Source organism: Timaviella obliquedivisa GSE-PSE-MK23-08B, from assembly GCA_019358855.1.
GTDB lineage: Bacteria > Cyanobacteriota > Cyanobacteriia > Elainellales > Elainellaceae > Timaviella > Timaviella obliquedivisa.
The window spans coordinates 57,672-114,404 of sequence record JAHHII010000011.1; the positions used below are offsets into that span (position 1 = coordinate 57,672).

A 56,733-nucleotide genomic window follows, 5' to 3' on the forward strand; every position below is an offset into this window, starting at 1 on the left:
AAATCTTCTGTCACTGCCGCATTCAACCGAGCCGGACGAAATTCTAGTCCTTCCTGCATCAAAATGGTCATGGCTTCCACACAAGATCTAACTGTTTTAACGCCATCAAACAGCGCTTCCTTATCTTCTTGTAAATCCTTGTTGTATGCCAGGGGCAATCCTTTCATCAGTACCAGCATTCCTTGTAAATGTCCGAACACCCGCCCAGTTTTGCCCCGAACCAATTCTGGAACATCTGGGTTTTTCTTTTGAGGCATAATGCTGGAACCCGTAGAGCAGCTATCCTTCAGCTTAATAAAGCTAAACTCCTCCGAAGCCCAAAGAATCACTTCTTCCGACAACCGAGAGAGATGCACCATGATGAGGCTGGCAGCACACAGAAATTCGATCGCAAAGTCTCGATCGCTGACTCCATCCAGGCTATTGGCGTACACTCGCTCAAACCCTAGCTTATCAGCACTGTAATGCCGATCGATCGGAAAAGTCGTTCCTGCCAATGCCCCACAGCCCAGCGGCGAAATATTTACCCTCTGATATACATCTCCCAATCGTTCCCAATCCCGTTGGGTCATTTCCACATATGCCAGCAGATGATGGGCAAGGCTCAGGGGTTGCGCTCGCTGTAAATGGGTGTAGCCTGGAATCAGGGTTTCCACGTGCTGTTCGGCAATGTTCAGCAGTGCAGTTTGAAAGCCCTGAAGCTGCTGGCGCAATTGAATGATTTGATCTCTTAAATAAAGGCGCGTGTCAGTGCCGACTTGATCATTGCGCGATCGGGCGGTGTGCAGCTTTTTACCCACGTCTCCCACTAGCTCTGTCAGCCGTCGCTCTACCGCAAAGTGAACATCCTCCGACTCTACGCCTGGGGTAAACTGCCCTTGCCGATACTCTTGGCGCACTGCCTCCAGCCCCTCTACCAACGCTGCGCCTTCTTCAGCAGGAATAATGCCCGTGTGCGCCAGCATTTGAGCATGGGCTTGGGAGCCTGTAATGTCGTATTCAATGAGTTCAATGTCAAAGCTAATGCTAGCGTTGAAACGCGCGATCGCTGGGTGCAACGCCGATTCAAAGCGCTGGCTCCAAGTTTCAGAAGAAGAGGGATTCATAGCGTTTAGGTTAGTCACTTTCTAAAGAAGAAAATCAATACAGGGTCAGCCGTGTATCATAGTTGAGAAAGTACCTAACACTAAGTTGATTTTGATACCAAATCAATTTACAAACGGGTCAATATCCTAGCCATAGCTGGTCATTCCTCGCAACATAAACCCCAGTACCAAGCCAATAATCAGCGCCCAAACTTGTCCCGTTTTCAAGAAGTTGTCGAACCAGCCACGAGTGGCAGCAAAAACATCAGTGTTAAATTGTGCTAAATGGTTCCAGTCCCAGTGCAGTTGCCAAAGCAGTCCTTGATGAAGGTCAGCCCAAGTATTTACCTCTGCCAATCCAGTCATTTGCTGCATCAAATCAATAGCAATCATGGCGTGCCCTCAAGAAGTCTCAGGATCTATGACAAGCACTAAGTTTGGCACAGGTTAGAAAATTTGGAGTGCCAGACAACAAATTGATATCTCGGCTAAAGATTTTCGGGGTTGACCTTCATGACGATTAGGGTCATATCATCTTCGTTGTGGCGATCGGCACCAATAAATTCTTGCACCTGGTCGAAGAGATAGTTCAGGATGATTTGAGGCGTATCGAAGCGACGGCAGGCGATTTGGAAATGGTGAGCAAGGCTTTCTTCATCAAAACGATCGCCATTTTGGTTAGAGGCATCGGTGAATCCGTCCGTGTAGTAGATCAACGTATCGCCCGGCTGTAAATGTACCTGCGCTTCACCGTAGCGACTGTCCATATCCAAGCCAATCAGCATTCCCAGCGTATCTAGCCGTTTGAGCGTGCCCGTCGCGGCTTGCCACAGAAGCGGCGGGTGATGTGCCGCATTACTATAGGAAAGCAGTCGTGATTTTGAGTCATATTCTGAGTAAAACAGCGTGGCGAATCGATTAGAATTTTCCAAATCAGCGTACATGACATGATTTAGGTGCTGCAAAATCCGTGAAGGACTATGAGCATTCAGCACCTCAGCCCGCAGCATTCCCCGCAGCATGGTCATAATTAACCCAGCGGGTACGCCTTTCCCCATCACATCGCCGATCGCCAAACTCCAGCGCCCCGATTCCACCACGCCTGCTTTCTTATTAATTTGGTCGTGGTTAGCCGGAATAAAATCGTAATAGTCGCCCCCCACTCGGTTTGCCGTTTTGCATCGGGCTGCCAACTCAACCCCGTCGATCTTGGGACAATTTCGAGGTAAAAGCTGCACCTGAATTTCTGCACCAATTTCCAACTCCCGATCCAAGCGCTCTTTCTTCCGCAGTTCCACCGTTAGCTCATCGTTTTCGATCGCCACAGCGGTTTGGTCTGCAACTAGCCGCACCAACTTCTGGCGAGTATCTGTCCAGGTATATTCCGGGTCGCGGCTAAAGACATAGAGCCGTCCTCGCTCCAAATTCTTTGTCAAAATAGGCGTGCCAAAAAGCTGTATTGAATGCCCCAAAGAACTAATCACCTGCTGATCTAACGCCGTTGTCGGGCTGGTAAAAGGCAACGACACCTTTTCGTAGGAAGACGCAGCGCTAGCAGTGAGTTGGCGAGTCGCTGCCTCCAGGGCAACTCGCACATCTTGGCATTGGTTATCTTGACAGTGCAGCCGTTCTAAGCGCATTTGTCCATTAGGTTTAAATAATACTAAAGCACCCCCATCTGCATCGGTAACTCGACTGGCAATCAGAGGAGTTAGTTCTAAAAATTGATTAAGGTTCTTAAAACTCCGGAGGGCAAAACCTAAAGAACTCAGCAAATCTTGGATTTTATTCTGCTCTCGACTCAGCCTAGAAACCAGTTCCTTCAACGCAAACACAGGAGTAACGTCTGGCGGCGCGTTGCCACCAGCATAGTCAGAAGGTTGGGAGGGCTGTCGAGGAGCAGGCACAGCAGTCATTGAGTAGAAGAATGATCGGACACAGGAAGAACAAACAATAGAAGCGATCGAGAGCCAGAGTTATAATGCGACTTTACAGAAATACTGTTTTCGACTAAATCTTACTCTTTTAGGTCATTACTTGAAGCCATTTGATATTAGTAACGCTAAATATCAGTTCTGCCAATGGGACGAGGGGTCAGGCTTTTATAAGATACCCATTAGACGCTCTCTCTCTACAGAGAAATTAAAGATAGCAAAGCCTCTTGAGTATTGCGTAACACTCTATATAAGTCATCAAGCGTAGCAAACAATGAGCTTAGAATTCGATTGCTTAGAATTCGATCGCCGCATGATTCTCCATTGCCTAGATTTGGCGCGTCGAGCCTTAGGGCAAACCGCACCTAACCCACTGGTAGGTTCTGTAATTGTTCAAGGCGAAGAAATTATTGGCGAGGGGTTTCATCCTAAAGCTGGAGAGCCTCATGCTGAGGTGTTTGCGCTACGGGCGGCTGGAGAACAAGCAAGAGGCGCGATCGCCTACGTTAACCTAGAGCCTTGCAGCCACTATGGGCGGACTCCTCCCTGTGCCAATGCCCTCATTGAAGCAGGCGTTGCCAAGGTGGTAATTGGCATGATTGATCCGAACCCTCAGGTTGCTGGAGCAGGCATTGCCAAACTACGCGATGCGGGCATTGAAGTTTTAGTAGGAATAGAAGAAGCTGCCTGCCAAGCGCTTAACGAAGCATTTGTCTACCGAATACGCCATCAGCAACCCCTGGGCATTTTAAAGTACGCCATGACTCTAGATGGTAAGATTGCCGCCACAACAGGGCATAGCGCTTGGATCACAGCACCACCTGCCCGTGCCCTTGTCCATCAGATCCGGAGGAGCTGCGATGCTGTCGTGATTGGCGGCAACACGGCACGGCGAGACAATCCTCACCTTACTAGTCACGGGCAAGGACACAATCCTTTGCGGGTGGTGATGAGCCGATCGCTGGCATTACCCAAAACCGCCAACCTTTGGCAGACAGACATTGCACCCACCGTTGTCTTTACTGAAGTAGGAGCAAACCCCAATTTTCAGAAATTTCTAGCTCAACAAGGAGTAGAAGTGGTGGAATTGTTGGCGCTTACGCCTGCTCAAGTTATGGCGAATCTGGGCGATCGCGGCTTTCTTTCGGTGTTGTGGGAGTGCGGCGGCAGGTTGGCGGCAGAGGCGATCGCCGATCAGGCTATCCAAAAGATTCTGGCTTTCATTGCGCCCAAAATTATTGGCGGGACACTGGCTCCTTCCCCCATTGGAGATCTAGGGCTGACCCGAATGACAGATGCATTGGAGCTAGAGCGGGTAACGTGGCGATCGGTGGGGGTTGATCTGTTAATGGAGGGTTATTTGGGCGATCACTAGGTTTTCTCGTCACGTTGCTCATTGGTCGCCTCCATCTAGCCAGATCTTGGTCTGACGATCGTTGAAGTTAACTTGATATCATCACTATTGGCAGAATTTTACGGAGAAGGCTAAATCTCACAAATATTGCACCTGCCCTATCATTTCATCAGGGGAAAGAACTTGATGCAGTAAAATCAGTTGCTCGACGATTTCACCCATTGAACGGGCATCTTTGCGGCAATAAGCAATTCCAGAATGATCGTTACGGGTACTGGCAATTTTCGGAAAGTCATCATCGTGGGTAACAATGACCCGCGCTTCACGTTGAATGTAGGCTAACTGTGTCAAATCGCTTTGTCCGATTAAGTTTGCTTCTGATATGGTTGACACCTCAATTTCAGATCGTCGTAAGGCGGCAGCAATCGCTGAACTAACATTTTCATCTAGATGGAAGCGAATTCGATCAGCCATGAAAATTCATCTATGCCAACTTCTTTTGAAGGGGAGACGGATGATTCTGGCGAAATTCTTCAGCAAAGGCTTCTGAGTCAGTAATGCTCTGAGCGATTTCGACTTGATGATCGTAGTAGTAAGCCATTGCCGTATGAACAGCAGCTAAGGATAATTCATATTCTTGGGCAACAGTTTCGAGAGGCTGTCCCATCCGAAGATAAAGGATTGCAATATCCGCTACTGTGATGCGACGACCTGCGATTCTAGGTTTTCCACCGCGCACACCGGGAGTTGTTTCAATGTGTTGATTGAGGGCACTGATCATGGCGATCGCATTGAGAAATGATGCTTCAAGTTTAGCGCTGAGGGGACAATGCCTATTTGGCTGAGAGAGATTTAACGTAGATGCGATCGCACCGATCGGTATCTATGCCAGTACTCGGCTCGTAACCATTGCGTTCGTAGAGTTGAACGGCTTCTTTCAAAACGCTGGCGGTTTGAATCCATATTTGGGTATAGCCCTGAAGGGCGATCGCCGCTTCCAAAGCCTGCAATAAATAGCGCCCCAGTCCTTGCCCTCGCACTTCTGGGCTTAAGTACATCTTGCGAATCTCTACAGCATTCTCGCCCCGCGCCACAGGATAATAACCTGCTGTGCCCACCAAACGCCCTTGGGTTTCAATTACCCAAAACTCTCCACCCTTTGTCCAGTAGGAATCTTCTACAGTTAAAACATCCTGGTCGGCACCAACAGGTTCGTTAGAAAGACCATACTCCACTAGGATAGATTGGATGTGTTTGGCAGCAGATTGGCGATCGCTGGGTTGCCAATCGCGGATAAGAAAGTCGCGGTAAATAGCCTGCATCACGTTTAGCTATGAATTCTGGGTTCTGGAAACAGGGTCGAAAGTAGCTCACTCTCCACGATCGCCAACTCTTCTAGCCGCTGATTAACAACTTCCCGATCATAGTAATAGGTTGCCAATGTCCAATAAACTCCGTAGTGTCGGGCTTCGGATGCCATCAAGCCTCGGTAAAACTTAGCCAGTTCGGGTTCGGGGCAATGGGTGCCTAACAAGCCTAATCGCTCGTGGCTGCGGGCTTCGATGAGGCTAGAAACCAAAAGGGAATCGAGCTTGCGGTGAGGCTCATTTTTACGCATTTCTGCCTTCAGTCCGGCAGCATAGGGCGGTGCGTTAAGGGGTGCTAAAGGAATGCCGCGCCGATCAAGCCATTGATTAACCTGCTCAAAATGCTCTAATTCTTCTTGGGCGATCGCCGTCAAAGCTCGTACCAGCTTATCACTAGACAGATAGCGAAACATCATGTTCACCGCCGTTCCTGCGGCTTTGCGTTCGCAGTGGGAATGATCCAGCAAAATAATATCGAGGTTGGCGATCGCTTGTTCAATCCAAGCCTCCGAGGTCGGCTGCTTGAGAAACTTAATGGTAGGAAGCGTTGGAGTCATCATGGGCTACACAGTCTAATCCAGTTCAAACAGTCTAATCCAGTTCAAACGGAGAGGCATAAGCATTTATGCCCCTTTATTGTAAAGGTAGGGATATCAAGGACGAACCGCTGCAATTAGAATTTAAGAAATTTCGGGAACTGCCATACCCCGCTGAACGGCTGGACGTTGGGCGACCGCCTCCACCCAGCGCTTTAGATTAGGATGATTCTCAAGGGTCAACTCTTGGAATTCATAGATCGCTACCCAGGGATAAATCGCCATATCAGCGATCGAATATTCTCCACAGATAAATTCATTTGTGGCAAGCTGCTGATCTAAAACGCTGTACAGCCTCAACGTCTCAGTTTCATAACGGTTGATTGCATAAGGAATGGATTCGGGCGCAAACTTACGAAAATGATTGAGTTGCCCAAACATCGGACCAATGCTACCCATTTGCAACATCAACCATTCCAGTACTTGAAACCGAGCCTTCGTCTCAGTTGGCAAAAATCTTTCAGTCTTCTCCGCCAAGTAAATTAAAATTGCCCCCGACTCAAAAATCGACAAACCGCTCTCTTGATCCACGATCGCCGGAATTTTGCTATTGGGATTAATTGCCACAAATTCTGGCGTAAACTGATCTCCTTTGCGAATATCAATCACGTGTGGAGTGTAAGACAACCCCACTTCTTCCAGCATGATAGAAACTTTGCGTCCGTTAGGAGTGGTAAACGTGTAGAAATCAATCATGGTTTGGATGAAAAACATCACTTACCACTATAAGACGCTACGGATTTCTGGGCTGATTCGCCTGAATTAGCCCAGAAGCACCCACCGTTTGAACGGTTAAGACCTGAGGTGGAGTCGCATCCGGCGGATAGATTAACTGCACATCAACCCGCCTTTGTCCACCTTTAGGTAACCTTAATCTTACTAATGGTTCCCCTTCCTGCCCCCGCTGCTGAACCACATGAACATAACGGCTTTGGGGAATGCCAAAGTCATTGGTATAGCTGAGGCGGATGGTGCCTCTAAAAGAGACTTGATCGATGGGCGGCAATCGAAACCGCAGTCCGTCTTCTAGCTGCTCATCCTGAAGTGGAGTTTGCAGCATAATATTAACGGTTTGCGTGGTGTCTGTATCGTTGTACAGCGGCAAAGAGATATTGTAAAGCACGCCATAGTTGCCGTTCGCCCGATAAGCCGTATCAGGGTAGCGCACTAACATGGGGGCGCTTTGGATCTGTTTAGTGCCGAATGTATTGTGCTCGACGGTGCTAATGACGTAGGAAAACTCTTGCCCCGGTTTAGGAATAGTTACATGATTAACAGTAGCGCTGTCGGTTGCCAGTGCCGTCCATTGCGAACCTTGAGACACTCCAGCCACTCGCCCGTAGAAAAACCGCAAATAGGCGCGAGCATCGGGTGCAGTAGGACGGCGATCGCGCGGACCCGACAAGCCACCAGACACCAGTAGATTGAGCCATTCTGCCAAGCTAGGAACCCGTTCAGTCCCACTTTCGTTTCGAGGCGCATACATACCGAGACTAGCCACATGAACCTTGCCACTGCTCGACAGCCGCATTAAAGCCGATCGCCCATTAATAGCGAGAGGGCGATTGTCAAAAGCAGGTTCAGCGGGCAAAGAAGGCTCATTTGTCCGACTTAATGGCATTGCAGAATTACTAGCCACACGAACCGGTCGAGGCGCAACAGCGGTAGTTGGTCGAGGAATTAAGTACCCTGGCGGCAACGTTCCGTCAGTCGGCACTGTCAGCTGCCGTAAAGGAATGGGTAAATTCATCAACAGCTTAGCCTGCTTAGGCGGAATAGTAATTTCTTCAGGCCATTGAGATTGACGTTGCTCCCGCAAAACCTCGGTCGTAATGCGACTACCGGGCCCTGCAAAAATTGCACCAGCCGGATTAGCTACATAGGCAGGTAAGTCAGTAAACGGCGCATCTTGGCTCAGGTAGCTTACCCCCTGCAAAATTTTAATGGTGACAGGCTCAGTTCCGGGGTTATAGACTACAACACCCATAAACAGTGTGCGCCTATCATCAGGGTTAATACCCCGCGCGATGTGATGGGCAAACAGGTCAAAGCGACCTTCAAAGGGAAAGTTTAAGTGCGCAGAGGAGTGACGCATCCCCTCAGGAGGAAACGTAGAGAGCAGAATACCTTCTGACTGAACCACTTCTGGACTATTGCTATTAAATACTGGAACGCTGTCAAGCTGTCCAGGCAAGGCTCTGACATCTTGAGGACGAATGACTTCTGCTTGACGTTGAGGAACAGCGACCCCTTGCGGGTATCTCGAAGAGGGCGCTGGCGGGGACAAAGCAGGTGCAACTAGGGGAGCAGCATTAGCTTGAACCGGAGCAACTATTTGGGCTAATGAGAGGAGAGACAGAACCGTTAACATGTGCAAAATTATCAGAAGCTATTGTCAATGGACTCGTAACCATTATCTAAACTAACTTTTCCCATTCGATGCATTTAATCATCAGGAAATCTCGCCAATGCCGCAAAATAGCTTGACATTAATGGGGAAGGTTAGCCTAATCAAGCAGAATGTACACCCAGAAGCCCTACTTCATTGACATCACCCCTAACCAGCACAATTCAATAGAGCCGCAGGTATTGACCTAAACTCTCTTGACAAAAAGATATCGCATCACAACATACCATCAACTCTTGCAAGCACCTTGTAAAAATATCAAAAAGATTGTGTGAAGAAACTGTAGAGATTCAAAACCGTACACAATCAACACAGTAAAACAACGCTTTTATCAAAGATTACAAGAGTTGCTTTATCGCACGTATTTATTTAGAACAGTTTTATCTAGAACAGTTTTATGGGTGCATGACGGATAAACTTTCAAAACTTTCGATAGAACCAAACTGTAAGCGCGTTACTTGTCGGTTTTTCGCCTTGAGCAAGGGTCAAATCTCAATTTGCTATGGAGTTTGCTACAAAGTATTGGGCTCACCTGTTCAGAATCTATACAAAACTCAGTTCAATAAGCAAACCAAATAATAAGAAATTCCGAAACTATGTTACGCTGAAGTGTGCTTAGGATTCTAGCGTCAAAGACTGCGGGTGTAGTTTAGTGGTAAAACCTTAGCCTTCCAAGCTAATGATAGGGTTTCGATTACCCTCACCCGCTTTAAAGTTGAGAGTTTTGAGGTCTGACGGTTTTATTTGCCTAGTTTGTTACAGACTAGGGGAACTTTTTGGGAAGCAATATAAAAAATATTTGGACGAGTTTATGGAGATTGCAGCAGGACTCGTGACGAAAATGAGTGTTGCTGAATTATGGCATGAGAATCTGGCTCCCCCTGCCCTCGCAAGGAAGAGTCCAGTAGTTAGGTTTACTCGGTAACGCTGCGCGATCGACCTCTCCCTCAGCCCTTCTTCTGAAAGAAAAGAGCGCTGGTAGATTCATCCTTTTATCCGGTAATGTCCAAAAAGGATTGCCAACGATAATGATTAATTTTTTCCTCCAGTAAACAAATGTTTATTTTTTGTAAAAACGAGGCATTTATCTCGACAAATCAGGACAATTGTACTAATCTAAATCAGGCTGAGCGCTGATGCATTTGTCCCTGATCTAAAGAGGAATTTGATCATGAGCACCGTAAAACCTATTCCAGATCACTACCCCACGGCAACGCCTTATTTAACGGTTAAGGATGCTGTCAAAGCGATCGAGTTTTATAAACAGGCATTTGGCGCAACAGAATCGATGCGGCTGGTAACTCCTTCGGGAACAATTGGACATGCTGAGATTATCATTGGGACATCTCCGATTATGCTTTCTGATGAGTTTCCAGAGATGGGAATGCACAGCCCACAAGCGTTAGGGAGTTCGCCCGTCAGTATTCATCTCTATGTTGAGGATGCTGATGCAACGTTCAATCAGGCGATCGCAGCAGGCGCAAAAGAAATGATGGCAATTGAAAATCAGTTCTATGGCGATCGCATGGGTACAATTATTGACCCTTTTGGACATACTTGGATGATTGCAACGCACCAAGAGGATGTGTTGCCAGAAGAATTACAACAGCGTTTTATCGCTCTGTATGGTGATGGCGGTTCTATTACATCGAGCCAGTAAGCCGAGCGAATAGAAACCTATTTTGACCTTCCTTTGAGTTAGCTTCAGGGAAGGTTGTCAGTTTTAAACTGGCAAGAATTCAGCCGGCTAGCGGCAAGTTCATCATCCAGTCAAAAATTTCTTAAGAACTGCGCTGTATAAATCCTGGAAGATCAACTTGAATGTGTTGAATCATTTTGATGAAATTGCTGATTTTAATAATTTGCTCACCAATGTTTTCATGCTCTCGCATAACTTCTTCAGGATTAAAAACGGTTTCTTCTAATTGAGAACGGTAGTTTTTGACTGCTGTTTGAATCTCGACCACACTATCGTTCAGTTTCAAAATTAACTGGCTGATAATTCTCACCCCTCTAGCATTTACGTCTTCTGACACAAGGCGCAATGCTTGGATTTTTTCTAAGTCTGTTTGCAATGCATCAATAGATTCCTTGAGTTGAGCCACTGTAGCTTTTAGATCTTGATAGCGCTGCTCAATAAGCGGTGGAAGCGGTAGGAGAACAGTTCGATCGCGACGGTTTGGCTTGTATTCCCAGGGTGGCGTGAAGCTGAGCATTTGAGTGGTCAGGCTTTCGTAGCTACGAGAAAGAGAAAGGCGATCGCCCTCTTTTTCTTTAAGTACTGCAATTTCTTCACCGTAGGAATATCGGGGGAAATGCTGAATCTGAACTTCGTCAAAATAATTGCTGAGGTTGCACTGGGGCAAGTTATAAATTCTTTGAAAAAGCTGTTCAAATCCAAGTTGATAGCCTAAAAAGCTGTCTTGCCGAGTGCCAAATCGCCAGTGCTGCCGCAAAGTTGTTTCAGAGGCTTCTACCCGTGAGGGCAAAGGAAAAATGGTTAGAGGACGTAGGTCATCGGATTGTTTGCGATAGGCAGCAGCGTTGCTTGCTAGGTCTAAAACGCCTTCTAGGCTTTGGCGATTAGGGGTAAAAACCGTGACCAGCTTTTCCGGCATGAGAGCCGTACAAATGCCGCTGGTATCGGTGGCACCTGTACGAGAGTCGATCAACACGTACTGGTAGTTTTGTTTAAGACGTTCAGAAAAGAAGCGAAAGAAGGAGGGCGATCGCTCGTAAAACTCAATCCAATTGAAGGAATTGATCCGTTGTGAGTACTGTTCATCAAACCGTCCTGCCTTAAGTAGATAAACGTAGGAAACAGGGGTTTTAAGAATGTAAGGCTGCAAACTCAATTTGCGAACCGCAGCTTCCACGGATGCCTCATCCTCAGAGTTAAATCGGGGTTGAGTCATTGCCTCAGAAATCGACAAAAATAAGTCAATTAATCCGGGTGCTTCCTTCAATCCTTGTTCGTACGCTCTAGCATCAACGGATTGCAGTTTTTCCCGGTCACGGAAATACCAGTGCAGCCCAGGCGCTTCGAGATCCCAATCGATCATGAGTACTTTTTTGCGCGATCGCTTTGCCAATAGGCACGCCACATTTGCCAGCGCCATCGATCGCCCCGTGCCGCCTTTATAGGAATAAAAAGTAATGATTTCTCCGGGCGGCTTTGTCAAATTTATAGCCATTTTGCACCGCTTCTACAATCTGGGGAAGGAACTACTGCGAACACCCGTCACCTCCCTAATCCAGTCTAGAACTTCTGATTCATCTGGGAGGTTAAAATTATCACAATCAAGATAAGGATCGGTGGAAAGTGCCTCTAATTCTCGGCATCGATCGTAAATGTAAGCCGCAATTTCTTGAATTTTGGAGTTGAAGTTAGAGTTGCGAGACATTTCTCTTCCGCCCAATTGAAAACTTTGAAAGTCGTAGTATGCCCGTCGGTTTTTAATCTCGCTCGGTAAAAACTTTAGTCCTCGAAAAACAATGGGAATGATTAAGCCGTGCTTTAACTGAGCCTCCGAATCGACTAAGGGCAAGCGCTTACTTTCAAGCTTTTCCATTGCCTTATACTCGCGGGCACAAAAGGTTTTGTGCTCGTCAAAATAGGTCGGCACATAAACCACAACCATACAGGCGCTTTCACAAAGGGCTTTCGCAAGCGCCTGGTTATAGAAGTCACCTCCTTTGAGCCGCTCCCAATCGACGTAAACTTCCTTCGTTGTCAACGCTTCAAGTTCATTTGAAAGAGCAGTCTTGAGTTGACGAATGATCGTCTCTAGAAGGTTCTTATCAGTCGGTAAAGAGCGATCGCCATGACGAAAACTGATAAAGCAAGAATATTTTAGGGGCATCGAATTTAACTTCCCCATACCCACTTACGGCTGATAAACCTTAGCTGGAACGCCTTGTTGTTGCAACTGTTGTGCCATTTGCTCGGCACTTGCAGAATCTCCAAAAGACCCCATCTGCACCTTTGCCCCATCGTCAAAGTTTCGCACATAAGCATCACTAATCGCTTGCCTGGCTTGAGAAAGGCTGGGGTCGCCTGTATATTCAGTGACCACGTAGTAGCGAGTAACTGGGGGAGGAGCCTGGGCGATCGGGGGGGCAGGGGCAGCAGGTGGCGCAGGTGCTGGTGCGGGTCGTCTAGCAGCAGGCTGAGGGGCAGGCGTAGCTATCTGTGGGGCAGGCGGCACATAGGCGGGTGCGGCTGCTTGGACAGGCGCTTGGGGTTCAGGAGGGAGTTCAGACTGACGAATCACAGGTCGAGAGGGAATAGTAACCGTTTGCAAGGGCTGCTGAGTGACCGCAGCAGAAAGCCTGGGTGCATTAGTTAGAGGGCTGGGTTCAGGGTCAGTTGAGCGAGGTGAATCGGTTGGCGAAAGCGTAGGTGCAGTAGTTTGTGGAACCGTGACTACTGTTGAGGGGCGATCGTTCTTGGGAAGCTGACTGAGTGTGTTGAGGTTAACATCCATAAACTCGTCAGAGGCTAAGTTAGGGGATAAAGATTGATTCTCGCTGGGTGGAGTTGTAATGACTGAGTTTTTCTCGTCCTGGCGACCTAAAGCCGCCAGGAAGCCAAGACTAGAAGGATACAGGAGGACGTATCCTAAGCTAATGCTAGAGAGAAGGAGCAGTAGCATCGAGCCAACCCCTAGAGGCGTTAGGAGCGTGTCTAAAAGGGTGGACTTGCGATCGATAGACTGGGCTGTGGGGTGGGAAAAACTTTTGAGCAGTTCTTCTGAAGAAGCAAAGTAATCATGAGTCAGTTCGGGCTGCTGAGGGGCGGGCTGTTGAGAGGCGATCGAAGCCGCAAGAGGCAACCCTGGGGATGTCTGCGGAGCAGCGCGCATTTCCCGCACTACTCGCCGGGCATCAAACTTAGAGAAATTAGACAGGGGAGAATGGGAAGAAGCTTCATCCCAAGCATCTAACTCCATGGGCTGGGGCGTGGCGTAATCTGGCGCATAATTTGGTAAGGGTGGCATGAGGGGAGCTTGACTTGCTTGCGGACTGTTGCGGAGAGCCGGAGCTAAGTTCTGCCCGCGCATCCTGCCCAATTGCCGATATCGTTGCTGACGGTAGCGAATTAGCTCATCTTCTAACTGCACGTCTAAATTGTCCAACGCCTTTTGCAGCATCAGATGTAAGGTGGAAGGCTCGGGGCTAAAAGGTTCAACAGAGGAAGGGCGCATTCTTTGATTTACTCCTGCCGGGTGGTCACTAGGTAAACATTTATAAATTAATGGAGGGCAGAGGGACATTTAGAGTGAAACGCACTTAAAAAAGAGGGAGCAAATCTGAGGTAAAAGTGCTAAACCTAGCGCCAGACAACTATCGAGATCAGTCAAGATCAGTTGAACACGCTATTGACAGAATTTAAAGTGATTCTGCGATCTCAATGGCTAATGATATCTAATTTTTAGAAAAATGCTTTCGAGACATAAGTAGTCTGCACCATGGTCGAACCAATTCAATCTCTTAGTCAAATTTTAGGGGGTCTAGAAAGTCAGGACAGTTGGAAAGGCAGACAGCAGCTTCAGCAAGTTTTGTCTCGGTGGTCAACTGTGGTAGGCGAGGCGGTGGCGGCACAAACTCGCCCGACTGGCATCCAACGACGGGTGCTGCTAGTTGCGGCTTCTAGCTCGGCTTGGGCGCAAAACTTGGGTTTTGAACGCATCCGAATTTTAGAGAAGCTCAATGCCTTGACGACTTTCAATCTGACCGATATTCGGTTTTCTACGGCGCAATGGCGATCGGAATACAGTTTGATTGCTGCAAATATTTCAGAATCCGCTATCCTTTGGCGAGACCATCCTAGTCGGTTGGCAGATCTCTCTTTGCTTCCAGCCAGTGCGACTCCAGTTGCTCCTGATTCTCAGTCTGCTTTTCGTAATTGGGCAAGAGTGATGCGATCGCGGGCGCAGCATCTGCCTTTGTGTCCGGCTTGCCAATGTCCGGCACCGCCAGGAGAATTGAGCCGATGGCAGGTTTGTTCGCTTTGTGCGGCTCAACGGTTTGGACGAGAATAATATACGGCGAGAGTAATGTGCAGCCACCCTTTTATCCCCTCTTGATCCATGACCTTTCTTTCCATCACCTATGCGATTTTTTTGCTCAGCACCCTAGGCATTTACTGGGCAGTTGAAGGGCGATCGCTCCGCCTTTTCGTTTTATTAATGGCAAGTCTGGTCTTTTACTGCTCTTTGCAAATTGAGTTTGTACTGTTGCTATTGGGCATCACGCTCATTACCTTTCTAATAGGCAAGGCGCTGGGGGCACCCTTAGACTGGCGAATTGGCAACAAAGAGTGGGAATTTGCCCAGCAGGATTGGAACCGTCGGCGCTTGAAATTGCTGTGGGTGGGGATTGGGCTAAACTTATTGCTGCTATTGGGGTTTAAGTACATCCCGTTTTTGCTAGAAAGCTTAGGCGCGATCGCCCCTAGCGCTGCTGCCAATACCGACTGGTTTCGGCAATATTTTTCGGTTTTAGGCATCAGCTTTTTTAGCTTTGAATGCATTGCTTATTTAGTAGACATTTATCGGGGCGCGATCGCCAGCCAAAGTTTTTTAGAATTTGCGGCTTACAAACTATTTTTCCCAAAGCTCATTTCAGGACCCATCACGCGCTTTCATCCCTTCATTGCCCAACTGCAAAATATTCACTTCCCAGTGCCCAGCCAAATATCAGAGGGGCTTTGGCTCATCGCCTGTGGAGCCATTAAAAAGCTGTTACTTGCTGATCATTTAGCAACCTTGGTAAACCTGACCTTTAATAACTTAGAACGAGCAGGCAGCGGTGATATTTGGTTAGGAACTTTTGCTTACGGGCTTCAGCTTTACCTAGACTTTAGTGGATATGTGGATGTAGCAAGGGGAACAGCGATTTTGCTGGGGTTTGAACTGCCCCCCAACTTCGACTTCCCGTACTTTTGCACCAGCATTGCCGATTTTTGGCGACGTTGGCACATGACGCTGGGCGACTGGCTACGCAACTATCTCTATTTTCCTCTAGGCGGTTCGCGTCAGGGTTTATTTCGTACTTGTCTAAACTTGCTAGTGGTCATGCTCCTGGCTGGCATTTGGCACGGCGATAATTGGGGCTTTATTGTGTGGGGCGGACTGCATGGCTTGGCGCTGATCATGCATCGCCTGACCGACTCCATTTCTAAGGATTTGCCTTGGCTCCAACGCTGGTGGCAAACTATTCCTGGAGCGATCGCGGGTTGGCTCATGACGCAAATTATGGTGTTCACGACTTGGCTGTTCTTCCGTTTGCCCAACCTGAAAGATTCGGGCTTGGCAGTCAGTCGCCTGTGGGGACATCCAGCCGATATTCAGTTTGCACCAAAGGTCTATGTTGAAACGTTACAAAGCGATCGCTTGCACATCACACTCATGCTTTTCCTGTTAGTTGCAGGCATGGGCATTGCCTACGCAGTCACCCGTAGCTTAAAACTTCAACTCAGTTGGGCAGCCAAACTTCTGTTGGTTCCCCTTTGCTTCTACCTGGCGTGGCTATTGGCACCCAACGAAAGCGCACCTTATATCTACTTTGACTTTTAATTGCGAGGAATGCGATCGGGAGTGCCCTTCAAAGGCGTTCCCAGGTTTTAGCCTGGGAACGAGGTGGACGAGGCTAGGCTTTTAGCCTTAGTTCGCCGCAGGTAATCCAGCAGGTGCCGTGGGAATTCCGGAGGAATGATGCTCCACGATCATCCATTTGCCATTGATTTTGCGATACACGAATGTGTAACGGGCAGGTACCTCTACAACAGCGCCGGGTTCAGATTTGAACATGAACGTGTAGTAGCCGCTGTTGATGGCAACATCGTCATAAACGCGAATAGTGGGAATGTAATCTTTGGCAGAGAGATTAGGCAATGCTGTAAAGAATTTAAAATAGTCGCGCAATTCGTCTTTTGTATCTCGAATTTGTTCAGACACCGTAGCAAGTAAGATGGCATCCTCGGCGTACAGTGCTAACACATCCTCAACAACGGTTGGATTCCCTGATGTGACTGTAGCAATCCACTCACGGGTGACAGCATCAATGGGGGCGGCTTCGTTGCTCAGGGCTGTTGTGGCGGGAGCACTAATGGGAAGCACTGGGGTATCCGCTTGTCCGGGTTGGGAAACGACCATGCTTGCTAGCAGTACCGTTAGGCAGAGAAAGTACGATCGCTGAACCGAAGCGCCTTTAAAAAGAGTCATTAGATATCTCCCATGAATTAAATACAGGTGCATGACCAGATTCGGCTCGCTAGGTGGTAAGCCATCTGGATACGGTGTGTTTATATCCACCGCTAATTTTTTATGATTAAACCACGTCTTATAGACTTTTGTCTATCGAAGACGAGTTCATCAAAGATAAATATTGATGTATGGATCTATAAGTGAATGTAAGCCTAGACGGCAGAATCTTAGAATTTCTGGCGATCTGCCCTCTAAGTATTCACTTCCTTTTGCAACCACTCATCAACTGGCTGACCATCCCGCCGCTTCAATTCCACCTCAATGACCATCACTGAAGCTGAGCCGGGAGGAGTCATGCGCTGATGAAACAAAATCTCGTAATCATTAGGGTCTTGCTGCTTTTCTTTAAGCCAGTCCTGCACCTTAGTTAATGCAAAAAAAGACTGCCCATCCTGAAACATTCGAGTCAGTTGAAGCTGGATGCTGTAAGGGTTGAAGCGAGCCATAGTTGTGTGAAGGTAAGTTTCACCTCTGATCTTATTCGTTGAGACTCTGAGTGAAAAAATATGTGACCCCTTTCAGTCCATAGTACAAGTGGCGTTGTTGAATGAAAGTATTGAAAATTCGGTTCCCCTGCCCTCGCGAGGAAGGGCTAGGGGGTAAGTTGCTGATGACGCAGCATGAGTGACCTCTCCCCAACCCCTTTTCTTGAGGAGAGGGGCTTTGAGCAGATTCATATTTCTATTCAGCAATATTGTATAAATAATAAAAATAGTGGAGGCTACCCACGTGATCTGGTTTCAACCACCCCAACTCCGAGTAGGTGAAGGCATTGAGGAAAGTTCTCGACGGGCAAATTGGCTAGAGCTTTTTTTTGATTTGGTCTTTGTGGTTGCTATTGCTCAACTTGCCAATAATCTGCACAAAGACACCACGATCGCTGGGTTCATGGGCTTTGTAATTTTATTTATTTCGGTGTGGTGGGCTTGGATTGGGGCAACGTTTTACGCTAAACCTGGTACGCTGTTGGTTTTGCGATCGCGGCTTCCTTTTGGTTTATTTCTGTTTTCATACCCTTGCCCTATCGGTTGTTTTTTTGGATGGCAAGCATTGTCATTGATTTTGTCACACCGATATCAGCGATCCATCTTCAAACCCAGCTTTTGCCAAACTTCGAGCATTTGCCTGAGCGTTTCGGTTTGTTTGTCATCATCGTATTGGGTGAAGCGATCGTTGCAGTTGTCAATGGCGTTGCCGAAACGCAGTGGCAGTTGATGTCAGTCACGTTCGCAGTCTTAGGTTTTTGTATTGCCTTTAGCCTCTGGTGGATTTACTTCGAGAATGTTGGAGGGACGGCATTACAGATGGCGGGGACAACCGGACAAGTTAAGGTCTTACAAATTTGGCTATATACGCATTTGCCTTTAGTTTTAGGCATTGCCGTTGCTGGGGTTAGGGTAAAACATTTAATTCTTAGCAATCCGATGACAGGCTTAGCAGATAGCGATCGCTGGCTGCTGTGCGGCTCTTTGGCGCTTTGTTTTACAGCGTTGGCAGTACTACATCGAACTGGAGTTATTTTTCGATGCACCGCACGGACGAATCACCGCACGGTGGCAGCGGTTGCTTTACTAATTTTGGCGATCGGAGGCAGTGGATTACCACCTTTGGCGATCGTTGGGCTGTCGGCAGGAATCTCTGTATTTCAAGTCGCCCAGGATCTATATCAGGGACATCCAAAAGAGTGGGATGCCACAAGTGGCATTTAGAAGACCGTTAAAACAGCCTGAAATGGTTGGAGTAGAATGCCCAAAATTTTGTCAACTTCATTGATAAAGTATTCAGTCGAGTCAATGTGAACTAAGCTGTCACTCAAGGTTAGAAAACGCCAGTTTGTACCGCTGGTAACTGCACCATAAATCACATCAAGCCCATTACCTGCGTTTTGGTTAAAAGTTTGAGCCGCCAGCATAAAAGCAATGCACTGTCCTAAGCCGCCTTTAAGACTTTCGTTTTTTGCCTCCACAATGGTTACCACTGGAGCCGTAATATCAAACTGTTCAGTCGATCGGCTTAAAATGTAATCGCAGAAACCTTGGAGTCCACGATCGGGATCAACATTAAACTCTGTGCCTGAAAAGAAGCTCATTTGACTTTTAAGCTGTCGGCGAATTTCTGTCAATACAGGTGTAATTAAAAGTTCAGAGCGCGCTTTCTTAGTATTGATGGCAGTCGCTAAGGGTAAATATTCTCTTAACGTTAGTGCCAAAAAATCAGAGGGCTGAACTGGGTCTACTTGAGCAAACAAACGTTGTGACTCGTTCAGGGTTAGCCCTAATTGCTTCACCTTAATTAACGTAAAGTCGCTGTAAGCCATCTAAGTTTCCTTAGGTTGAAAAATCTATTCTCTAATCTGTCCATTCTCTAATTCATTATCAACGCCTTCTTTCATCAATAAGCAGTGCGATACCATAAGAAGTAACTGAAACTCCATTCAAGCATAGCTAGGATTTCGTCATGGGACTTTTTGACCGTATTGGGCGCGTAGTTCGAGCCAACGTTAACAGTTTGATTAGCGGTGCTGAAGACCCAGAACGGATTCTGGAGCAAGCGGTTGTAGAGATGCAGCATGACTTAATTCAACTCCGGCAAGCTGTGGCACAGGCGATCGCCACTCAGAAACGCACCGAACGCCAAGCTGGACAATCTCAAGCAACTGCCGAAGAATGGTACCGACGGGCACAGCTTGCTTTACAAAAGGGAGAAGATACTTTAGCAAGAGAGGCTTTAACCCGACGCAAATCTTATCAAGATACTGCCTCGGCGCTAACCGAACAAATTCAACAGCAAAGCGGCATTGTGTCGCAGCTTAAGCAAAACTTGGCAAAGCTAGAAAGCAAGCTGTCGGATGCTAGAACCAAAAAAGATATGTATATCGCCCGTGCCCGTTCGGCAAAAGCTTCTGAAAAGCTGAACGAAATGATGGGACGAATTGGTACAGGCAGCGCTTTATCGGCGTTTGAAAAGATGGAAGAAAAGGTATTGCAGATGGAGGCCAGATCAGAAGCGATCGCCGAACTCAACAGCGGCGATGCGATCGAGCAGCAGTTTAAAGAATTAGAAAGTGGCGATCGCGGCATTGACAAAGAATTAGCCGCGATGAAAGCCCAGTTTGCGGCAGGCAGTTCTCCCAGCCTATCCAGCGCCGATCCTGAACTCGAACAACTCCGTGCCAAGTTAGAAGGACGATAAAACTTGCCTAAACTTAGTGGTTGTAGGGTTTGGTGGCTCTATCTACTAATTTTCAAGCAGGCGGATAAAATCAAACAAACGATGTGCCATTTCTAACTTGCCGCAAGGTGCAATCGACACTTGTTTGCCTTGACGATCTAAAAAAATTGCCTGATTGCGATCGCTGCCAAAACCACTGTTTGGTTGGTCAATAGGATTAGCCACGATCGCATCTAATCCTTTACGGTGAAGCTTGTCTAATGCAGGCGCTAAAATATCGCCCGTTTGCGCCGCAAAGCCAATTAGCCTCTGATGAGGCTGCTTTAAACTGCTCAGTTCTGCCACAATGTCTGGCACGGGGGCGAGGTCTAGCTGTGAGGGGAGCGATCGTTTCGCTAGCTTGATCGGGCTGTAGGTTGCCGGACGCACATCAGCCACCGCCGCTGCCATCACAATCCAATCGGCTTCTGAGAAATGAGCCATCATGGCTTTCTGCATTTCTGCCGCACCTTCCACTGGCACCCAGCGCACACCTTGGGGCAAATCTGCCATGGGCGCATGAACCAGCGTTACCTCTGCGCCACGATGCAATGCCGCCCGCGCCAAAGCAATTCCCATTTTGCCCGTTGAAGGATTACCGATAAATCGAACAGGATCAAGGTATTCACGAGTTCCCCCTGCACTGATTAACACGCGCTGACCTGTCAAATCTCGCTGGGGACTCTGTAACAAAGATTCCAGGTGCGCCAAAATTTCATGGGGCTCCGCCATTCGTCCTGTCCCCACGCGATCGCACGCCAACAGACCGCTACCCGGAGCCAGAGCATGATAGCGAAGATCTGCCTGCACCAACTGCCAGTTGCGCTGAACTGCCTGCTGTTCCCACATATCAGTATTCATTGCTGGAGCCAGCAAGATTGGGCAAACCGAAGCCAAAACCGTATTGGTTAATAAATTATCCGCCAATCCATATGCCAGTTTTCCCAACGTATTTGCTGTCAACGGCGCAATCAAAAAAACTTCTGCCCATTCTCCTAGCTCAATGTGTAAGGGACGAGGATGGGTGGGTTGCCAGAAGTTTTCGTCGGTGTAGGCTGGATGACGGCTCAGCGTCGCAAATGTTAGCGGCATGACAAACTGTTGGGCACTAGCGGTTAAAATAACGCGCACCTCTGCCCCCATTTTTGCCAGGGTAGAAACCACTTCACAAACTTTATAGGCAGCAATGCCGCCGCCAATTCCAATTAAAATGCGCTTGCCCTGAAGCATGATGACGCTTTACTTGCATCTAGGCTTCGTCATAGGCTTCCATATCTAACAAAAACAGATAAGGCTCGACCATTTCAGGGCGGCGAAAGGCGATCGCCCGCAGTAAGTGCCAATCCTCCAGCCCCTCAAACGCCGTTTTGTAATCGTCTTGCTCTAGTCGCTTTGCCAAATTAGCAACCTCAACATCCGTCATCCGATCAACATCTTGCTCTGTAAAATTTAAGGTTTTCATCTGTTCCCCCTTCATGACGACCCAAAAACACTGATTCAACCTCAGCTTCACCCATCCTACTGCTGTTTTCTCATTCAGCAGCCTATAACAGCGTTTCTGCGATAAAACTTTTCATCAACTTCAGCACAGAAAGTTGAATTTCGTGCCCCATATCCAGCACTTCGTATTTCACAGATACTCCCATTGTCTGCAATTGTTCTCGCGCTTGTACCGCCGCCGCCAACGGCACAACGGTATCCTGCCGACCATGCACCATTAAAACGGGCGGGGCAGTCAAAGGGCGAGGGGCGATCGGGGCATGGAGATAGCCACTGAGAACAATCAGGGCTTTTAGCGGCAGGTGCAAGCCTACGTCTAACGTCATTGCGCCCCCTTGGGAAAAGCCTGCCAAGACGGTTTGTTCCAGGGCAACGCCCGTGGTGGATTCGAGCGATCGCAGCCATTCCACCAACTGCCGCCGACTTTCCTTCAACTGGGGCTGATTTCCAAAATCAGTGCTGCTCTGAAAGCTGTAAGCTTCGGGAAAGTTGTACCACGCTCGCCCATCCTCGGAATAGGGATGGGGAAACGGTGCGCTAGGAAATGCCATGTCATAGTCAGGAAGCGCCATATAAGGAGCAAAAGATGCAACATCTTGAGCATTTGCGCCCCAGCCGTGGAGAACGACTAGCAAGCCTTTAGCAGGTTTTGTTTGAGAAGGAATAGATAAAGATTGGAGAGGCACGTTTTTAGCTTTGAGTTCGCCTTCAGTATATTAAGCAAGATTTCTGTAAAGTTGTTTAAATAGAGGAGTTGCACAAGGGCGCGATCGCTGATCTGTGGGCACCTGAGTTTGACTGAAGCGCAATCTACTCTATTCTGAATAGATTGCATGAAAGAGGGTTGTGAGTATGGCACGTTTGGCGTTACTAAGTACCTCTGACAAAACTGGATTAGTAGAATTAGCGCGTACCCTGGTTGAAGAATTTGGGTTTGACATTGTGAGTAGCGGCGGCACGGCTCAAACGCTGAAGCAGGCGGGCATTCCGGTTACTAAAGTTTCAGATTACACTGGGTCGCCCGAAATTTTAGGCGGACGGGTCAAAACGCTCCATCCCAAAATTCATGGCGGCATTTTGGCACGGCAAAGCCTCCCCGAAGATTTAGCAGAGCTAGAAGCTAACCAGATTCGCCCGATCGCCCTTGTCGTTGTTAACCTCTACCCGTTTGAGCAAACCATCGCTAAGCCTGATGTGTCCTTAGAAGAGGCGATCGAGCAAATTGATATTGGTGGCCCAGCCATGCTGCGAGCAGCAGCAAAGAATTTTTCCCATCTCACAGTTCTCTGCAACCCCCATCAGTACGACGAATACCTCTCAGAATTGAGGCAGCATGGAGACACAGCCCTAGCCTTTCGGCAAGCCTGCGCTCTGTTGGCGTTTGAGCATACTGCTAGCTACGATCGGGCGATCGCCACCTACCTGATTCAGCACTCTGTCGGCTCCCTCGATCCCAACCACATTCCCCACCAGTTCAGTCTTTCCGGCACACAAATTCAGTCCCTCCGCTACGGTGAAAACCCTCATCAGCCTGCTGCTTGGTATCAAACAGGGACATCCGCTACAGGCTGGACATCTGCCCAAAAGCTTCAAGGCAAAGAACTCAGCTATAACAATTTGATTGATCTAGAAGCCGCTCGGCAAATTGTTACTGAGTTCCCCAACCAACAGGCTGCGGCAGTCATTATCAAGCACACCAATCCCTGCGGCGTGGCATTGGGCAGTCGCTTAGTAGAAGCCTACGAAAAAGCTTTCAATGCTGACTCAACCTCAGCCTTTGGCGGCATCGTTGCCCTCAACCGCCCGATCGATGCTGCCACCGCAACTGCCTTGACTAAAACTTTTTTAGAATGCGTTGTGGCTCCTGGCTGCGATCCTGAGGCTGCTCAGATCCTTAGCGCCAAAGCTAACTTAAGGATTTTGGTTCTCCCCGATTTGGTAACGGGCACTCGACAAATGGTCAAGCAGATTGCAGGCGGTTTCTTGGTGCAAAGGGTAGATGATGCCGCTGCTGATGCAACGCAATGGCAAATTGTCACCGATCGCCAGCCGACTCCGGCGCAACTAGAAGAACTGCTGTTTGCCTGGAGAGTGTGTCGGCATGTGAAGTCCAACGCCATTGTTGTCACCCGCGATCGCGCCACCTTGGGTGTTGGTGCCGGACAAATGAATCGAGTCGGCTCGGCAAAAATTGCCCTAGAGCAAGCAGGCGAAAAAGCGAAGGGCGCTACCCTAGCCAGCGATGGGTTTTTTCCCTTTGATGATTCGGTTAAAACAGCAGCAGCAGCCGGAATTGAGGCGATCGTTCAGCCTGGGGGAAGCTTGCGAGATCAAGATTCCATCAAAGCTGCCAATGAGTTAGGGCTGGTTATGGTTTTAACAGGAGTGCGCCATTTCTTGCACTAGCAGGCTGTGAACTAGCAAGCTGTGAACTAGCACACTGTGAACTAGCAGACAAAAGAATTTCATCAAGGGACAATAGGGGAAAGCACAAAATTTCGCTGTCCTCAAAACCGTTCTACATACAATTTTTTACCGCGATCGCCCCGTTCTTCCTTCCCCTGTTACTGCCCATGCCATCGCCCCTTTGGAACTCTGTTAGCCCTGGTATTCCCGATCATTTATTTGAGGAATTACCAGGAATCCCCCTGAGTAAACGAGAAATTCGGTTGCTGATTCTCTCCCATTTACGTCTTCAGCCTCAATCGGTGCTATGGGATATTGGAGCAGGCACCGGGACAATTAGTGTAGAGGCTGGGTTGCTCTGTCCCCAAGGACGCATTGTTGCTGTTGAACGAGATGAAGAAGTCGCGAGTTTGATTCGGCGGAACTGCGATCGCTTTCAAGTCACAAACGTAGAGATTATCGAAGGTATTGCCCCTGAATGCCTGGAGCAGTTGCAAGGATCTCCCGACTGCGTTTGTATTGAAGGAGGGCGATCGCTCAAAGTGATTTTGCAAGCCGCTTGGCAACGGCTGCAACCCGGTGGGCGCATTGTAGCAACCGCAATGAATTTTGAAAATCTGTACGCTATTTCCGAAGGGTTGGCGACATTGCAAGCTCGAAATATTGAAGTTGTACAGTCTGCCGTCAACCGTCTGGAAACTCGAGGGAATCACCAAGTTTTTGCTGCCGTTGATCCTACTTTTGTGCTCAGTGGAGAAAAAGTGATCTAAGCCTCTCTCCTCCTTAAGACAAAACTTCTGAACCTCGTTACGATAAAAGCGTCAAGATATGCCAAAGTTATTCTTAATCTGGGCTTAAGGTCTCTGGGCTTGAAAGTAAATTGCATTGCAATCCCTAGATCCAAATTGCCCACACCTGAACATTATGCCCTTGCCTCGTATCCTCAGTGCCGTTGTTGCGATCGCCCTTGCTCTGGGGATGATTCTCCTGGGTGGCTGGTATTTCACGCTTTGTTTTGCAGTTATTGTCTACCTAGGGCAACTTGAGTATTTTCAGCTTGTCCGAGCCAAGGGCATGGTTCCTGCTGGAAAAACAACTCTAGTCGTCAGCCAAGCTCTACTCGTCATTTCGACGCTTTCTCCCACCTTGGCAGATGCCGTTATGCCAGTTGCAGGCACTTTTATTTGCTTCTATCTTCTGTTTCAACCCAAGTTTGCCAGTATTGCTGATATTTCTGCCTCTATTCTGGGGTTGTTCTATGGCGGTTATTTACCAAGCTATTGGGTCAGGCTGCGATCGCTGGGCGCGTTTGGCAATTTGCCGCTGGGCGGGTATCTTCCTCCCTTTCCACTCCCTACCCTCCAAGAGCTACCCCAAGGATTAACCATCACCCTACTGGCATTCTTTTGCATTTGGGCAGCCGATATTGGCGCTTATGTCTTTGGCAAATTATTTGGTCGTACCCGTCTCACAGACATTAGCCCGAAGAAAACTGTAGAGGGAGCCGTATTTGGGGTCATGGGAAGCGTTGTTGTTGCCACCATTGGAGCTTGGCAACTAGGGTGGGCAGGTGCTCCACTTAGCGGCATGGCATTAGGACTATTAATTGGTATCGCTAGCTTATTGGGCGATTTGACTGAATCAATGATGAAACGCGATGCTGGAGTTAAAGACTCTGGGCAACTCATCCCCGGTCATGGAGGCATTCTAGACCGGGCAGACAGCTATGTGTTTACTGCACCCTTGGTCTACTATTTTGTAACCTTGCTACTACCGCTGCTGCCGAACTAGAAGTCAGGGCAGAAACCTACAGTAGCCCAATCGAGTGTAAGGGCCCATGCCCACTCACCAACTCAACAATTAGGGCGATAAAGCCCAACATTGCTAGTCGTCCATTCCAAACTTCGGCGACCGTGGTCATGCCCCATCCTGACGATCGCTCTTGGGGATACATCTTGACTTGTTTCATCATCTGCGGCACTTCATCTAGCTTGAGGCTGGGTGTGTTAATAGCACTGACAACCATATCTGCCAAATCATTAATAAAAATGGGATGTGTGTTCAATGCCGGAACCCGCTTAAAGTTATGAATACCAGCCTGTTCTGCTACTTCTCGATACTCCATATCAATTTCCTGAAGCGTTTCAATATGCTCGGAAACAAAGCTGACGGGCACAACCAGCAAGTTATTAACGCCCTGCTCGGCTAAGGCTTCGATTGACTCTTCAGTATAAGGCTTCAACCATTCCACAGGCCCTACCCGACTTTGATAAGCCAGGGTATGAGGATTGGGGCGATCGAGCGCTTGCATAATCAGATCAGTGCAATCTTCAATCTCTTTTTGATACGGATCGCCTGCTTCTTCAACATAGCTAAGCGGCACGCCATGAGCACTGAAAAAGATATGTACCTGATCAGGCTCAGAAAATTGATCTAGCTGCTGTGAAATTAAGTCTGCCATGGCTCTCAGATAACCAGGGCGCTTATACCAGGAGGGAATAACCGTATAGTCAACCTGTTGTTGTAAAGCCGAATCTTCTTGCCAAATCTTTGCTAATAAACGAAAGCTTGAACCACTTGTACTGATAGAAAACTGCGGATAGAGGGGCAAAATGACTAGCCGAGTGACCTTATCGCGCTTGATGCGGGCGATCGCCTCCTCAGTAAATGGGTGCCAGTAGCGCATCCCCACATAAATCTGGGCATCTTGTCCCTTCTGCTGTAACGAAGCCTGGAGCGCTTGCCCTTGCTCTTGAGTGATCCGCAGTAAGGGCGAACCGCCGCCAATCAGCTTGTAGTTCTCTTGCGACTTTTTTGCCCGACTGCTCGAAATTAGCCAAGCTAAGGGCTTTTGCAGCCAGGTGAAGGGCAACCGAATGATTTCTGGGTCAGAAAACAAGTTGAACAGGAAAGGACGGACATCCTCTAGCTGCTCCGGTCCGCCCAGATTAAGTAGTAAGACTCCGACTCGCCCCATTGTGGTCACCGTTTCCTTTAATATATGTAACTGATTTTAACAATAACGGCATCTTATTTTCGCTAGCCTGGTAGCACTTACGCTGAAAAGCCTAGAGAAAGTCTATAAAAGGCGACCCCTTGCGGTTATGTCGTAGAGTTCGCCCCAGTTCTTACTAGATTAAAGACTGAGCGCCGCCCTGTCTACCGTCAGTTGCCAAAGCCAGATGAAATGCTGAATCAACCGCTAAAAGCTGCAATCAATAACGTCTCTCAGAACACTGTCATTGATAACCCTATAATTTAGGTTAATCAACGGCTAAAGATGGCGCAAATGGGCTTTCAAATCGAACGAGGGCAAAAGCTAAGCATTAGGGGGATCTTGCCGCCTCGTTCGGACAGCCTTAGACTACGATCGCACCAACAGCGCCTGAGCCTCAACTTTCCGGCAACCCCGGTGGGGCTAAAGCAAGCCGAACAGGAAGTCAAAATTGCTGTTCAACTCATCCAAAATGCCTTTGACTGACGACAATATTTGCCTGTAGCAGGCGGTGGACAATTGAGCCAAATGGAATTGGCTGAAACAATAGCAGCATTTAAGCATCACTTTTTTGAGTTAAAACGAAGAGGTCTGCTAAAGAGAGAAGGTTACAGCGCACCCATGGCAACAATTCTTAGAGACTGGAGCTACCGCTACCAATAGCTATACGATGGGATCAGCCGCCTTGCCGCCCTTACAGTTGGCGGTGAAGCAAACTTCCGCCAGCTTGCGCTCCAAGATATTCTCATTACACCTAACATGCAGGTTCTCGACCTTTGCTGCGGGAGTGGTCAAGCAACTGCATATCTGGTCGATCGCTTCTCCCATGTCACAGGTTTGGATGCCTCCCCTCGCTCCATTCAACGAGCGCAGCACAACGTACCAAGCGCCACCTATGTAGAAGGCTGGGCTGAGGCAATGCCCTTTTCAGACAAGCAATTCGACCTGGTTCATACGAGTGCTGCCCTCCATGAGATGAAGCCCGATCAGCTTCGGCAAATTTTACAAGAAGTGCATCGGGTGCTAAAGCCAGGGGGAACATTTACCTTTGTAGATTTCCATGCTCCTACCAATCCCTTATTCGTTCCGGGGCTTTATCTATTTCTGTTACTGTTTGAAACTGAAACTTCCTGGCAGTTGCTGCGAACCAATCTCCTTGAGCTTTTGCATCAGACAGGTTTCGTAGGGAGCCACCCTAGCGGTATCTGCGAAGCAGTGCGCACGCTTTACGCAGGGGGCAGTCTTCAAGCCGTTCAAGTCAAAAAACCACTGAGCTAAGCCATGCCCTTCATCTTCATCGCCTGTCTCTTCCTTAGCCTCTGGTTAGCCCAAGTCTCGATCATCCTCCCCCTACACCTATGGAGTTCCTTCCATTTACCCTTTTGGCTCAGCTTGATCTTAGGCAGCATCGTTTTTTCCTGGCTATTTGGGGAATGATTAAGGATGTGTCAATGACGAAGCTAAGTCTACTTTGACAAGGTTTCAAGCTTGAGGCGGATAATTTCTAATAATTAGCAAGCAATTCCGATGATCAGCAGTCCGAGTGTAGCTAAACACATCAGAAGTTTTTTCGATAATCTTTAGCCCTCGTCCGCCCTCTGCCAGCAAATCCATAAATGCGGGCACAGCATTGAGGGAACGTTCCAAATCAAAGCCCGAACCCTGATCCCAAATCCGAATTTCGATCGCCTGACTGCGAGTACTGACCTCAATCTCAATCGGCACCTCTAGGGGTTTACCCTGATGCGCATGGCGCACCGCATTAGTGAATCCTTCTGCCAGAGCTAATTGACACTGTAACCAGACAGTGTGGGGTAAAGTAGGGTGTTTAAATTGATCAAACCAATCCAAAACTTGAGCCAATAGGCTCAGATCAGTCCGAACTAGAATTTTTACTCTTTTTGGGGGGTCTAAGGGGCAGAAGTCTGCCGAAATTACATTTCGCAATTTCATTTTAAGCTTCCAAATGAATTAAAGGAATTAATAATTTTCTACAAAGGATTCATGGATAAGAAGCATCCGCATCTTTACCTATTTAAAAATATCCAAAATTGCTGCGTTCCATCTTTCATACTAACCTATCTATTTCACCTATATAAACGTTAAAAACTAGTTAAAGTAAATCATTTTTTATGTCAAAGATTTTGGTTATTGATGATGACTCCGTAATTCGACTTTTAATTAAGAAAGCGTTACAAAATCAGGGGCACGAAGTAGTTCTAGCAATCAATGGACAGGAAGGCATTGAGCATGCTCAACGTCTCCAGCCTGCCATGATCATTTGTGATTGGATTATGCCCATTGTTGATGGCTTAGAAGTCTGTCGCCAAGTTAGAGCTAATCCTGACTTGTCTACGACGTTCTTTATTTTGCTAACAGCGCGTGGAGGCGTTGCCGATCGCATTCAAGGGTTAGATACAGGCGCAGATGATTTTCTTTCCAAGCCTATTAATATTGGAGAGTTGCAGGCACGAGTTCGGGCAGGATTACGGTTGCAGCAGTTAAGCCAAGACTTACAAAGTCAAAAGCAATTGTTAGAAGCAGAGCTAACCGAGGCAGCCACCTATATGCGATCGCTCCTCCCCAAGCCTTTGCAAGGTTCAGTTAGCATCGACGCTCGATTTATTCCTTCACGCCAACTGGGCGGCGATTGCTTCGATTATTTTTGGCTTGATCCAGATTACTTAGTCATGTATCTACTAGATGTTTCGGGACATGGCTTAGGCGCGGCGCTGCCCTCTAGCTTAATTCTCAATATTTTGAGGTTACAGTCTTTACCCGATGTGAATTTTTATCAACCTCATGATGTTTTAAGGGCATTGAATGAATCATTTCAAATGAGCCAACAAAACGATAAATATTTTACGATTTGGTATGGCGTTTACAACCAAATCAAGCGTCAGCTGACCTATGCGAGTGCTGGACATCCACCTGCTATTTTGAGATTTCAAACCTCTGACGGGCTGATGGAGGTTGATCAACTCAAAACGCCCAACTTTCCTATTGGGATGTTAACTGAGGCAACATTTGTTAGCGATCGTCAAACTATTCCCAAAAACAGCACACTCTATATTTTTAGTGATGGCGTTTATGATATTAGCCAACCGAAGCATCAGTCTTGGGGACTGAAGGAGTTTACTAAAACATTAGTTGAGCTAGAAACAACCGTCAACTTGGACGAAATTCTGACAACCATCCAACAAATGAGTGGCATTGAGACATTCGACGACGATTTGTCTCTACTGCGGGTCAACTTTAATTAATCCGCTTATACTTCTGAAGTGAGCGTTTTGATAAAGTGTTCCTGGTCTGCAAAAATTTCAAAGACCCGATCCATGCTAGTCAGTTCAAATAGCATCCTGACCTGTTGATTGACTGAGCAAACACAAAGCTTACCACCAGCAGAACGAACGGTCTTAAAAGCAGTCACTAATGCCGCCAGCCCAGAACTGTCCATAAACGTGACGTTGGTCAGATCTACCAAGATTAGCCTTGCCCCAGTCCCAACCACGTCGTTCAGTTCTCCTCGAAGTTGATGAGTCTGGTTTCCATCTAGTACACCAGCGGGTTGAATGACTTTGATATTCGTATCCATAGGGAGGTTTCGAGGAGCACAGCCGATTATTTCTGTCCTATTCTCCCCTATCGCGACGCTTTAACGATCTAATTCATTAGCGCAATCTGTTCTTATACAGATTTGATAAAGATATTGTGGAGTATCAAACTGAATGGACGAACCCGCTAATGTTAGGAAGTCTAGTGGTAGGAAGTTTATCCAAGACTCATAGCCAGGGACAACGCGTTAGGTTAAGAGCATTGAATGCAGGCGTTTTTGTGGGAAACCTATCAGCATCACAACGTTAGAGTATTTGTTAAGCCTCAGAGATGTGTCAGGGTATTGTGCATGGCTAGTAGTCTTCCTCGTTTTTCTAACAAGCGTTTCACTACATCTCTTGTCAAACGATCGCGGGGTCGAGAGAGTATTGTCTGGCGATCGGCATTTCTTATGGGGGGCATCACACTCTTCATGGGAGTTTGTGTCTTTCGGCTGGGGCAACTTCAGCTTATTCAAGGCAAAAGCAACGCTCAACTTGCCGAACAAAATCGCATTCGCCCCATGCCTCTCCCTGCCGACCGGGGCAACATCCGCGATCGCAATGGCAAACTCTTAGCCAGCAACCGGATTTCCCATGGGGTCTATCTCTGGCCCCGGCAACAAAGTCCTGAACAGTGGCAGCAAAGCGCAGTTAAACTCAGCCCGATTTTAGGCATTTCAGCGAAAGAAATTATTGAGCATATCCAAGAGCAGAAAGGCGGCTACAACTCTGTTTTGCCCGTTCGCATCAGTCAGCAAATTAGCCCAACGGCGATCGTTTCTTTGGCAGAGCAAGAGGAGCAGCTTCCCGGAGTAGAAGTTTTTGTGGGTTCAACCCGTTCTTACACCAATGGCGGATTGGCAGCCCATGTTTTAGGCTACATCGGCGAAGCATCGGAAGCCGATATAAAAGCCCACCCTAGCTATCCTAACGGGATGATCGTGGGGCAAATGGGAGTCGAGCGTTTAGCCAATGCCGAGTTGGAGGGTAAATGGGGCAAACGGATGGTCGAGGTTGATGCCCGCGACAAAGAAACCAGGTTACTGGGCATTGAACCTGCGGTGGGCGGTCGCGATGTGAAGCTCACCCTGAATATGGACATGCAGCAGGCAGCCGAAAAGGCGCTCAACGGCAGACGAGGAGCCGTAGTGGCGATGGATGTTAATACGGGTGAAGTTTTGGTCATGGCGAGTGCACCAACTTTTGATCCGGGTGCATTTACGCGACGGGTTTCCGATCGAGATTGGCAGCGTCTCCAGTCTGGCGATCAGCCGTTTCTCAATCGTGCTCTTCAAGGGTATCCACCTGGAAGCACCTTTAAGATTGTCACGGCAGCAGCGGGCATGGAATCGGGAAACTTCTCCCCTGACTCAACTCTCATGACTTCTGCCTTCATTAGCATGGGTGATACTAAGTTTTGGGAACATAGTAATTCGGGCTATGGCGTGATTGGCTTCCTAGATGCCTTTGCGTTTAGCAGTAATACCTTTTTCTATCAAGTAGGGTTGAAAACGGGTCCTGAAGCCATCTCAAAATGGGGCAAAAAGCTAGGCATTGGCTCAACCCACCTGGGGTTAGAAGGAGAGACACGCGGCAGCCTTCCCACTCCTGCCACTAAAGAAAAGATCTACGGTGAACCCTGGTATGGCGGCGATACAGTCAGCATGTCAATTGGGCAGGGATTGGCGCAAGCAACGCCCCTAGAATTGGCAGTGATGACGGCAGCGATCGCTAATCAGGGTTGGCTGGTTCAACCTCATTTATTAATGAGTAAAAATAAATCTGCTATCAACCAGCGAGTGGCTACAGGTCTATCTCCTGGCACCCTTAAAGCGATTCAACAAGGCTTGCTTGCTGTGGTGCAGAAAGGTACAGGACAAAGCCTCAACGATGGCTCTATTCCTTTGACAGCCGGTAAAACAGGCACATCTGAGGTTGGGACTGGACGCGAACCGAACGCCATGTATGTAGGATACGCCCCCTATGACAAGCCTCAGATGGCGATCGCCGTTGTTGTCGAAAATGGCGGATACGGTGGCGTGGCAGCGATCCCCATTGCTCACGAAGTCTACAAGGTTTTCTTTCAACAAGCTAAACCTAGCAAGCCAGCTAAGCCGTAGCCAGCCAGCATAGGAGTATCCTACATTCTAGGTTTGAATCTCAGTAAACTTTACCATTGACATCCGAGAGTTTAGGGGAATGACAAGGGTACTCAGACTACGATTGTCTTCCATCGTAGATAGGTTGAATTCACCGCCAATCCGCTGCATTAAACCCTGGCAGATAGTAAGGTGCAATCCTGGCAGCTGATCCAACAAAGAGGGCAACAGCAAATCGGTTGAACGTCCAGCTTGCAATGCCTCTAATAACTGGGGTTCTAATCGACCTTGGTCAGTCACAGACAAATCTAGAAAATTTGCATCCTTCTGACGACACCAAATGTCTAAGCGCCCGCCCACTGGAGAACGCGCACAGGCAAGAACTAAGATTTCGTGAAAAATGAATTCAATTTTGGCGATGTCGCCATTGAGGTTAAGATTTGCCTCGTTATGGACTTGTAGCCAAAGCTGACGCTGCTTAAAGAGGACATCAACTCTCTCTAGCGCTTGCTTTAACAGACTGGCTAGAGAAATTGATGCATCATGCTCGTGGAACTGCCACTGCTCATGCTTTAGCAACGGAGCCATAGCTGAAAGCGTGCTGCCAAGGTAGCGGAGGATTTGGGGGTAGCGCAGATTTGAGGCTGTATCTGGCTGGCTGGGCAGTTCGTTCAGCCGCCGGATGCCCATGCCGAGAATACGGTAAACCTCTTCTAGGCGGCGTTGTTTGTACCAGTTAAGCTGTTCTAGGGTTTCTTTTTGAACCACTAGACTTGAGGTCAAGCCTAGGTTACGCCGACACCATGCCAACTGGCTTGCCAAAATGCCTAGGACATTCATCTGATTGTCTGTCCAAGTGCGGTTCTGGCGATCGCCTACCAGAATTATTCCAGTTGGCTCATGGTCAGGGTCAGTCCGGAGCGCCAGCGCTAAAACCTGACCAATTTCAGAACCGCTCAACCAATAGCGAGTTTCGGGTGAAATTTCATCATGACCCAGCGATATCAGCCCGTCGGCTTGTAGCGCAGCTTGGATCAAGCTATCTGTTTGGGTCGGAATCAAAAGATCGGCGATTAAACCAAACTGTTGCTGCTGATTAACGACAGGCGCAACGACGCGAGCCGAAGTTCGACCGGGTTGCCAAGTTAAAAGCGCAACCAATGGGGCTTGCAGAATTTTAGCAATTTGCTGAGTCGCAACTTGCTCTAGACGCTCCAAATCCTGAGTTTGCCGTAGGGTCGTGAGTCCCCATTGGACGGCTTGATAATTTTTTTGCAGTTGATCGGTTTGTCGTTGAAGCTGAATTTGATGGGTTAATAAACCCACTTGTTGGCTAACAGTTTGGAATAGCTCCCGCTCAACATGGCTCCAACTCCGCGTTGCATCATCTCCAATGACAATCAATCCCTCTGGGGGTTTACCCACTGATGTATTACAAACGAGCAACGATCGCATTCCCAGGTCTAAAAACGTTTTGCGCCATGCTACTAGCTTTAGATCATCATCTAAGTTCTCAATGGCGATCGCCTCTAAACTTCGCTCCAACATTTGCCAATCGACCGGAGCAAGCCTCTCTAAAACAGTGGGCAAGGGGCGACGTTTGCCAGGAAGTTGGTTTTGATAAACAATCTCAAACTTTTTTAGGTCTTTGTTGTAAAGCAATACCAAAAACCGTTCTATCTTAAATCTCTGGCAGAGTTGTTCTGTGCATTTTTTGAGGCTACTTTGCCAGTCTTCCTCACTGTGAAGCGCGCGTGACACTTCAGTCGTCAAGCCTTGGTCGAGCTTTACTTGTTGAATTGCCTTTTCTGTTTGATCTAACGGGGCAGTCAGTCCAACCAAATGAGCAGCCCCTCGCACAAAGTTTTTTTCTTCCTCTGTCCAAGTTTGGACTTTATTACCTTCCACCGACAAAAAGCCTAGCAGTTCTCCTTGGTAGATGATGGGAGCCGCAATGAGCGATCGCGCCTGAATCATCTGCGTCAGTCGTCCTGTCTGATTTGCCTGCAATAAATTCGCTGCATCTTCTATCGAGACTAATTGATCAGCGCCCATTGCATAGTAAAAGCTAGTGACTTCCTGGACTGAAATCTCTTCTGACGGCTTTCCTTCTCTCGCCATAAAGCCAATGCCTCGATTGCCCAATCGCTTCCAAAAATAGCGTCCTTTAGGTTCGTACCAGTAAATGCTGGTGCGATGAGGCATCATGAAGCGATGGGTTTCATCCACAATGGCTTCAAGCTGTCTTTGAAGATTGGGAAGCGATCGCAGTTTAGGCAAAAGGTTAAGTAATGGTTCGTCAAGGCGCTTAAGTTGTTGCCGCTGCTGGTCTGCCTCTAATAAATAAAGTGACTTTGCCAACTCTCCCAAAATCATCGATAGGCGAGTTTTTTCCTCAGCATGGGGAGAAGTGCCCCACAGCGCCGAACCTAGCAAAACTATCCCAAGACAAGTGTTTTTATAACGAATTGGGAAAAACACCGTTCCTTGAATATTGAACTTGCGAGCCGCAATACTCCACTCGCCGCCTCTGGATTCTTCTTGTAAGTTAGGAATTCCTAGGGGGTGTTGCTGTGCAAGCACTTGCTCTAGTAAGTTGCCTGGCGCTACTGTAAATCGTTGTTTAAAGAAGCTTGGATCTCCTCCGGTTGAACAATTGCCACCTTTGCCCACCAACTGATGACTGCTGCGATCGTACCGACCGAGCCAAGCCACAGCATATTGTAGATCTGATTTGAGATACTCTAAAGTAACTCGAATCAATCCCTCTTCAGTCTCCTCTTCCCTTAGATCTTGAAGCGCAAGTTCTAAGGCGACGAGTTGTTTGTTATAGCTTACTGATTCTCTTTGCGAACCCATGCCAACCTATCAGAATTTCCTGTGCTAATGCTGAAAAAATGCTTCTCTTAAGAAGCTTGAAACTCGAACTTTTGTCGTAGCGCCCCTTGGTTTTCCTAGAGTGCCCTTGGAAGGGAGAGTGCTATCTTTTAAGCTGTAAGCCCTTGGGGTGAGTGCATTGGATATTTATAAATCTGGGGTTCGTCCGCTTTTATTTCAAGGTTTGAAGATAGACCCTGAGCAAGCTCATCATCAAAGCCTTCAGTTTTTGGGCTGGCTTGATCAATACCGCGATCGCCCCCCGCTGAACCTTTTACGCCAACAAATTAAACGAACCTGCTGCTTTGAGCATCCGAGCCTAGAGCAATCTCAATGGGGGATCAAGTTCCCTAACCCTCTTGGCATTGCGGCAGGGTTTGATAAGGACGGAGTTGCCGCCAATGTTTGGCAAGACTTCGGCTTTGGTTTTGCCGAACTCGGCACAGTCACCTTCCACGCGCAGCCTGGTAATTCTAAGCCTCGGATGTTCCGGTTACCGTTAGATGAAGCGGCTTTGAACCGGATGGGGTTTAATAATTTGGGGGCGGCGGCTTTAGCAGAGCGGTTAGAAAGTTTGGCAGAGCGATTAAAAAGTAAGGGGGCGATCGCTCACCCGATTAGCATTCCAATTGGCATTAATTTAGGAAAGTCTAAAGTAACTGCCCTAGAGGATTCAGCGGCAGACTACTTAGGCAGCTTTCAACTGCTAAAGAACTTAGGTGATTATTTTGTAGTGAACGTGTCTTCTCCTAATACGCCAGGGTTGCGATCGCTCCAATCGACAGAGCAGCTTGAACCGATTTTGTCGACGCTTCAGCAAGAAAACTCTGCCCAAAAGCCCTTGTTTGTGAAAATAGCGCCTGATTTGGAGTGGGAGGCGATCGCCGCTGTCATTGAATTGGCACAAAGTCATCGACTCGCAGGTATCATTGCCACCAACACAACGATCCGCCGAGATCATCTTAAAACGCAGATCATTACGACGACTGGCAATCGAGTCAGCGAAGAAGCAGGCGGCATCAGCGGCGCACCCTTACGAGAGCGATCGACGGAGGTAATTCGGTTCATCTACCAGCAAACCAGAGGCACCCTACCGATTATTGGAGTGGGCGGCATTTTTACAGCGGATGATGCTTGGGAAAAGATTACGGCTGGAGCCAGTTTATTACAGGTTTATACAGGCTGGATTTACGAAGGGCCAGGAATGGTACAGCGAGTTTTGAAAGGGTTAGTTCAAAAGATAGAAGAACAGGGGTTAGAAAATATTGGCGAGGCGATCGGGCTGGGACACGATAGTAAACTTTAGGGCAATAGTTTTAAGTTATATAAATTCTCCGTCTCGCATGATACGATTCGGGCGAGAACGAACTATAGGTTAATTTGTGGGAAAGCTCACCTCATGAAAGCCTGATAGCTTATGAAGTCGCTGCAATGATTTACGCTTATGCCGGAATCGCTCTCATCCTCTTTTTAATGTCCTTCAAAATTTGCAATGAGTGGGATCGCCATGTTGTCTTTACGCTGGGTCGGTTTACAAAAGTAACTAGACCAGGCTTGTATCTCTTAGTGCCGTTTTTGCAGAGTGTGAAACGTGTGGTTGATACGCGCATCATCACTTATACGGTGCCCCTGCAAAAAGGGTTGACAAAAGATAATATTCCAGTGGAAGTGGATGCGATCGTGTTTTACAAGGTCAATGATGTCAAAGCCTCGGTTTTGAACGTTGATGATTACCACCGGGCGACTCAACTCTCTGTTCGGTCTGCCATCCGCGACATGGTTGGAAAATCACAGCTAGACGAACTTTTATCAGAGCGCGATAAAATTGGTGACATTGTTAGGGAACATACCTCGGAACTGGTTACGCAGTGGGGTTTGTTGATTGTTACGGTGGAAATTAAAGACGTGATTGTGTCAAAAGAACTGGAAGATGCGATCGCTAGAGAACCCGCAGCAGAAAGGGAAAAAAGAGCCAGATTGCTTCTGGCACAGGCAGAGGAACTGGCGGCAGATGCGATCGTTCGAGCTTCTCACAAATATGCCAATGACCCAGTAGCGTTGCAGCTTCGATCGATGAATATGCTTTACGAAATGTGTATGGAAGGTAAATCAACGATGGTATTTGTGCCCACTACAAATACTGGGAATGGGATGCCCAGCATCATTGGCATGGAGAGCGTGAAGGGGATGATCGAGCAACATCAACCGCGTGAGTTAAAGATAGAGACGCAGCCCGAACCGCTAGAGTTTCCAAACTGAACTGCTGTTTGCTGGACGTGGCGATCGCCCGATCGGGCAGTGGGGTTAGCGCAGATAGATACGCAAAGTATAGATACAATGATGCGAATAAGCGATCGTTGATACCTCACCTAAAGCCTTCGACATGCAAGTACAATTCCGCGAATGTGATTTTTTTGACCTGTGGATTTGGTTAGAGTTCAGTACTGTGCCCTCGGAGATGGAACGTCAGTACGTTGAAGAGGTGTTTAACTCTCTGTTTCTATTAGGAAAGCTGGGCGGGTTTAATGCCGAGAACCTGCAAGTTCAAGACACTGGCATGGAAATTAGTTACATGGATTACGACCAAGATGCATCCAGCAATAGCTTCATGGCATTGATGCATAACCTTGGAGAATTTGAGTACAACGGCACTTGGGCACGGTGTTGGTTTGATATGGGCACCTCCGATGCGATCGCCCTTGATGTTCTAATCAATGCCCTGGAGCAACTTAATAAAGATTACGTGACCATTGAGCGCTTAATTATTGGCGGAGAAAATGAAGATTGGACTATTCCTCAGAACAGGCGGCAAGACTTCGCAGATCTTCGCGACGATGAAGACAATAACTAAGCCTGAGAAACTAAGCTCAAGAAACTAAGCCTGAGAGAAGTAACTAGACAATCCTCTCAGGTGTCTTTTGTCTTTTACACGTTAAAACTCATCATTTCCATAACTACTGCTTCCACCCGCCTCATTGTCGCGTTTAGAACCCAGTAGATCCAGGCGATCGACGCGAATCAACGGCTTAGAGCGACTAACGCCCGTACTCTTATCTTGCCAATAGTCAAACTTTAATGCGCCTGAAACCCCAATCAAGCTACCTTTGCGAACATAGTCAGCAGCAATTTGGGCGGGTTGTCCCCATACTTCTAACTCAAACCAATCTGGCTCATCGCTGTCTTTCCTGCGTCGTTTGACCGCAAGCGTAAATCGGCAAACCACACTACCCGATTCAAAATACTTCACTTCAGGTTCTCTTCCGACCCGCCCAACCAAAGTTACCGAATTAAGACTCATAATTATCCTCTTGCAGACCCATGGGATTTTGATAGTACAAAAGTACGAAATCCTGCATTTAGCTATTGTAATCAAACTGTTGATAAAGCGATCGCAAATTGCGCCTACAGTTATCTACAGAAGGATTAGAGTAAAACGACTCAAATTTTTTCTGGTAAATATCTGCGCTAGGCAGATGAAGTGCACAAAATCGCCAAAACTGTCTGAATTGTTCTTCATTTTACAGTCATTTCATTCAGGAGCCGTCAAGCTTTGGATGAAATGACTAGACTATGAGTGAAAAACGTAATAAGATCCACCATGGTATTTGGCGATCGTGCAATCTCCAATCAACCGTCTAGTTCTGGGAGCTTAGAAAGTTAGTGGGTTTCTTAAATCGCTTCTCATTATCGCGTGACATGGGTATCGATCTCGGTACTGCAAACACGCTCGTTTATGTATCTGGCAAAGGCATTGTGCTTCAGGAGCCTTCCGTAGTCGCTATCGACCAGGAAACAAAGGAACCCCTGGCTGTTGGAGAAGATGCCAAGAAAATGTTGGGACGAACACCGGGGAATGTCATTGCCCTACGTCCTCTCCGAGATGGAGTCATCGCAGACTTTGACACCGCCGAATTAATGCTCAAGCATTTTATTCAACGCGTACACGAAGGTCGGGCTTTAGTTTCACCTCGTATTGTCATCGGAATTCCAAGCGGCGTAACTGGCGTTGAGCGTCGGGCCGTTATGGAAGCAGCTTCTCAAGCTGGGGCAAGAGACGTTTTTTTAATTGATGAACCTGTCGCCGCTGCCATTGGTGCAGGCTTACCGGTTGCTGAGCCGACCGGAAACATGATTATTGATATTGGAGGCGGTACGACTGAAGTTGCCGTGCTGAGCTTGCAGGGAACGGTGCTGAGTGAGTCGGTGCGGGTCGCTGGCGATGAGTTGAGCGAGGCGATCGTCCATTACATGAAAAAGGTTCATAACCTGGTCATTGGAGAACGGACTTCTGAAGAAATTAAAATTTTCGTTGGCTCTGCCTATCCTCTCGACGACGACGACGAACTGGTGATGGACGTGAGAGGTTTGCACCTGTTGTCTGGCTTGCCTCGTACCGTGTCTGTGAAGGCTCCTGAAATTCGTGAAGCGATGGCTGAGCCGCTCTCAGTCATTATTGAAGCCGTAAAGCGGACTTTGGAGCGGACTCCCCCTGAATTGGCTGCCGATATTATCGATCGCGGTATCATGCTGGCAGGTGGCGGAGCTTTGCTGAAAGGTCTTGATACCCTAATTAGTCATGAAACGGGTATTGTAGTTCACGTTGCGGCAGACCCCTTAAGTTGTGTTGTGCTAGGGACAGGGCGAGTTCTTGAAAACTTCAAGCAGCTAGAGCGGGTCTTTAGCGGACGTTCTTCTCGCTTTCATTAAGCGATCGGGCACAGAACGAGGCGACTGACCACTGCTCTACAGCCGATTATTCCTGATCTATCAGCGCCTGACCTAACAGTGCCTGGTTTAACAGCGAATGTTCGGCTAGCTGAGGGCGAAAAGAGCTTTAATAACTTGGGGCCATATTCAGTCTTTACAGAGTTCGGATGTACGCATTACGTCGTTGGTGGGATCGCAATGGAGTTAAGCTAGGACTGATTAGCCTAGCAATAGGGAGCGCTTTGCTGATGCGACAAACTCAGGGGGCGCTTGTTTTTGAAACCTACCGTTGGCTGACACAGCCGTTTGTTCGTAATTCGGCGCAAGTTACTCAGGCAGGAACGCCGAGAGAACGAGAGCTAGAACAACGGTTGGTAGAGCTAGAGAGCCAAAACCGAGAATTGCAAAAGCTGCTTAAATACGTTGATAAGCGATCGGATAAAGGCGTTACTGCCCCTGTGATCGGGCGTAGTTCGGATCATTGGTGGCAAGAGATTATTCTGAGTCGGGGCAGCGATGATGGCATTCAGCCCGGATTCATCGTTTCAGGTATTGGTGGAATTGTGGGACGAGTTGTAGGAGTAACGCCTCACACCAGCCGAGTTCTGCTTATTAGTGATCCCAGTAGCAAGGTCGGCGTAACTGTGAGTCGATCGCGTAATATGGGCTACATTCGAGGACAATCGGCAAATCGAGTCATCATGGTCTTTGTTGACAAAGTCCCTGATGTTCGCAAAGGCGACGTGATCACGACTTCTGCTCTAAGCCGCTTGTTTCCCTCAGGGTTGCCTGTGGGGATTGTAGAGTCGATTAGCTTTAACAAAAGTCCAGCACCCGAAGCTGTAATCGAGCTTTCTGCACCAATTAGTCATTTAGAATGGGTTATTGTTAGCCCTAATCCTAAAGTGGCTGAGGCTAGAGCCGTAGAGGAAGAGGCGACGCAACCACCTGAAAAACCCAGCGGTTTTGAGGAAGATTCGGGTGCCCCTCAAACTCAATTGACCGAATATAACCTTCCTCAAGAAAGCATCCAACAGTTTCAAAATCGACCCGAAGCCGAGTTGCCTGCGATCGCTCCGCCAGAACCCTCTATATCCCCACAGCCTCCTCCAGAGGCAGAAATTGAGGCTAGTCCTCCGATGGTGCCAGAAGCAAGTTCGCCTGCCCCAATCGAGGCTTCCCCAATCGAAGAAATGGCTCCCGTAGAAACAATCCCTGTTTTACCTGCACCCATTGAGGATATCCCGCCCTCTTCAGACACTTTGGAAGGAAGTGATAGTCCTTGATTAATAATTTTACGAAGTTGGAACCCCGGACGCTTCAAACCATCAACTGGGCAGTAACGGTAGGTTCAGTCTTTATTTGTTTGCTCATCTTGCCTATGCGACTTCCTGGAATGGAGCTACTATCAGTCAGCCCTAATTGGTTGCTGATCTGGGTAGTAGCCTGGAGCGTTAAACGGACAGGCTTTGAAGGAGCGATCGCTGGACTGGTTCTAGGTTTAATTCAAGATGGTATGACTTACCCTAATCCAACTCATGCCGTCAGCTTGGCAGCGGTAGGGTTTTTGACTGCCCGGTTGCAAAAGCAGCGCTATGTCAGAGAAGATTTTATCTCGATCTCCCTCATTGTCTTCGGCATGGCAATTTTAGCTGCCACTATCACAGCGATTCAGTTTAGCTGGCATAGCCCTGCTGCTTCGACGGAAATGGTGAATCGAACATTAGGAGAGATTTGGACAAACCACCAACGAATTGCCTTAAGCTCTGCAATTTTAAGCAGTTTGTGGGCACCCGCAGTTTACTACCCGCTTAACCGCTGGTGGGAAATGGTGGAGACTGTTGTACAGCCGCAGCAAAATAAACTTAAGAACCAAAGCTTTTAACGTCTACAGGGCATCCAATATTGACCGTTTACTTAGAATCCACAAGATGGTGGACGGCTGAGAGGAGGTCAGTGTGAATGCACGTGGGCTGAAGTTTTTGTAAATAATTGTGGCTACGAATACCGCAACTGACGGCGATGGTGGGAATGCTCATCGCTTTACCTGCCAGAACATCAGCTTCAGTGTCGCCCAGCATCCAAGCATGAGCAGGTGAATGATTTGTCCAAGAGAGATGGGCGATCGCTTTTCCTAACAATTGAGTTTTGTGATCAGACTGATTACTGTAAGCTGCATTTGAGTCTTGCGTACCCCAAATTTCGCTAAAAATATGAGCTAAGCCATAACTTTGCAGCATTTGAGTCGCTTGGACTTGACAGCGCAGAGTAACAAGAACCAAGCGAACGCCTTGTGCCTGGAGAAGTGCCAAAGCCCATCTTACGCCAGGTTGGAGTTGGTCTTGGTGCAGCAAAGTTGGCTGGTTAACAATTTGGGTTACCCGTTGCAAAAAATGATCAATCTCTTGACCTTGCAGCCCAGAGCGCATAGCAATTTCTACATCCGGTGTGCGCTCTTGCTTCATTTGCCAAAATTGCTCTTTACTAAGAATGCGAATCGGTAAAGAGATCCCAGCAGTTTGATAGAAGCTTTGAATTTCAGCGAGTCCAAGTTGATAGGTACTGTAGTAGCGGTCTGAAACATCAACAATAGGGCCGTCGAAGTCGCAGAAAAGTGTTACAGGTGAAGAGGATCGGTAATCATGGGAGGGAGCAGATGCATGACTCCTGACAAATACCTCAGAGCGATCGCCACACAAGGCAGAACTATCTGATTCAAAAGCGATAACACAAGTCATAGATTAGTAGGCTGCGTCAATATATTGCGAAATGTTTACTAACACTAACAGTTATTTATATAAGTCGTCAAGAAGAGAAATATTTTTTATATTAGCAATTCTTATGAGATTATTACCCAAACAACCCGCTCTAAAGTGCCCAGCATCTCTGGCATATCCTCTAGAGCAGGTTAGTTTAAATCGTTAGCCGTTACCTTTATTTGCCGAAACCACGCCCTCGATGGGTTGAGGGCAGGCAAATACAGTCATTTAGCTGAGCTTTGATCTGCTCATGATTTAGTTCTTGCCCAATCAAAACTAGTTGATTTTTGGGCGTACTCGTCCACTCGGTATCATCCAGCGAGAATCGTTTACCGCTAAGGTGAAAGACATGACGTTTGGGGCTTTCGTCAAACCAAAGAATGCCTTTGGCACGAAAGACCGTAGCTGGAAGTTGGTGGTCTAGGAATTGTTGGAATTTTTTAATAGAGAGAGGGCGATCGCTCTGAAATGACAAAGACGTGAATCCATCTACTTCTAAATGATTGGAGTGATGGTGCTGCTCGTGGTCGTGGTCATGCTCACAATGTCCATGATCATGATCGAACGCTGCATGGTCGTGCTCATCAGGCTTCTCAGTAGGGTGGTCATGATGATCATGGGCGTGATCATCATGGGCGTGATCATCATGATCATCATGACCCTTTTCCTCGGAAGTATAGTACTTATCCGATTCAAACAATCCCACGCTCAGAACCAAAGGCAGCGGCACTTTAGACTGCGTAGTACGAAGAATTCTTGCCCCTTCCTTAATATCTCTGATCTTGAGTTCAAGAGAGTCTAAATCAGCCTCATCCACCAAATCAGTCTTATTGAGCAGAATAATATCGCCGTAGAGGATTTGATTGTATGCAGCTTCACTGTTAAACAAATCAACGCTGTAATTTTCGGCATCGACTAGCGTGACAATGGAATCGAGGCGAGTTAAATCTCGGAGTTCGGTTCCCAAGAAAGTCAGCGCGACAGGCAGAGGATCAGCCAAGCCCGTGGTTTCTACTACCAAGTAATCAATCTTGTCCGATCGCTCCAACACTCGATACACGGCTTCCATAAGGTCATTATTAATGGTGCAACAAATGCAGCCATTGCTGAGTTCCACCATATTCTCGTCGCTGTTCTCGGTCGTAATTAGCAGTTCATTGTCAATACCAATTTCGCCAAACTCGTTGACCAAAACTGCGGTTTTGATGCCGTCTTGGTTACTCAGAATATGATTGAGGAGAGTGGTTTTTCCACTGCCTAGGAAGCCTGTAATGATAGTGACGGGCAGCCCTTTTTTAGCGTCGTCCATGGGGCTGGGGGTTGGGGTAGAACGGTTGGGGGTAACTGCTGATGTCATGGTGCGCAGTGGGTAGGGTTCAGGATATATAGTTAAAGATTGCAATTAAGCAGCAATGTCTAGATTCAAGTCTAGATTGCTTATTGTAGCGTTTGAGATTGATTCCTATGATCACTTAAGTTTTTCAAGTCGTTGTGCTTGCCTTTATTGCCATGACCCTATCGCTTTACAACACGCTAACCCGCCGCAAGGAACCTTTCGAGCCTTTAGAACCAGGCAAAGTGAAGATGTATTATTGCGGAGTAACGGTGTATGACTATTGCCATTTGGGTCATGCCAGAGCCTGCATTATTTGGGATGTGGCACGGCGATATTTGCGCTGGCGGGGCTACGAGGTTAGGTATGTACAGAACTTTACAGATATTGATGACAAGATTCTGAACCGCGCTAAGAAAGAAGGCTCTTCTATGGAAGCAGTGGCAGAGCACTACATTCAGGCATATTTTGAGGATATGGCGCGGCTGAATGTGATGGAGGCAGATGAGTACCCGCGCGCGACCCATACGCTAGACGGCATTAAGCGGTTAATTCATGAGCTAGAGCAGAAGGGATATGCTTACCCAGCGGCGGGAGACGTTTATTACTCAGTGCGATCGTTTGCGGAGTATGGCAAGTTGTCGGGGCGGAAGCTGGACGATATGCAGGCAGGCGCGAGTGGACGCTTAGATGGGGAAGACCCAGAAGTGAGCCGGAAGCGTGACCCGTTTGACTTTGCGCTGTGGAAAGGGTCTAAGCCAGGAGAGCCTGCCTGGGATTCACCCTGGGGAGCGGGTCGTCCGGGGTGGCATATTGAGTGTTCGGCAATGGTGCGCGATCGCCTGGGCGATACGATCGACATTCATGCAGGTGGCACGGATCTAGTCTTTCCTCACCACGAAAATGAAATTGCCCAATCAGAAGCGGTCACAGAGAAACCATTGGCGCGGTACTGGATGCATAACGGCATGGTGAATGTAAACGGTGAAAAAATGTCTAAATCCTTGGGCAACTTCACGACCATTCGCCGACTTTTAGATTCTGGGTCAGACCCAATGGCGCTCAGGCTATTTATTTTGCAAGCCCAGTACCGCAAGCCCCTGGACTTTACCGAAGCCGCGATCGCTTCTGCCCAAAATAGCTGGAGCACCCTTAAAGAAGGACTGCTTTTTGGCTATCAACAGGGTCAAAAACTGGATTGGACAGACACGCAAGATCTTTCGTTTGGCGATCCTGCTGCTATGAGAATTGCCATGGACAGTGAATTGGTTCAGCGCTTCCAGACAGCAATGGATAACGACTTGAACACGCCTGGCGGGGTAGCAGTTTTATTTGAATTGGCAAAAGATTTGCAACGAGAAGGCAATATTCTGACTCATGGAGGCAAGACGGCGACTGAGCCCCAGGCGTTGAGGCAGCAGTGGCAGATGCTAGTCTGCTTGGCGCAAGTTTTAGGGCTGGAAGCGAAACCTGAGGCAGAGGAGCAGTCTGGCGATCGCTCAGGTGCGCTGTCGGATGCAGAAATTGACGCAAAGATTCAGGCGCGGAATCACGCGAAGCAGACAAAGAATTTTGTCGAAGCCGATCGCATTCGGGACGAGCTAAAAGACAATGGGGTAACGCTCATCGACAAACCAGGGAGCGTAACGGATTGGCATCGCAGCTAGGCTGGCTCCATCATGACTCCAACAAACCTGTTAGAACTGTGCCGAAATGGCGATCCTAGCGCGATCGCCACGCTCCTCAATAGAGGACTTCAAGGCAAAAATGCCACTGCTAGTGCCGACTGGCAAGGAGATCAACTCAACGTTCGCCTCAAAGCTGATACGCTACCGAGTCAAACCGGACTCTTAGCTCTTGTGCATCGCACCCTGAAAACCCTGCAAGTTGAAGCAGTAGAAACTTTGCGGGTCTATGCCTACGAAGCCAACAATCCAGTTCCCGTCTGGATGTATCAGATGGATCTGAGAGAAAGTATTGAGCAAGACAGTGAAGAAGGGGATCCGTTAAGCGATCTGTCTGCCTCGCCAACTTCATCCACTGCTTCTAAAGCCTCGCTCGATCGCTTCCTCGTCTGCGGTTTAGGAGGACTAGGGCAATACTGCGTCTACAGCCTCAAACGATTTGCATTGCGGGAGTTTGAAATTCGGGTGACGGCGATCGAGAAGTTTGCCACCCAGGAGTGGGAAGTTCAGGACTTGCCCAGTTTGCTTGATGAACCTGCCATTATTGGCGACTGCCGGGATGATCAGGTGCTGCTGAGGGCAGGCATACAGGACTGTCGGGCAGTGTTGCTGGTCACCAACGACGAGAGCGTCAACATTGAAGCAGCGATCGCCGCCCGTCGGCTCAACCCTAAAGTCCGTCTGATTGTTCGTTCCGCTCGCCAAAGCTTAAACCAACTTTTGAAACAGCAATTGGGCGATTTTTTGACGTTTGAGCCAACTGAGCTACCTGCAAATGCTTTTACGCTGGCGGGGTTAGGAGCCGGAATTCTAGGCTTTTTTGACATTGGCGATCGCCGATTACAAGTCGTAGAGCAACGAGTCGAACCCCACGATCGTCGCTTCGATGGGTTTTCAGCAAATTCATTGCTGCATGAACAGAAGTATCGTTTGCTCAGTCATATTCCTGCCAACCTGACAGTTACGAATCGCACCTCATCAAACCGTGCTTTTTATAAATGGCGAGCAGGCACTCAGGTTAGAGCCGGCGATACGGTGACTTATATTGAACTCATTGATCAAAGCAAATCACCGATTGAATTGACGGTGCCAGAAAATAATTGGCGATCGCTCTGGCAAAAAATTCAGGAAACAGGAGGTTTGGGGGGCAGCCTTGCTTTGCTCTGGCGCTGGATACAGGCAAAACAGACTCGCCTAGTAGTAGGAGTAGGGCTGACCACCTCGCTGCTTTTATGGATCTTGGGCACCGTTATTCTTAAAAGCAACATTCCAGGAATGACCTGGGAAAGAGCAATTTCGTCAGGAGCCATTTTGCTACTCGGAGGCTACGGCGATTTATTTGGAGGGCTGACAGAAGAAGTGGCAGTTCCAAGCTGGGTGCCGTTGGTTTGCCTGCTCATCACTGCTATTAGCCTCCTATTTATTTTGGGAGTATTTGGTTTAATCACTGATACCTTAATCAGTTCTCGCTTCAGTTTCCTCAGAAAACGTCCGCCCATTCCAAAGCGAAACCACATTGTTTTAGTTGGCTTTGGCAGAGTGGGACAACGCATTGCAGCAGTGCTGAAGGAGTTTAAGCAGCCGTTTGTGGCGATCGCAGAGCAACTAGACGACCCTCACCTACAAACCCAAATGCCGCTCCTGGTGGGCAATCCTCTCACCGAACTTGCCCGCACCAACTTTGCCACCGCCAAAAGTGTCATTGTGGTCACCGAAGACCAAATGCTGAACCTAGAAGTTGCTTTGTTAGCCCGCAATGCTGCTCAGCAGATTCATCGCAACATTGGCTTAGTAGTTCGCACCTACGAGCAACGCTTCAGCAATAACCTAAGCGACCTGCTGCCCGATGCCAAAACACTCACTGCCTACGCCCTTTCCGCAGAAGCCTTTGCCAGTGCAGCATTTGGCGAAAATATTCTGGGGTTATTTCGGCTCAATCATCAGACAATTTTGGTCACAGAATATCGGGTAGGAACAGCAGATACGCTAGTGAACAAAACTCTGGCTCAAGTCGCGTATGGCTACGGCGTTGTGCCTGTCTACCATCAAACAGTCCAAGTCACACCTCCCACCGCGTATGACCCCGATAAGTTTTTGCTGCCGCCGGATGAGCGGTTGTTGACGGAGGGCGATCGCCTGGTCATTCTCTCTTCTATCAATGGATTGCGCCGCATTGAGCATGGAGACATGCTGCCATCCCAACGCTGGCGGTTAGCCATAGCGCGCGCGCTTAAGCCTGGAGATGTTTTTGATTGCAGCAGCCTATTGTTTAGGCTTTCAAGCTGCACTTTAGAACAGGCAAGAAGTTTTATGGCGAATCTTCCCGGCTCGATGGAACTGGATCTTTATTCTCATCAGGCGTACCGACTTGAAGAAGAGCTAGGGAGACAGGTACCCGTCCAGTTAGAGGCGATCGCTCAAGAACAAAGCACCTAATGCGCCGTTCTACCCAAGAGCGGTGAAGCGATCGCCTCGCCTGTCTCGACATCAAATAAATGTATTTTCTCTGGAGATACCGATAGCCAAAGCGTTTCTCCAATCGACACGACCCGATCAGACTCTGTTCGCACTTGAATCAGGGGCGCATCAGGATCATTTTCTGCCTCTATTAAACTTGCCGTCAGATAGGTTTCGCTGCCTAATGCCTCGACGCGCTCGACGCGGATGGGAATATTTTTGGGAGCCGGAACACTGACGTGGAGATGCTCTGGGCGAATGCCTAATAACAAAGAGCGATCGACATAGTGCCTCAAGTCCATTTCCCAAATGCCAGGGAGTGTTAGCCGAAACTGAGGATGTTGGAGGGTCGCTGGAGCTTTGACCTGCACCGGCAAAAAGTTCATCGGTGGAGAACCAATAAATTCTGCTACAAAGCGATTTGCTGGCTGATTGTATAGCTCTAGCGGTCGGGCGATTTGCTGAATCTGTCCGGCGTTCATCACCGCAATGCGATCGCCCATGGTCATCGCCTCAGTCTGGTCATGGGTCACATAAATCGTCGTCGTTCCTAGCTTGCGCTGCAAATTGACGATCTGAGTTCGGGTTTCGGTGCGCAGCTTGGCATCTAAATTCGACAGCGGCTCATCCATCAAAAAAACTTGGGGATCGCGCGCCATCGCCCGCCCTAGTGCCACCCGCTGCTTTTGTCCTCCCGATAACTGCTTTGGTAAGCGATCAAGCAGCATCTCGATTTGCAACATTTCGGCGATCGCTTGAACTCGCTGAGCGATCGCCCGTTCATCTGCGGTTTCGTAGCGCCAACGCCGAGGCAAAGTGTGGCTCGCCTGAGCCAATACCCGCTGAGCCAGACCTGTCGAATGATTTCTACCCGCTCGTCGCAACCCAAACGCCAGGTTATCGTATACCGTCATGTGCGGGTAAAGGGCGTAGCTTTGGAACACCATGGCGATATCCCGCTCTTTGGGAGGCAGATGATTGACCTGGCGATCGCCCACCCAAATATTGCCACCCGTCAGCGTTTCTAACCCCGCAATCAGTCTTAGCAACGTACTTTTTCCGCAGCCCGAAGGCCCCACCAGCACCATAAATTCGCCGTCTTCTACATTGAGATTAATGCGTCGAAGAATGGCGACAGAATCCGCCTCAGCCGTCGCCTCAGAAACTCTGCCGCTCTGACGACTGGGAAAGCTTTTGTAAACGTTTTCTAAAACAACTTGCGCCACGGTAATTAATGTTTCCTAGTTTTTGATCATTCTCCGTCATCGCTCCGAAGTTTACCTACAACTTTCTAAAAGAGGGTCGGTAGAAAACAGACGCGATCGTCTTAATCAACATACCCAAGCCCCCAGATCATTAGGGTTAAAGCCATCCAAGTCACTCCAAACACGACTAATCCAATAGCAGAATAGAGCGTTCCTTTTGAGAAGTTCAGCCAACCGAAGAGAAAAGTCAGGACACCTGCTGCGATCGCAATTCCTGTGGCTAGCCCCAACAACCTATCTTCTCCCACTGAGTGTAAAAAGAAATTGCGCTGCGGATATTGTTCTCTCAAACTTGCCATTTGCTCAGCATTCAATCCCAAATTGCTCTCGGTTGAAACCACAGGCTGCCAACCTCCGATAATCAGCCCATGAAAATATCCATTGCAGCCCGCTGTTTGACCCGCATAGGACATTTGGCACTGCTTTACCTCACTGGATGTTGATGTCATCGTGAGTTCGAGAGGACGATTCAACAGCGAAATCTGGCACTGATGCTGCTGTCCAGCTTGGGTACAAGAAAGCGATCGCCCTGGAATGAAGACAGATTGAATTTGTAGCCCTGCGACTTGTCCACCTACAGGCATAGGGGCGGAAATAATCAACTGAACTGTCAGCGTACTAACTAACACGAAGAAAAGCGCGATCGTGCTATTCAAAACAAAGCGAGCGGTTCGACGCATAGGAATTTCCTGAAAGTGATGAGCTTTCAGATCGATATTCCTCAGGAAGGGTTCCACACCTCGATCGAACTACACAAGATTTTTTCAGACAGTTTGTGACTTCGGCAGCCCTATTAGAGGTTGTCTGAGAAGTCTAGGTTGCTATCCAATCCGCCCCCTAAATCCCCCATTTTGGGGGACTTTGAAGAAGGAGTGGCTCGGAAGTCCCCCAAAATGGGGGATTTAGGGGGCGAGTGTAAGAATCTTTGATACTTCTCAGACATCCTCTTAAAAGAACGATGCCTCAAGGTAATCACAGCTTTGCAAAAAATCTCAACCTCATATTGGAGAGCAGTTGTTTGGTTGCTTGACTAAACGGTAAGATGTGGGGAGTTTAGTCTACTCCATAGTTATTCATTGCTAAAACTATGCCCCTTCCTATTGTTCCTCTGGCTTACCTCCTACTGGCAGGAGCATACCTTCTTGTTCTGCCTCTAGCCACCATTTTTTACCTCAAAGCTCGTTGGTATATCGCTAGCTCCATTGAGCGAGTCCTCATGTACTTTCTAGTATTTTTCCTTTTCCCAGGGCTACTGCTCATCAGTCCTTTCCTCAATTTCCGTCCTTTGCCTCGGCAGATGGGTTAGGACAATATGCGACGAATTGACGCGATCGCCATTGCTGTTGGTTTTTTTGCCGCAGGGGGCGCTATTTATCTAATCCTCCAACAAGTGGGTCTAGACAACATCAATGCAGGCATTTGGAGTCAAGTTATTTTGGTGGGTGGGCTAATCGGCTGGATTATTACCTATGTCACGCGGGCGCTAACTCAAAATATGACCTACAACCAGCAGCTTAAAGACTACGAGAATGCGGTGCTGCAAAAACGCCTCGAAGAAATGAGTCCAGAAGAACTGGAAAAATTGCAAGCCGATGTAGAAGCTGAAAAAGCTCAACAGCAACCTCCCACAAATCAGTAGAAATAGCGCCCTGTGTTTACCCAAGCAAGATAAAATGGGGAGCGTTTTATTTTAGGTTTCGGCATGGTTTCAGTTTCTAGCTGCATGAATTCACTGCGCGATCGCGGACAATGTGCCCTCATCCCGTTCATCACAGCCGGTGATCCCAATTTAGAAACCACCGCCGCCGCCCTTCAAATTCTCGATCGCAGCGGTGCAGATATCATCGAACTCGGCGTTCCCTACTCCGATCCGCTTGCCGATGGCCCCATCATTCAGGCTGCCGCCACGCGCGCTCTGCAACAAGGAACAAAGCTAGACAATGTGCTGGAGATGCTAAAAATCGTCAGCCCCAAATTGCGATCGCCCATCGTCCTTTTCACTTACTACAACCCTGTTCTCAATCGCGGCATCGAAGCCTTTTTTCAAGACATTGCAGCAGCAGGAGCCAGCGGCATTGTCATCCCCGATCTGCCTTTAGAAGAAGTCGAAAAACTATTGCCTGCCGCCGCCGCTGCCAGCGTTGAAATTATTCTGTTAGTCGCCCCTACCACACCCAAAGAACGGCTAGAAGCGATCGCCGCCCAATCTCAGGGCTTTATCTACTTGGTCAGCGTCACAGGTGTGACTGGAATGCGGATTAAAGTCGAAAGCCGAGTGCAAGAACTCATCACAGAACTAAAAGGCGTTACCGACAAAGCGATCGGCGTTGGCTTCGGCATTTCTCAGCCTGCACAAGCCAAGCAAATGATGGAATGGGGTGCGGATGCTGTCATTGTGGGCAGTGCATTTGTTAAGCGCCTGGCAGAAGGTTCACCCGATCAAGGGCTACAAGCGATCGAAACCCTCTGTCGCAGTTTGAAGGCGGCGATCGCTGAGTAAGCTCTCAGGCTAGGTGGAAATATCCTTAGACTTAGCACGACGTTTTCTATCTGTCGCTTTGGGTTGCTTTGCCTTTGCCTTACTCTTGTTTAGAGCAGATTTTGGAGGTTTTAAGGTTTTTCCTTTTTGACCCAGAACGTGCAAAATATGCTCCATTATGAGCTTGGGCGCATTAGTTGCAGCTGCATACAAAATGGCTTCATGGGCGATCGCCCCAATTTCTCCGCCGTTCAGCTTTACTGTTGCTAACCCATCCCAATCCATCTCGTCTCGGGGCACCGATGGACAAAATGCCTGTTGCCACAGCCGACGGCGATCGTCTACCCCTGACATTGGAAACACTAGAACCCGATCGACCTGACGCTGCCACGATATCTGCATTGAGGCAGATCGAGATTCAGCCAGCAACGTCACGCCCGGTAGACTTCGCCGCTGGGCTAAAAATTGGTGAAGGATAGCGGTCGAGAGTGCGGGCGATCGCCCGAGCCAATGCCGAGCCGATTGCACCAGCAACACTGTTGGATCTTGGGTCTGAATTTCTTCGAGTAGACGCAAATAGTCCGATGGCTCAATCTGATTCAAATCAACGGTGTAAAGGGGCGTGTCGAGGGCATGGGCGATCGCGCTTGCCGCCAAAGACTTACCCGTTCCAGGCATTCCCACCAGTAGGGCGATCGCGCCGGGTGGGTAGAGCGAGGCGTTAGAACCGTCAAAACCCCAGGTTTCTTCAGCTTGGGCATAGCCATCTACTCGCTGCACCAGATATTGCAGCGAAGTCAGTAAAGGCTGAGACAGAACCAATCTTGACCACTCAACCGAATCAACATTCTGATGGAGCAAAGGAGGACGAGCAATCCTTGCTAACGGGCGCAGCAATAATTCCAAACCCTGGTCTGTCGGTTGCTCTGCCAGCAGGTAGTGAACCAAAGACTCAGTCAGTTGCACCGGACGATTGAGAAAAGTATCGACCGAGCCTGCCAAATGGAGCAGATCATACCGCACCAAAGGAGAGACAGCCGTTAATTTTGCCCGAGCAGTCCGCCACTCGCTGTCATTACGACACAGGAGCCGCAGCACCAGGTCTACTGTGGGTAAGTCTGTCTGATGGGCTGCCTCTTCTCCTTGCAAATAGCGGTAAAGACGCGCGTAGCGACGGTTCATTTCAGGAGCCAAACTCATCAGCACCACATTTTTTTCAAAGAGGGATAAACTGAGGCGATCGCGCAACTGAGGCAACGCCAACGTAATGCCCCGATCCTGGCTCGACTGAATCCGGCTCTCCAACTGCTGTTGATAGCTCACCTTCGTAACAGCACTGGGTTGTCGATGCTCGTCATAAGCCACTTCTCCTTCCAAGGAAACTAACCCTTTCCACCAATGACTCGTCACCCGATCTGCCCGCGATTGAGCCACCCGCCCCACGTCATGGCTTTCTTTACGCTGCCTTGTCACTGCCATCATTAAAACTTGGTCAAGCCAGCGTAGCTCGGTTTTAAGATAGTCCCAGTTATTAGCGAAACCTTCGGGTTGCTCGATCGGCATTGAGATTCTATGAGGTCTTAAGATTGAAAAGATTATTCTATTGTGGCGACAGTTCCTCAAAATGGAGTGATCTGGATTTTGAAGAATTAAGCAATAATAGATCTGCTTTGGCTCAAATGAGACCAAGCCATTTAGAACGCAGCAGCAAGAATAAAGCAAGGAACGAGTGAATGTTAGAAACCTCAGACATTAAACGCGACATCGAACAGATCAATAGCCGCCTGAGTAAAACTCAGGAGTATCTTTGACGTACCCGCACTCACGGCAAAAATTCAAGACCTAGAGCAGGTCGCAGCACAACCCGACTTTTGGAATAACCAAGACTCTGCACAAAATTCTCTACAGGAATTGAATGACCTCAAATCTCACCTGCAACAGTTAGAACAGTGGCAGGCGAAACTTGAGGATGCACAAGCCATCCTGGAGTTGCTGGAGTTAGAATCCGATGAAGCGCTCCTCCAGGAGGCTGAAACTAACCTTACCCATCTCAGCCGAGAACTCGATCAGTGGGAGTTACAGCAGCTTTTATCGGCTCCCTATGACCAATATGGGGCGATATTAACGATCAATGCGGGTGCAGGGGGAACCGATGCTCAGGATTGGGCTGAGATGCTGCTGCGGATGTACACCCGTTGGGCAGAAGACCATCGCTACAAGGTGCATCTGCTAGAAAGCTCAGAAGGCGATGAGGCAGGAATTAAATCTGCCACGCTCGAAATTGATGGGAAATATGCCTACGGCTACCTCAAGGTGGAGAAAGGAACGCATCGACTAGTGCGAATTTCGCCGTTTAACGCCAATGACAAGCGTCAAACCAGCTTTGCGGGCGTTGAGGTGATGCCAATGCTTGACTATACGGTGACCCTGGATATTCCAGATAAGGATCTCGAAATTACGACTTCGCGGGCAGGGGGAAAGGGGGGTCAAAACGTCAACAAGGTAGAGACAGCGGTGCGGGTGGTTCACTTGCCAACGGGGTTGGCAGTGCGCTGTACCGAGGAGCGATCGCAGCTTCTCAATAAAGAAAAAGCCTTAGCCCTGCTCAAGTCCAGGCTGCTGGTGATCGCTCAAGAGCAACGCGCTAAAGAGATCGCCGACATTCGGGGAGATATTGTCGAGGCGGCTTGGGGTAACCAAATTCGTAATTATGTTTTTCATCCTTATCAACTGGTCAAAGATTTGCGCACTGGCATGGAAACCACAGCGATCGGCGATGTAATGGATGGAGAACTTGACCCTTTTATCGAAACTTGTCTGCGTCACAGCAACCAAATGGTCGAAAATGTTGTGTAACCTTAGAAAAGATCATTACAAGATTTTTACACTTGCCATCAAATTATTTTGATTCTGATTTTTCTAGGATAATCTCTATGAACCAGCCTTCTACTGAACCTTCTCCTGCAATCGATCGCGCCCCTACTGTCTCACCGGAATCAGGCGAGCCAACACCTGCTGCGACCGATCGCCCTCCTAGCTACGTCAAACTGGCAATGCGAAACATGGTGCGTAAAGGCGGCACGTCTCTCTATCACTTTGCCCTCTCGGCGATCGGGTTATTTGCCCTCCTGGTTGGGCTTGCCTATTTAACCCGTTAACCAATCAACTTGCTAAACGATCGCCTCCAGCAAAGATGGGGTTAACCAAATTGCTAGAAAATCTTTCACCTACTTCATCAGAAATGTTACCCATACGGGTTGAAGTGGTCATTCAGGACTGCTTTTTCCTGAGTACAAGTGCAGAAGAAAACCAGGATGGGAATAATACTACTGCTTCACCTATTTCTCCCGAAACCTGGGAGTTTTGGTTTAGCTATTGGTTAGAGAGCTTGCATCTCGATCTTTCTCCCATTCAAGCTTACGAGCTTAGCCTGCGCTTGACGAATGATTCTGAAATTCAGGCACTTAATACCCAATTTCGGCAGAAAGATCAGCCCACCGATGTACTCGCGTTTGCTGCGCTTGAGGTAAGTTCTCCTACATTAGAGGCGATCGATGAACCACTTTATTTGGGAGATATCGTGATCTCAGTTGAAACGGCTCAGGTGCAGGCACAAGGTCATACTCTTGAGCAAGAGCTAGCTTGGTTAGCTGCCCATGCTCTTCTCCATCTTGTGGGCTGGGATCACCCTACCGAAGAACAATTGCTAGCCATGCTACAGAAACAATCATGGCTTTTGCAGCAAGTTGGAGTCATACCACCCATTTACTGAGGAAAGAATTCGCTGAAGAAAGGACTTCTAATACGGAGGCTTGTCATGTATCATTATTTTTTCATGAAATCTTCGCGAATTATTGCTCAGTTTTCACCAACAATAGGGTGGGTCTCACTTCTTAAAAGTGGGTTTGATCATCTAAGACCTTTAACGTATTGAATGTTTGATGTTCAGTCCGCAATCCCTAAAGCTGTCGCCATAGTATTCATGACCCAAGAACTTTCAACGAAACCCCAATCCTTAGAAGCTCAACTGCTCCCGGCTCCGGCAGCGGGCAGCCGTACTCTATCTTGGCGAGTTGCATCTAGCTTATTCACGAGCTTTGGGTATGCGTGGGCTGGGCTAACCTATGCATTTCAAACTCAACGAAACTTTCGGATTCACTTATTCGTAGGGTCAATGGCGATCGCCCTCAGCATTTTCCTCCAGCTTACCCCCGTTGAAATCGCTATTATTACCCTTACTTGTGGCTCCGTCCTGACGATGGAACTCCTCAACACCGCCCTCGAATCTGTTGTCGATTTAACAGTTCGCCAGACTTACCACGAACTCGCTAAAATAGCCAAAGACTGTGCTG

54 protein-coding genes, 1 tRNA gene and 2 pseudogenes (2 of these 57 running past the window's edge) are annotated in these 56,733 nt (G+C 48.2%); 29 read left to right on the forward strand and 28 right to left on the reverse strand.

Annotated features, from left to right (window positions below; all coding sequences use genetic code 11):
• From argH to KME11_17680, 3 genes are all read right to left on the reverse strand, one after another.
• Positions 1-1,106, reverse strand: the 5' portion of a protein-coding gene (argH, locus tag KME11_17670; GenBank protein ID MBW4517040.1) for an argininosuccinate lyase. The gene continues 280 nt to the left of window position 1, outside the view; the window shows 1,106 of its 1,386 coding nt (coding positions 1-1,106); its start codon is at positions 1,104-1,106; its stop codon lies beyond the left edge, outside the window.
• A 126-nt stretch (positions 1,107-1,232) separates the two neighbouring features.
• On the reverse strand, positions 1,233-1,478 hold the full coding sequence (locus KME11_17675; protein MBW4517041.1) for a hypothetical protein: 246 nt from the start codon (positions 1,476-1,478) through the stop codon (positions 1,233-1,235).
• Between the two features lie 95 nt (positions 1,479-1,573).
• The gene (locus tag KME11_17680; protein MBW4517042.1) at positions 1,574-3,001 is read right to left on the reverse strand and encodes a PP2C family protein-serine/threonine phosphatase; all 1,428 of its coding nucleotides are present in this window, start codon (positions 2,999-3,001) and stop codon (positions 1,574-1,576) included.
• A gap of 292 nt (positions 3,002-3,293) precedes the next feature.
• Between KME11_17680 and ribD the strand changes: the two genes are divergently transcribed.
• Positions 3,294-4,394, forward strand: coding sequence for a bifunctional diaminohydroxyphosphoribosylaminopyrimidine deaminase/5-amino-6-(5-phosphoribosylamino)uracil reductase RibD (gene ribD, locus KME11_17685; GenBank protein ID MBW4517043.1), 1,101 nt, complete (start codon positions 3,294-3,296; stop codon positions 4,392-4,394).
• 117 nt (positions 4,395-4,511) lie between these two features.
• Here ribD and KME11_17690 read toward each other — a convergent pair whose 3' ends face one another.
• From KME11_17690 to KME11_17715, 6 genes are all read right to left on the reverse strand, one after another.
• Positions 4,512-4,847, reverse strand: coding sequence for a DUF5615 family PIN-like protein (locus tag KME11_17690; protein MBW4517044.1), 336 nt, complete (start codon positions 4,845-4,847; stop codon positions 4,512-4,514).
• Between the two features lie 10 nt (positions 4,848-4,857).
• A complete protein-coding gene (locus KME11_17695) occupies positions 4,858-5,154 on the reverse strand; it encodes a DUF433 domain-containing protein (protein ID MBW4517045.1) in 297 nt (98 codons plus the stop codon).
• 52 nt (positions 5,155-5,206) lie between these two features.
• Entirely contained in the window at positions 5,207-5,695 is a 489-nt protein-coding gene (locus tag KME11_17700; protein MBW4517046.1) for a GNAT family N-acetyltransferase, read from the reverse strand.
• A gap of 5 nt (positions 5,696-5,700) precedes the next feature.
• On the reverse strand, positions 5,701-6,300 hold the full coding sequence (locus tag KME11_17705; protein MBW4517047.1) for a tRNA isopentenyl-2-thiomethyl-A-37 hydroxylase MiaE: 600 nt from the start codon (positions 6,298-6,300) through the stop codon (positions 5,701-5,703).
• A gap of 120 nt (positions 6,301-6,420) precedes the next feature.
• Positions 6,421-7,032: a glutathione S-transferase N-terminal domain-containing protein gene (locus KME11_17710; protein ID MBW4517048.1), complete on the reverse strand. Its 612-nt coding sequence runs from the start codon at positions 7,030-7,032 to the stop codon at positions 6,421-6,423.
• 37 nt (positions 7,033-7,069) lie between these two features.
• Complete coding sequence (locus KME11_17715; protein MBW4517049.1) at positions 7,070-8,707, reverse strand: DUF3370 domain-containing protein; 1,638 nt, start codon at positions 8,705-8,707, stop codon at positions 7,070-7,072.
• A gap of 674 nt (positions 8,708-9,381) precedes the next feature.
• Between KME11_17715 and KME11_17720 the strand changes: the two genes are divergently transcribed.
• Both KME11_17720 and KME11_17725 read left to right on the forward strand, forming a co-directional pair.
• Positions 9,382-9,452, forward strand: a tRNA-Gly gene (locus tag KME11_17720).
• Positions 9,453-9,914: 462 nt separating this feature from the next.
• Positions 9,915-10,403, forward strand: a complete 489-nt coding sequence (locus tag KME11_17725) for a VOC family protein (protein ID MBW4517050.1) — start codon at positions 9,915-9,917, stop codon at positions 10,401-10,403.
• Positions 10,404-10,524: 121 nt separating this feature from the next.
• On the opposite strand, the gene KME11_17730 is transcribed toward KME11_17725, so the two are convergent.
• Genes KME11_17730 through KME11_17740 form a run of 3 tightly spaced genes read right to left on the reverse strand, consistent with a single transcriptional unit; the run spans position 10,525 to position 13,950 of the window.
• Positions 10,525-11,937 (reverse strand): AAA family ATPase, encoded by a 1,413-nt coding sequence (locus tag KME11_17730; protein MBW4517051.1) that lies wholly within the window; start codon positions 11,935-11,937, stop codon positions 10,525-10,527.
• 12 nt (positions 11,938-11,949) lie between these two features.
• Entirely contained in the window at positions 11,950-12,606 is a 657-nt protein-coding gene (locus KME11_17735) for a toll/interleukin-1 receptor domain-containing protein (protein ID MBW4517052.1), read from the reverse strand.
• A gap of 24 nt (positions 12,607-12,630) precedes the next feature.
• Complete coding sequence (locus KME11_17740; protein MBW4517053.1) at positions 12,631-13,950, reverse strand: SPOR domain-containing protein; 1,320 nt, start codon at positions 13,948-13,950, stop codon at positions 12,631-12,633.
• Between the two features lie 264 nt (positions 13,951-14,214).
• Between KME11_17740 and KME11_17745 the strand changes: the two genes are divergently transcribed.
• Together KME11_17745 and KME11_17750 are read left to right on the forward strand one after the other, a co-directional pair.
• Positions 14,215-14,787 (forward strand): DUF721 domain-containing protein, encoded by a 573-nt coding sequence (locus KME11_17745; protein MBW4517054.1) that lies wholly within the window; start codon positions 14,215-14,217, stop codon positions 14,785-14,787.
• 48 nt (positions 14,788-14,835) lie between these two features.
• Positions 14,836-16,323, forward strand: coding sequence for an MBOAT family protein (locus KME11_17750; GenBank protein MBW4517055.1), 1,488 nt, complete (start codon positions 14,836-14,838; stop codon positions 16,321-16,323).
• A gap of 87 nt (positions 16,324-16,410) precedes the next feature.
• On the opposite strand, the gene KME11_17755 is transcribed toward KME11_17750, so the two are convergent.
• A complete protein-coding gene (locus KME11_17755) occupies positions 16,411-16,971 on the reverse strand; it encodes an SgcJ/EcaC family oxidoreductase (GenBank protein MBW4517056.1) in 561 nt (186 codons plus the stop codon).
• A 233-nt stretch (positions 16,972-17,204) separates the two neighbouring features.
• Complete coding sequence (locus KME11_17760; GenBank protein ID MBW4517057.1) at positions 17,205-17,459, reverse strand: hypothetical protein; 255 nt, start codon at positions 17,457-17,459, stop codon at positions 17,205-17,207.
• Positions 17,460-17,742: 283 nt separating this feature from the next.
• On the opposite strand from KME11_17760, the pseudogene KME11_17765 reads away from it, so the two are divergent.
• A pseudogene (locus tag KME11_17765) lies at positions 17,743-18,722 on the forward strand (low temperature requirement protein A).
• Here KME11_17765 and KME11_17770 read toward each other — a convergent pair.
• Complete coding sequence (locus KME11_17770) at positions 18,719-19,330, reverse strand: hypothetical protein (protein ID MBW4517058.1); 612 nt, start codon at positions 19,328-19,330, stop codon at positions 18,719-18,721. The pseudogene KME11_17765 and the gene KME11_17770 sit on opposite strands and share 4 nt — an antisense overlap.
• 140 nt (positions 19,331-19,470) lie before the next feature.
• Between KME11_17770 and KME11_17775 the strand changes: the two genes are divergently transcribed.
• Positions 19,471-20,205 carry a PspA/IM30 family protein gene (locus KME11_17775; GenBank protein ID MBW4517059.1) on the forward strand — a complete coding sequence of 245 codons (735 nt, stop codon included), beginning with the start codon at positions 19,471-19,473 and terminating at the stop codon, positions 20,203-20,205.
• Between the two features lie 45 nt (positions 20,206-20,250).
• Here the strand turns inward: KME11_17775 and coaBC are convergent, their stop codons facing one another.
• The 3 genes from coaBC to KME11_17790 form a co-directional block, all read right to left on the reverse strand.
• Positions 20,251-21,453, reverse strand: coding sequence for a bifunctional phosphopantothenoylcysteine decarboxylase/phosphopantothenate--cysteine ligase CoaBC (coaBC, locus tag KME11_17780; GenBank protein ID MBW4517060.1), 1,203 nt, complete (start codon positions 21,451-21,453; stop codon positions 20,251-20,253).
• Between the two features lie 19 nt (positions 21,454-21,472).
• The gene (locus tag KME11_17785; protein ID MBW4517061.1) at positions 21,473-21,685 is read right to left on the reverse strand and encodes a DUF2555 domain-containing protein; all 213 of its coding nucleotides are present in this window, start codon (positions 21,683-21,685) and stop codon (positions 21,473-21,475) included.
• An 82-nt stretch (positions 21,686-21,767) separates the two neighbouring features.
• Positions 21,768-22,409, reverse strand: a complete 642-nt coding sequence (locus tag KME11_17790; protein MBW4517062.1) for a dienelactone hydrolase family protein — start codon at positions 22,407-22,409, stop codon at positions 21,768-21,770.
• A gap of 166 nt (positions 22,410-22,575) precedes the next feature.
• Here KME11_17790 and purH point away from each other — a divergent pair, with 166 nt between their 5' ends.
• The 3 genes from purH (at position 22,576) to KME11_17805 (ending at position 25,920) form a co-directional block, all read left to right on the forward strand.
• Positions 22,576-24,129 carry a bifunctional phosphoribosylaminoimidazolecarboxamide formyltransferase/IMP cyclohydrolase gene (purH, locus tag KME11_17795; GenBank protein ID MBW4517063.1) on the forward strand — a complete coding sequence of 518 codons (1,554 nt, stop codon included), beginning with the start codon at positions 22,576-22,578 and terminating at the stop codon, positions 24,127-24,129.
• A gap of 167 nt (positions 24,130-24,296) precedes the next feature.
• Entirely contained in the window at positions 24,297-24,899 is a 603-nt protein-coding gene (gene cbiT / locus KME11_17800) for a precorrin-6Y C5,15-methyltransferase subunit CbiT (protein ID MBW4517064.1), read from the forward strand.
• Positions 24,900-25,053: 154 nt separating this feature from the next.
• Positions 25,054-25,920 (forward strand): phosphatidate cytidylyltransferase, encoded by an 867-nt coding sequence (locus tag KME11_17805; protein ID MBW4517065.1) that lies wholly within the window; start codon positions 25,054-25,056, stop codon positions 25,918-25,920.
• A gap of 16 nt (positions 25,921-25,936) precedes the next feature.
• Here the strand turns inward: KME11_17805 and hemH are convergent, their stop codons facing one another.
• Positions 25,937-27,106 carry a ferrochelatase gene (gene hemH / locus KME11_17810; protein ID MBW4517066.1) on the reverse strand — a complete coding sequence of 390 codons (1,170 nt, stop codon included), beginning with the start codon at positions 27,104-27,106 and terminating at the stop codon, positions 25,937-25,939.
• Between the two features lie 312 nt (positions 27,107-27,418).
• Here hemH and KME11_17815 point away from each other — a divergent pair, with 312 nt between their 5' ends.
• A complete protein-coding gene (locus tag KME11_17815; protein MBW4517067.1) occupies positions 27,419-27,610 on the forward strand; it encodes a hypothetical protein in 192 nt (63 codons plus the stop codon).
• Between the two features lie 135 nt (positions 27,611-27,745).
• Positions 27,746-28,402, forward strand: a pseudogene (locus tag KME11_17820) (class I SAM-dependent methyltransferase).
• Positions 28,403-28,606: 204 nt separating this feature from the next.
• Here KME11_17820 and KME11_17825 read toward each other — a convergent pair.
• Complete coding sequence (locus KME11_17825; GenBank protein ID MBW4517068.1) at positions 28,607-29,077, reverse strand: anti-sigma regulatory factor; 471 nt, start codon at positions 29,075-29,077, stop codon at positions 28,607-28,609.
• Between the two features lie 179 nt (positions 29,078-29,256).
• Between KME11_17825 and KME11_17830 the strand changes: the two genes are divergently transcribed.
• A complete protein-coding gene (locus KME11_17830) occupies positions 29,257-30,387 on the forward strand; it encodes a SpoIIE family protein phosphatase (GenBank protein MBW4517069.1) in 1,131 nt (376 codons plus the stop codon).
• A 5-nt stretch (positions 30,388-30,392) separates the two neighbouring features.
• Here the strand turns inward: KME11_17830 and KME11_17835 are convergent, their stop codons facing one another.
• On the reverse strand, positions 30,393-30,719 hold the full coding sequence (locus tag KME11_17835; GenBank protein ID MBW4517070.1) for an STAS domain-containing protein: 327 nt from the start codon (positions 30,717-30,719) through the stop codon (positions 30,393-30,395).
• Positions 30,720-31,028: 309 nt separating this feature from the next.
• Here KME11_17835 and mrdA point away from each other — a divergent pair, with 309 nt between their 5' ends.
• Positions 31,029-32,840 (forward strand): penicillin-binding protein 2, encoded by a 1,812-nt coding sequence (gene mrdA / locus KME11_17840; protein ID MBW4517071.1) that lies wholly within the window; start codon positions 31,029-31,031, stop codon positions 32,838-32,840.
• 27 nt (positions 32,841-32,867) lie between these two features.
• On the opposite strand, the gene KME11_17845 is transcribed toward mrdA, so the two are convergent.
• Positions 32,868-35,678, reverse strand: a complete 2,811-nt coding sequence (locus KME11_17845) for a GAF domain-containing protein (protein MBW4517072.1) — start codon at positions 35,676-35,678, stop codon at positions 32,868-32,870.
• A 157-nt stretch (positions 35,679-35,835) separates the two neighbouring features.
• Here KME11_17845 and KME11_17850 point away from each other — a divergent pair, with 157 nt between their 5' ends.
• From KME11_17850 to KME11_17860, 3 genes are all read left to right on the forward strand, one after another.
• The gene (locus KME11_17850) at positions 35,836-37,002 is read left to right on the forward strand and encodes a quinone-dependent dihydroorotate dehydrogenase (protein MBW4517073.1); all 1,167 of its coding nucleotides are present in this window, start codon (positions 35,836-35,838) and stop codon (positions 37,000-37,002) included.
• Between the two features lie 125 nt (positions 37,003-37,127).
• Positions 37,128-37,955, forward strand: coding sequence for a hypothetical protein (locus tag KME11_17855; protein ID MBW4517074.1), 828 nt, complete (start codon positions 37,128-37,130; stop codon positions 37,953-37,955).
• Between the two features lie 124 nt (positions 37,956-38,079).
• Positions 38,080-38,547 carry a DUF3531 family protein gene (locus tag KME11_17860; protein MBW4517075.1) on the forward strand — a complete coding sequence of 156 codons (468 nt, stop codon included), beginning with the start codon at positions 38,080-38,082 and terminating at the stop codon, positions 38,545-38,547.
• 81 nt (positions 38,548-38,628) lie between these two features.
• Here the strand turns inward: KME11_17860 and KME11_17865 are convergent, their stop codons facing one another.
• Positions 38,629-38,994, reverse strand: a complete 366-nt coding sequence (locus KME11_17865) for a single-stranded DNA-binding protein (protein ID MBW4517076.1) — start codon at positions 38,992-38,994, stop codon at positions 38,629-38,631.
• Positions 38,995-39,392: 398 nt separating this feature from the next.
• Between KME11_17865 and KME11_17870 the strand changes: the two genes are divergently transcribed.
• The 3 genes from KME11_17870 (at position 39,393) to mreD (ending at position 42,288) form a co-directional block, all read left to right on the forward strand.
• The gene (locus tag KME11_17870; protein ID MBW4517077.1) at positions 39,393-40,403 is read left to right on the forward strand and encodes a rod shape-determining protein; all 1,011 of its coding nucleotides are present in this window, start codon (positions 39,393-39,395) and stop codon (positions 40,401-40,403) included.
• A gap of 167 nt (positions 40,404-40,570) precedes the next feature.
• A complete protein-coding gene (mreC, locus tag KME11_17875; protein MBW4517078.1) occupies positions 40,571-41,689 on the forward strand; it encodes a rod shape-determining protein MreC in 1,119 nt (372 codons plus the stop codon).
• Positions 41,689-42,288 (forward strand): rod shape-determining protein MreD, encoded by a 600-nt coding sequence (gene mreD / locus KME11_17880; GenBank protein ID MBW4517079.1) that lies wholly within the window; start codon positions 41,689-41,691, stop codon positions 42,286-42,288. The genes mreC and mreD overlap by 1 nt, the downstream gene beginning before the upstream one ends.
• Before the next feature lie 28 nt (positions 42,289-42,316).
• Here the strand turns inward: mreD and KME11_17885 are convergent, their stop codons facing one another.
• Both KME11_17885 and KME11_17890 read right to left on the reverse strand, forming a co-directional pair.
• Complete coding sequence (locus KME11_17885) at positions 42,317-43,141, reverse strand: HAD hydrolase-like protein (GenBank protein MBW4517080.1); 825 nt, start codon at positions 43,139-43,141, stop codon at positions 42,317-42,319.
• Positions 43,142-43,337: 196 nt separating this feature from the next.
• Complete coding sequence (locus KME11_17890; protein MBW4517081.1) at positions 43,338-44,519, reverse strand: GTP-binding protein; 1,182 nt, start codon at positions 44,517-44,519, stop codon at positions 43,338-43,340.
• A gap of 152 nt (positions 44,520-44,671) precedes the next feature.
• Here KME11_17890 and cysS point away from each other — a divergent pair, with 152 nt between their 5' ends.
• Together cysS and KME11_17900 are read left to right on the forward strand one after the other, a co-directional pair.
• Complete coding sequence (cysS, locus tag KME11_17895; GenBank protein ID MBW4517082.1) at positions 44,672-46,162, forward strand: cysteine--tRNA ligase; 1,491 nt, start codon at positions 44,672-44,674, stop codon at positions 46,160-46,162.
• Positions 46,163-46,174: 12 nt separating this feature from the next.
• Positions 46,175-48,616 carry an NAD-binding protein gene (locus KME11_17900; protein ID MBW4517083.1) on the forward strand — a complete coding sequence of 814 codons (2,442 nt, stop codon included), beginning with the start codon at positions 46,175-46,177 and terminating at the stop codon, positions 48,614-48,616.
• Here KME11_17900 and KME11_17905 read toward each other — a convergent pair.
• Both KME11_17905 and KME11_17910 read right to left on the reverse strand, forming a co-directional pair.
• Positions 48,613-49,863, reverse strand: a complete 1,251-nt coding sequence (locus tag KME11_17905) for an ABC transporter ATP-binding protein (protein MBW4517084.1) — start codon at positions 49,861-49,863, stop codon at positions 48,613-48,615. The two genes, KME11_17900 and KME11_17905, sit on opposite strands and share 4 nt — an antisense overlap.
• 101 nt (positions 49,864-49,964) lie before the next feature.
• Positions 49,965-50,582, reverse strand: coding sequence for a hypothetical protein (locus KME11_17910; GenBank protein ID MBW4517085.1), 618 nt, complete (start codon positions 50,580-50,582; stop codon positions 49,965-49,967).
• Positions 50,583-50,989: 407 nt separating this feature from the next.
• On the opposite strand from KME11_17910, the gene KME11_17915 reads away from it, so the two are divergent.
• The 3 genes from KME11_17915 (at position 50,990) to trpA (ending at position 52,402) form a co-directional block, all read left to right on the forward strand.
• Complete coding sequence (locus KME11_17915) at positions 50,990-51,208, forward strand: NAD(P)H-quinone oxidoreductase subunit L (GenBank protein MBW4517086.1); 219 nt, start codon at positions 50,990-50,992, stop codon at positions 51,206-51,208.
• A gap of 6 nt (positions 51,209-51,214) precedes the next feature.
• On the forward strand, positions 51,215-51,541 hold the full coding sequence (locus KME11_17920) for a DUF3007 family protein (protein MBW4517087.1): 327 nt from the start codon (positions 51,215-51,217) through the stop codon (positions 51,539-51,541).
• 63 nt (positions 51,542-51,604) lie between these two features.
• Positions 51,605-52,402, forward strand: a complete 798-nt coding sequence (gene trpA / locus KME11_17925) for a tryptophan synthase subunit alpha (protein ID MBW4517088.1) — start codon at positions 51,605-51,607, stop codon at positions 52,400-52,402.
• 9 nt (positions 52,403-52,411) lie between these two features.
• Here the strand turns inward: trpA and KME11_17930 are convergent, their stop codons facing one another.
• Entirely contained in the window at positions 52,412-53,944 is a 1,533-nt protein-coding gene (locus KME11_17930; GenBank protein ID MBW4517089.1) for an AAA family ATPase, read from the reverse strand.
• Positions 53,945-54,114: 170 nt separating this feature from the next.
• On the opposite strand from KME11_17930, the gene prfB reads away from it, so the two are divergent.
• The 4 genes from prfB to KME11_17950 form a co-directional block, all read left to right on the forward strand.
• Positions 54,115-55,237 (forward strand): peptide chain release factor 2 gene (gene prfB, locus KME11_17935; GenBank protein MBW4517090.1). Its coding sequence is split into 2 segments (ribosomal slippage): positions 54,115-54,189 and positions 54,191-55,237, totalling 1,122 coding nucleotides; the frame shifts between segments, so codons are not numbered across the junction.
• A gap of 77 nt (positions 55,238-55,314) precedes the next feature.
• Positions 55,315-55,539, forward strand: a complete 225-nt coding sequence (locus KME11_17940; GenBank protein MBW4517091.1) for a DUF3285 domain-containing protein — start codon at positions 55,315-55,317, stop codon at positions 55,537-55,539.
• 83 nt (positions 55,540-55,622) lie between these two features.
• Positions 55,623-56,153 carry an rRNA maturation RNase YbeY gene (gene ybeY, locus KME11_17945; protein MBW4517092.1) on the forward strand — a complete coding sequence of 177 codons (531 nt, stop codon included), beginning with the start codon at positions 55,623-55,625 and terminating at the stop codon, positions 56,151-56,153.
• A gap of 210 nt (positions 56,154-56,363) precedes the next feature.
• A protein-coding gene (locus KME11_17950) for a diacylglycerol kinase family protein (protein MBW4517093.1) crosses the window boundary here: on the forward strand, positions 56,364-56,733 show its 5' portion. The gene runs 116 nt beyond the window's last position; the window shows 370 of its 486 coding nt (coding positions 1-370); its start codon is at positions 56,364-56,366; its stop codon lies off the right edge, out of view.

What these genes read in the sequence shown, in the direction of transcription:
- KME11_17675 (MBW4517041.1), bottom strand. Translation starts at nt 1,478, where the DNA reads ATGATTGCTATTGATTTGATGCAGCAAATGACTGGATTGGCAGAGGTA.
- KME11_17680 (MBW4517042.1), bottom strand. Translation starts at nt 3,001, where the DNA reads ATGACTGCTGTGCCTGCTCCTCGACAGCCCTCCCAACCTTCTGACTAT.
- ribD (MBW4517043.1), top strand. Translation starts at nt 3,294, where the DNA reads ATGAGCTTAGAATTCGATTGCTTAGAATTCGATCGCCGCATGATTCTC.
- KME11_17690 (MBW4517044.1), bottom strand. Translation starts at nt 4,847, where the DNA reads ATGGCTGATCGAATTCGCTTCCATCTAGATGAAAATGTTAGTTCAGCG.
- KME11_17695 (MBW4517045.1), bottom strand. Translation starts at nt 5,154, where the DNA reads ATGATCAGTGCCCTCAATCAACACATTGAAACAACTCCCGGTGTGCGC.
- KME11_17700 (MBW4517046.1), bottom strand. Translation starts at nt 5,695, where the DNA reads ATGCAGGCTATTTACCGCGACTTTCTTATCCGCGATTGGCAACCCAGC.
- KME11_17705 (MBW4517047.1), bottom strand. Translation starts at nt 6,300, where the DNA reads ATGATGACTCCAACGCTTCCTACCATTAAGTTTCTCAAGCAGCCGACC.
- KME11_17710 (MBW4517048.1), bottom strand. Translation starts at nt 7,032, where the DNA reads ATGATTGATTTCTACACGTTTACCACTCCTAACGGACGCAAAGTTTCT.
- KME11_17715 (MBW4517049.1), bottom strand. Translation starts at nt 8,707, where the DNA reads ATGTTAACGGTTCTGTCTCTCCTCTCATTAGCCCAAATAGTTGCTCCG.
- KME11_17725 (MBW4517050.1), top strand. Translation starts at nt 9,915, where the DNA reads ATGAGCACCGTAAAACCTATTCCAGATCACTACCCCACGGCAACGCCT.
- KME11_17730 (MBW4517051.1), bottom strand. Translation starts at nt 11,937, where the DNA reads ATGGCTATAAATTTGACAAAGCCGCCCGGAGAAATCATTACTTTTTAT.
- KME11_17735 (MBW4517052.1), bottom strand. Translation starts at nt 12,606, where the DNA reads ATGCCCCTAAAATATTCTTGCTTTATCAGTTTTCGTCATGGCGATCGC.
- KME11_17740 (MBW4517053.1), bottom strand. Translation starts at nt 13,950, where the DNA reads ATGCGCCCTTCCTCTGTTGAACCTTTTAGCCCCGAGCCTTCCACCTTA.
- KME11_17745 (MBW4517054.1), top strand. Translation starts at nt 14,215, where the DNA reads ATGGTCGAACCAATTCAATCTCTTAGTCAAATTTTAGGGGGTCTAGAA.
- KME11_17750 (MBW4517055.1), top strand. Translation starts at nt 14,836, where the DNA reads ATGACCTTTCTTTCCATCACCTATGCGATTTTTTTGCTCAGCACCCTA.
- KME11_17755 (MBW4517056.1), bottom strand. Translation starts at nt 16,971, where the DNA reads ATGACTCTTTTTAAAGGCGCTTCGGTTCAGCGATCGTACTTTCTCTGC.
- KME11_17760 (MBW4517057.1), bottom strand. Translation starts at nt 17,459, where the DNA reads ATGGCTCGCTTCAACCCTTACAGCATCCAGCTTCAACTGACTCGAATG.
- KME11_17770 (MBW4517058.1), bottom strand. Translation starts at nt 19,330, where the DNA reads ATGGCTTACAGCGACTTTACGTTAATTAAGGTGAAGCAATTAGGGCTA.
- KME11_17775 (MBW4517059.1), top strand. Translation starts at nt 19,471, where the DNA reads ATGGGACTTTTTGACCGTATTGGGCGCGTAGTTCGAGCCAACGTTAAC.
- coaBC (MBW4517060.1), bottom strand. Translation starts at nt 21,453, where the DNA reads ATGCTTCAGGGCAAGCGCATTTTAATTGGAATTGGCGGCGGCATTGCT.
- KME11_17785 (MBW4517061.1), bottom strand. Translation starts at nt 21,685, where the DNA reads ATGAAAACCTTAAATTTTACAGAGCAAGATGTTGATCGGATGACGGAT.
- purH (MBW4517063.1), top strand. Translation starts at nt 22,576, where the DNA reads ATGGCACGTTTGGCGTTACTAAGTACCTCTGACAAAACTGGATTAGTA.
- cbiT (MBW4517064.1), top strand. Translation starts at nt 24,297, where the DNA reads ATGCCATCGCCCCTTTGGAACTCTGTTAGCCCTGGTATTCCCGATCAT.
- KME11_17805 (MBW4517065.1), top strand. Translation starts at nt 25,054, where the DNA reads ATGCCCTTGCCTCGTATCCTCAGTGCCGTTGTTGCGATCGCCCTTGCT.
- hemH (MBW4517066.1), bottom strand. Translation starts at nt 27,106, where the DNA reads ATGGGGCGAGTCGGAGTCTTACTACTTAATCTGGGCGGACCGGAGCAG.
- KME11_17815 (MBW4517067.1), top strand. Translation starts at nt 27,419, where the DNA reads ATGGGCTTTCAAATCGAACGAGGGCAAAAGCTAAGCATTAGGGGGATC.
- KME11_17825 (MBW4517068.1), bottom strand. Translation starts at nt 29,077, where the DNA reads ATGAAATTGCGAAATGTAATTTCGGCAGACTTCTGCCCCTTAGACCCC.
- KME11_17830 (MBW4517069.1), top strand. Translation starts at nt 29,257, where the DNA reads ATGTCAAAGATTTTGGTTATTGATGATGACTCCGTAATTCGACTTTTA.
- KME11_17835 (MBW4517070.1), bottom strand. Translation starts at nt 30,719, where the DNA reads ATGGATACGAATATCAAAGTCATTCAACCCGCTGGTGTACTAGATGGA.
- mrdA (MBW4517071.1), top strand. Translation starts at nt 31,029, where the DNA reads ATGGCTAGTAGTCTTCCTCGTTTTTCTAACAAGCGTTTCACTACATCT.
- KME11_17845 (MBW4517072.1), bottom strand. Translation starts at nt 35,678, where the DNA reads ATGGGTTCGCAAAGAGAATCAGTAAGCTATAACAAACAACTCGTCGCC.
- KME11_17855 (MBW4517074.1), top strand. Translation starts at nt 37,128, where the DNA reads ATGATTTACGCTTATGCCGGAATCGCTCTCATCCTCTTTTTAATGTCC.
- KME11_17860 (MBW4517075.1), top strand. Translation starts at nt 38,080, where the DNA reads ATGCAAGTACAATTCCGCGAATGTGATTTTTTTGACCTGTGGATTTGG.
- KME11_17865 (MBW4517076.1), bottom strand. Translation starts at nt 38,994, where the DNA reads ATGAGTCTTAATTCGGTAACTTTGGTTGGGCGGGTCGGAAGAGAACCT.
- KME11_17870 (MBW4517077.1), top strand. Translation starts at nt 39,393, where the DNA reads ATGGGTATCGATCTCGGTACTGCAAACACGCTCGTTTATGTATCTGGC.
- mreC (MBW4517078.1), top strand. Translation starts at nt 40,571, where the DNA reads ATGTACGCATTACGTCGTTGGTGGGATCGCAATGGAGTTAAGCTAGGA.
- KME11_17885 (MBW4517080.1), bottom strand. Translation starts at nt 43,141, where the DNA reads ATGACTTGTGTTATCGCTTTTGAATCAGATAGTTCTGCCTTGTGTGGC.
- KME11_17890 (MBW4517081.1), bottom strand. Translation starts at nt 44,519, where the DNA reads ATGACATCAGCAGTTACCCCCAACCGTTCTACCCCAACCCCCAGCCCC.
- cysS (MBW4517082.1), top strand. Translation starts at nt 44,672, where the DNA reads ATGACCCTATCGCTTTACAACACGCTAACCCGCCGCAAGGAACCTTTC.
- KME11_17900 (MBW4517083.1), top strand. Translation starts at nt 46,175, where the DNA reads ATGACTCCAACAAACCTGTTAGAACTGTGCCGAAATGGCGATCCTAGC.
- KME11_17910 (MBW4517085.1), bottom strand. Translation starts at nt 50,582, where the DNA reads ATGCGTCGAACCGCTCGCTTTGTTTTGAATAGCACGATCGCGCTTTTC.
- KME11_17915 (MBW4517086.1), top strand. Translation starts at nt 50,990, where the DNA reads ATGCCCCTTCCTATTGTTCCTCTGGCTTACCTCCTACTGGCAGGAGCA.
- KME11_17920 (MBW4517087.1), top strand. Translation starts at nt 51,215, where the DNA reads ATGCGACGAATTGACGCGATCGCCATTGCTGTTGGTTTTTTTGCCGCA.
- trpA (MBW4517088.1), top strand. Translation starts at nt 51,605, where the DNA reads ATGGTTTCAGTTTCTAGCTGCATGAATTCACTGCGCGATCGCGGACAA.
- KME11_17930 (MBW4517089.1), bottom strand. Translation starts at nt 53,944, where the DNA reads ATGCCGATCGAGCAACCCGAAGGTTTCGCTAATAACTGGGACTATCTT.
- KME11_17940 (MBW4517091.1), top strand. Translation starts at nt 55,315, where the DNA reads ATGAACCAGCCTTCTACTGAACCTTCTCCTGCAATCGATCGCGCCCCT.
- ybeY (MBW4517092.1), top strand. Translation starts at nt 55,623, where the DNA reads ATGTTACCCATACGGGTTGAAGTGGTCATTCAGGACTGCTTTTTCCTG.